Genomic DNA, 57,671 nt, shown 5'->3' on the forward strand with positions numbered 1-57,671 from the left:
TTTGAGATGAGCTTATTAATCGCTTTTAATAAACCATTTAATGTGGTGTCTCAATTTTCAGCACATGAAAAGTATCCGACATTGAAAGATTTTATCTCATTACCCAAATGTTATCCTGCTGGACGATTAGATACTGACAGTGAAGGATTACTTTTATTAACAAACGATGGTAATATACTTGATTAAAGTAGGCATATTTTGAAAGGTGTAAGTTATCCCTATTTTTCAACTAAACACTATTGATGCTACCTTTCTTTATCATCTATCTAAATTCAACTTATTGTTTTAATATAATTTAACAATCATTTAACTCATTAATATTCTAATTTATCTTATAATTTTAGTCATTCAAAAAACAGTTTTTATAGAAACAATAGCACTACTGAAAATGGTTAAAACTAATCTGTTTAATAACATATTTCTCGATTAATAGCATTTTTCTATTTATTTATTGCTGTATGTATGAAACAATTTAGCCATATGAAATAGATTTTTTTGAGGTAGTCAGTGATTGATAATGATGGCTACCGTCCAAATGTAGGAATAGTTATTTGTAACCGTTATGGCCAAGTACTTTGGGCTCGTCGTTATGGGCAAAATTCTTGGCAATTTCCTCAGGGCGGAATAAAACAAAACGAAACGCCTGAACAGGCAATGTTTCGAGAATTGAATGAAGAAGTCGGATTATTACCTAAAGATGTAAAAATTTTATCTGTTACCAATGGTTGGCTCAGATATAAATTACCTAAACGTATGATTCGTTGGGAAAATCAACCTGTTTGTATTGGTCAAAAACAAAAATGGTTTTTATTAGAGTTAATTTCTGATAATTCAGTGATTAATCTCAATGTTTCTTCTACACCTGAATTTGATGATTGGAAATGGGTCAATTATTGGTATCCAATTCGACAAGTGATTTCTTTTAAACGTGATGTATATCGCAGAGCCATGAAAGAATTTTCATTACCCGTATTTGCCATACAAACTGAAGTGGATGTACAAGCAACAAACAGTTCAAACAAAAAAAAATCCAATTATTTTGTTCATAAACGTAAAAATAAACAGCGAACTAAAAGATGAATCAATATTTACAGTTTCCAAATTTCAATCCAATTGCCTTCTCAATTGGACCTATTTCTTTACACTGGTATGGAGCAATGTACCTTTTTGGGGTATTAGGTGCCCTTTTTTTAGCCAAGAGGCGAGCAAAAAAAACAAATAGCCAATGGACTGTTCCACAAGTTGAAAATTTACTGTTCTGGGGATTTTTAGGTCTTTTCGTGGGTGGGCGATTAGGTTATGTACTCTTTTATAATTTTAATGTTTTTATAAACGATCCCATATCATTATTTAAAGTTTGGGAAGGCGGGATGTCTTTTCATGGTGGATTGATTGGGGCTATTTGTGTTATTGCAATTTTTGCTAAAATAAACCACAAAACATTTATGCAAGTTGCCGATTTTGTCGCACCTTTAGTGCCAATAGGTTTAATGTTTGGGCGATTTGGTAATTTTATCAATGGCGAACTATGGGGGCGTGTGACTCATTCTTCAGTTGGGATGCTGTTCCCTACATCATCACATGCAGATTTCATGTTTGTACAATCACATCCTGAATGGAAAGAACTGTATACTCAATTGCATGGCATACTTCCAAGACATCCTTCCCAATTATATGAAATGGCTTTTGAAGGTATTGTCTTATTTATTATTTTAAATCTGTTTATTAGAAAGCCAAGGCCAACAGGATCTGTATCTGGATTATTTTTACTATGCTACGGTTTATTTAGGTTTGTTATTGAATTTTATCGACAACCTGATGAACAATTAGGCTTATTTTTCAACATCATTAGTATGGGGCAAATTTTATGTCTACCTATGATACTAGGTGGTGCTTTAATTATGTTATATGCATATCGATTTAATCAAAAAGCGAGAAATTCATGAAACAATATTTAGACCTGATGAAAACAATCTTAAATGAGGGTACGCCTAAATCAGATCGCACAGGAACGGGTACGTTATCAATTTTTGGTTATCAAATGAGGTTTGATTTGCAAAAAGGGTTTCCACTAGTAACTACAAAAAAATGCCATTTACGTTCAATTATTCATGAATTACTTTGGTTTTTAAAGGGTGATACCAATATCAAGTATTTACAAGATAATAAAGTGACTATTTGGGATGAATGGGCGGATAAGAATGGCAATTTAGGCCCTGTTTATGGAAAACAGTGGCGAGCATGGGGAACAGCTGACGGTAGGCAAGTTGATCAAATATCGCAATTAATTCAACAAATCAAAACAGATCCCGATTCAAGACGTATGATTGTTTCTGCATGGAATGTTGGAGAGTTAGATCAAATGGCATTAGCACCATGTCATGCTTTTTTCCAATTTTATGTTGCAAATGGAAAACTATCATGCCAACTTTATCAGCGTTCATGTGATGTATTTTTAGGCTTACCATTTAATATAGCAAGCTATTCATTATTAGTGCATATGATTGCTCAACAATGTGATCTAGAAGTGGGTGATTTTGTTTGGACAGGTGGCGATACCCATTTATATTCAAATCATATGGAACAAACGCATTTACAGCTGAGTCGAGAACCACGAGCTTTACCAAAACTTAAAATTAGACGTAAACCACCCACAATTTTTGATTACGAATTTGAAGATTTTGAAATTGTTGATTATGACCCTTATCCCGCTATTAAAGCACCTGTGGCTGTTTAATCGGAATAAATTACTTCAACTGATTTTTATTTTACAAATTAAGTTGTCTAATATATTGGGATTAATCTGATTAATCCCTAATTTTAATTTTTAATCCTCATGTTAACAATTAGCATTATGAGAAATGAATGTCATTGTTAAGTTAGTAATTTGATTTTTCTGCCACCAAAACCAAGATATAGTATATAATAGTCCACTTTGTTATTGATAATAACTTAATCTTTATATGACTCAAAATCAGGAAATTCGCCCAATCTTTACTAAACGTTTATTACACCCGCGTTATTGGTTAACATGGTTTGGGATTGGTCTTTTATATCTTATCGTGTTATTGCCATATCCAATTATTTATCAATTAGGTAAAGGGTTGGGATTGCTATCAATGAAAATAATTGGCAAACGTAAAGAAACAGCAAGACAAAATCTAATGCTCTGTTTCCCTGAAAAATCACAGCAAGAACGTGATCAGATGTTGCGTGAAAATTTTATATCAACTGGTTTAGCGATTTTTGAAACAGGTATGGCTTGGTTTTGGTCAAATAAACGATTAGCTAAACAATCTTCTATTGTTGGCGATTCGCATATTACTCAAATACAGCAGGCTGGAAAGGGGGTATTACTAATCGGTATCCATTTTCTCACATTAGAATTAGGTGCTCGTATTTTAGGTATGCATCATCCTGGAGTTGGTGTTTATCGTCCAAATGATAATCCTGTTATGGATTACGTGCAGTTAAAAGGTAGGTTAAAGTCTAATAAATATATGTTAGAACGATATAACACCAAAGGAATGATTCGTGCATTAAAAAATGGTGAATTATTATGGTATGCACCAGACCATGATTATGGGCCTAAAAACAGCGTGTTTGCGCCTTTCTTTTCTGTCGAAAAGGCAGCAACTACAATAGGTACGCGTATTTTGGTTAAACTTGGTCAACCTGCAATTATCCCTTTTACCCCCAAACGTGAAAAAAATGGGCATTATACTGTTTATGTTACATCCCAGCTTATTGATTTTCCGATGGACGATGATGTGCAAGCAGCAACGTTTATGAACAAAGCGATTGAGCAAGAAATTTTAAAAGCGCCAGAGCAATATATGTGGTTACATCGAAGATTCAAAACTCGTCCAAAAGGTGAAGCACCATTATATACAGACAGTGTTCAATCCGACTAATACAGCTATTTTTTTGGAATTTTTGAAAAAAGAGTTAAAGATACAATATGCAAAAATTAAATAAGATTATTCTCTATTGCCGTATTGGTTTTGAAAAAGAGTGTGCCGCTGAAATCACAGATAAAGCGGCTCAAAAAGAGATCTTTGGATTTGCTAAAGTTAACGATAATAGTGGCTATGTTGTTTTTGAATGCTATCAAAATGGCGATGCTCAACGCTTAATTCAAGCGTTACCTTTTAGAACACTTATATTTGCACGCCAAATGTTTGTTACAGGCGATCGATTAGTTGATTTGCCAACAGATGATCGTATTACGCCTATTGTTGAAGCGTTAACGGGATGTATTGATAAAGCCGGCGATTTGCGAGTTGAAGTGGCAGATACTAATGAAGGAAAAGCGTTGGCGGGGTTTTGTCGCAAATTTACTGTTCCGCTTCGGCAAGCGTTAAGAAATCATCGGATTTTATTAAAAGTCCAAAATCCAACCCGCCCTGTTATTCATGTGTTATTTCTAAATAATAATAGTTGTTATGTTGGTTATTCACTGAGTGAAAATAATTCACCGTTCTATATGGGGATACCTCGGTTAAAATTTCCAGTTGATGCCCCAAGCCGTTCCACATTAAAACTTGAAGAAGCGTTTCATATCTTTATTCCCTATGAAGAATGGGAAGAAAGGCTAAAAGGTGGATTAAATGCTGTTGATTTAGGCGCTTGTCCGGGGGGATGGACATACCAGCTTGTCAAACGAAGTATGATGGTTTATGCCGTTGATAATGGTTCAATGAATCCGAAATTAATGGAAACAGGGCAAGTTAAACATTTTCGAGAAGATGGCTTTAAATTTATGCCTAAAAAGCATAATATTTATTGGTTAGTTTGTGATATGGTTGAAAAACCGACTAAAGTGACAGAATTAATAACTAAATGGCTTATCAATGGTTGGTGTCGAGAAACAATTTTTAATCTGAAATTACCCATGAAAAAGCGTTATGAAGAAGTAAAACAAAATTTACAATTGCTCAATAACATATTAAATGACAATCAAATTAATGTTCAAATTCAAGCAAAACAGCTTTATCATGATCGAGAAGAAATTACCGTTCATGTACAACGAATTTGGGGATAAAAATAATTAATTCTTTAATTGACTGTAGTTAGTTAAACTAAGCTAATTTTTTAGGTAAAAGAATATACTTTATTAGTCATCAAAATAGTTTATATATTGTTGTCTGTATAGCTTTATATATGTAACGAAAAAGCTTAATATTGATTGATATATGTTCTGATTTAAATCAATGAGTAGTGTAATTAGCGGTCAAATCGCGGTAAATAGATAATAAAGCGAAAATAGTTGTGTTCTTCTATATTCCAAGTAAAAATGCGATAAATTAGCACGATCAAATTTACTAAAAAGTCATTATAAATTGAAAATAAATAGATTATTTTTGAAGTTAAATTAAACACATTATCATAACCAAACTAAGTAACAATGAATTAACAACGAATTTAGTGACAACAAATTACACGAGAATAGGTATGAATATAAAACGCTCATTTTACACAATGTTAATATCAGTATTATTAGCATTTTTAGTTGGATGTTCAGGAAGCTTTTCAAAAAACGGTTCTGGCTTTGATGAAAGCAAAGATTCGAGTTATTATCTTTCACAAGTCGAAGCAAGTTCTGGAGAAGCTAAAACAAATTGGCAATTGTTAGCTATTCGGGCATTAATTAAAGAAAACAAGCTTTCACAAGCTAACACACTACTTTCTAAGTTGTCGACAGATCTCAATCCGGAACAAAAAATAGATAAAATTTTATCTCAAGGTGAAATCGCAGTTAGAACAGGAAAACGATTTAAACTTGATACCTTATCTATTGAAGAGCTTAATAATTCACAGTTATATCGATATTACTCCATCAAATTAGCTTTAGACAAAAAAAATATTAATGCTCAAGCACATGACTATATTGAATTAGAAAAATGGTCATCGAAAGATCAGCGTCAACAAGTATTGAGTAGTACATGGAATTTTTTCAGTAAGTTAAGAAGCGATCAAATGGATAAAATTGCTGTAGGTACTAATGAAACCACATTACAAGGCTGGATTGAATTAAGTATCGCTTATCAAACAACTACACTAGTTGGTGCTTCTGACAATGAAAATTTAAAACAGGCTTTTCATGATTGGGCGACACGATATCCTAATCATCCTGGTAATGGTGTTATTTCAATGTTAACGGGAGAACAAACACTTAGTGTTGATAATGAAGGCAAAAAAGTGGCATTGTTATTACCGTTAAGTGGAACTTCACATATTTTTGGTGAAACAATTCGTCAAGGTTATTTTGATGCCATGAAGTTTTATCCACAAGAACCACAACAAAATATTGTGACGTTTGATACAGCAAGTGCCTCATTAGATAAATTAATTCAACAAGCTAAAGATAAAGATGTAGAATTAATTGTAGGACCTTTATTAAAAGGTGATGTTAACTATATCAAGCAATTGGCGCCGGGTATTCCTGTATTAGCATTGAATAAAGTTGAGAATAAATCAGATACCCGCAACAAGATGTGTTATTTTGCATTATCGCCTGAAGATGAAGCAAAAGATGCAGCTAATCATATATTTGCACAAAATAAACTAAAACCATTGTTATTAGTCCCACAAAATGAACTTGGTAAACGCGTAGCACAAAATTTTGCAAAACAGTGGTCTCAACTTTCAGTTAACAGTTCACCAGCTTATGTCCAGTATTTTGGAAATGCTAAAACATTAAGTGATAGTATGAATAAAAATGTTGGTATCGAACTTGTTGGTGAGCCTATTGTTCTTACTGATATGCCATCTGAATCAATGAGTTTAGTTGATAATTTTACTGATTTTGATGCTATTTATATTTATTCCTCATACGATGAATTAACGTTGATCAAACCGATGTTGGATATGGGAGCTGATAAACCGATTGGTCACTCGTCATCTGCGAGTGTTGCGCTGTATTCAAGTTCTAAAAGTCATGTCGCAAATGCATCTAATGACTTCTACTATGATTTAAATCAAACGCAATATGCTGAAATTCCGCTCATTTCTAATCAACTTGATACCTCGATCGAGTTGCCGGACAGTATTAAGAAGGATTATTCCTTAATGCGTGTTTATGCAATGGGAATAGATGCTTGGCGTTTAGCAAATCGTTTTAATCAATTAAGTTCAAATCAAACTAATTTTTTAGATGGAATGACAGGTAAATTATCAACGTCAGAACAATGCGAAATAACGCGCGCATTATCATGGCAACAATATTCTAATAGCTCAACTAAATCAGAACCGATTAGTGAATAGAAAAAAAATTGGCGAGCATTTTGAAAATATTGCTTGCCAGTATCTGCTTGGGCAAGGTTTAACGCTTATAGCTAAAAATAGTCAATTTCGCTTTGGGGAACTTGATTTGGTTATGCGTGACAAACAATGCCTTGTTTTTATAGAAGTGCGCTATCGAAAAAATGCCCATTTTGGTCATGCAGAAATGACAATAACGCCTAATAAACAAAATAAAATTAAACAGGCAGCGCAACTTTGGATGATTGCGCAAAATTTGAATATTGAAGAAACTGAGTTTCGATTTGATGTTTTTGCTATTACTGGTAAAAGCCAACAATGGATTATTAATGCGTTTTAATTTTTAGGTGAAAACGTGCAAGACTTAATTAAAAATTATTTTACAGAAAGTATTCAAACACAAATTGTGATGGCTGAATCCTTAGGTTCGGCAATTGAAAAAGCCGCTAACATCATCGTTGAAGGATTACTTAATGGTAATAAAATTATGAGTTGTGGTAATGGCTCTTCGGCTGCGAATGTCCAAAGTTTTACTTCTCGATTAATTACCAGTATTGATATTGAAAGACCTAGTATTCCCGCTATCGCTTTAGTGTCTGATAATGTTTTATTAAGTGCGATTAAAAATCATGAAGAGATTTATGCACGTCAAATACAAGCATTGGGGCAACAAGGTGATATATTAATCGTGGCAACTTGCCAAGGGAACAGTAAAGCAATTATCCGAGCTGTACAAGAAGCGGTCATTAAAGATATGAAAATTGTTGCTCTAACGGCTTTTGATGGTGGAGAGGTAATAGGTTTATTAGGTCAAAATGATATTGAAATTAGAATTCCGACCTACAAAAAAGTGATGGCTTATGAGATGCATGCTATGATTTTAAACTGTTTATGCCAATTAATTGAAAATACTTTGTTTAATCATACTTAATAATGAAAATAAAAACAGTTTAGTTCTGCAATAATAGCGAATAATATGCTATAATTATAAGCTGTTTTAATGATTTATATTAATAAGAGAACTTGGTGTTATGACCGAACTAGCCAAAGAAATAACTCCCGTTAACATTGAAGATGAACTAAAATCCTCTTACCTTGATTATGCTATGTCTGTAATCGTCGGGCGTGCACTGCCTGATGTTCGTGACGGCTTAAAGCCTGTTCACCGACGTGTTTTATTTGCCATGCATGAAGCGGGGTATGATTGGAATAAACCTTATCGAAAATCAGCTCGTGTAGTTGGGGATGTAATCGGTAAATACCATCCGCATGGTGACTCAGCTGTTTATGACACAATTGTACGTATGGCACAGCCATTTTCACTGCGTTATATGCTGGTTGATGGTCAAGGTAACTTCGGATCGGTTGATGGTGATTCGGCAGCAGCAATGCGTTATACCGAAATTCGTATGCAAAAGTTTGCAGGTGCATTACTGACAGATCTTGATAAAGAAACCGTCGATTTTTCACCAAACTATGACGGATCAGAAATGATTCCTGATGTGTTACCAACACGTATTCCTAACTTATTAATTAATGGATCATCAGGAATTGCAGTAGGTATGGCGACCAATATCCCACCGCATAACCTTACAGAAGTTATTAATGGGTGCCTTGCTTATATTGAAGATGAAAATATTTCAATTGAAGGGTTAATGGAACATATTCAGGGGCCTGATTTTCCAACCGCAGCATTAATAAACGGTCGAAAAGGCATAGAAAATGCTTATCGTACTGGCCGTGGAATTATCTATATTCGTTCTAAAGCAACCATTGAAGTTGATGATCACAGTGGTCGTGAAACGATTATTGTTAATGAAATACCCTATCAAGTTAACAAGAAAAAACTCATCGAAAAAATTGCTGAATTAGTCAAAGATAAGAAAGTTGAAGGCATTTCTGCTTTGCGTGATGAATCGGATAAAGATGGCATGCGCATAGTCATCGAAATTAAACGAGATGCGGTGGGTGAAGTTGTACTGAATAATCTTTTCTCATTAACCCAATTACAAGTCTCGTTTGGTATCAATATGGTGGCTTTACATAAAGGTCAACCAAAACTGTTAAATTTACGTGAAATGATTGAAGCTTTTGTGCTACATCGTCGTGAAGTTGTAACACGCCGTACTATTTACGAATTGCGTAAAGCCCGTGAACGTGCTCATGTATTAGAAGGTTTAGCGATTGCACTTGCCAATATTGACCCTGTGATTGAGTTAATTCGAGCAGCTGCAACACCAGCTGAAGCAAAAAGTAAACTTTTATCTCAAGCTTGGCAACTTGGAAATGTCGCAGCAATGCTTGAAAAAGCAGGCGATGATGCTGCTCGTCCAGAAGATTTGGCTCCAGAATTCGGTATCCGTGATGGTCACTATTATCTTTCTGAGGCGCAAGCTCAAGCAATTTTAGATCTTCGTTTGCATCGTTTAACCGGACTTGAACATGAAAAAATTCTTGATGAATATAAAGAGTTATTAGTTCAAATCGGTGAACTATTATATATTCTGGCAAGTCCTGAAAGATTAATGGAGGTGATACGTGAAGAGCTTGAAGCGATACGCGATCAGTTCCAAGATGCAAGACGAACGGAAATTACGGCAAGTAGTGCAGATATCAATATTGAAGATCTGATTGCACAAGAAGATGTTGTTGTTACCCTTTCTCATCAAGGGTATGTGAAATATCAACCGCTTTCAGATTATGAAGCTCAACGTCGTGGTGGTAAAGGTAAATCAGCAACCAAAATCAAAGAAGAAGATTTTGTTGAAAAATTATTAGTTGCTAATACCCATGATACTATTTTGTGCTTCTCAAGCCGTGGTCGCTTATATTGGATGAAAGTTTATCAATTACCTGAGGCAAGTCGAGGATCTCGTGGTCGTCCAATTATTAATTTATTACCACTTGAAGAAAATGAACGTATCACCGCAATTTTACCCGTTCGGGAATTTGACGATGAACATTGCGTATTTATGGCGACTGCTCAAGGAACGGTGAAGAAAACTTCTCTTATTGAATTTAGTCGCCCACGTAGTGGTGGAATTATTGCAATCAACTTACGTGATGATGATGAGTTAATCGGTGTCGATTTAACGAGTAATGAATCACCAGCCATTGATGATGAAGAACTGAATGATGATGTAGTGAATGAAGACATTGAGTCAGATGATGATGAAATCACTCAAGTTTCAGATACGGAAGACATCATGCTGTTCTCTGCTAATGGTAAAGTTGTTCGCTTCCCTGCTAATAAAGTTCGAGCAATGGGGCGTACCGCTGCAGGTGTGCGTGGCATTAAACTTGAAAGTGATGATAAAGTAGTGTCACTTATCGTCCCTCGAGGCAATGGTGCGATTTTAACCGCAACGCAAAATGGTTATGGTAAGCGTACTCAACAAGAGCTTTATCCAACAAAATCTCGGGCAACAAAAGGGGTGATTTCGATTAAAGTCAGTGAACGAAATGGCGCTGTGGTTGGTGCTGTACAAGTGGATGAAACTGATCAAATCATGCTAATTACTGATGCCGGAACGTTAGTACGCACACGCGTTTCAGAAGTAAGTATTGTCGGTCGAAATACACAAGGTGTAAGATTGATTCGCACAGCCGATAACGAAAAAGTTGTGGGTCTGCAACGAATCGCTGAAACCGAAGATGATGATGTGGAATCAGTATCATCGCAGCAGAGAGACGAGCTGGATAATTCAGCTCAGGAGTCCGAAGAATAATTTTTAATTATTAAGAAGGATTAGTTATATAGCTAGTCCTTTTTTATTTTAGAAAACCTCAAAAAGGAATAGTATTAGATGTCATTTTTAATGAAAAAAATATTATCAAATCTTGCATGGCAAATCTTAATAGCATTAATTCTAGGCGTGGCTGTAGGTGCTTATCTGTTCGAACTTTCTGATTCAAACCATCCTTTGCATTCGGATTACCAATTTTTAATCGTTAATGTCTTTCAACCAGCTGGGGAAATTTTCATTCGCTTAATTAAAATGATCGTATTGCCGATTATACTAAGCACATTAACCTTAGGTATTGCAGGCATTGGCGGTTCAAAGCGATTAGGTATTTTAGGCTTTAAAACAATTCTCTATTTTGAAATTATCACAACTATTGCTATTTTGTTGGGGCTTCTTTGGGGGAATCTATTTACACCTGGGGCTGGTATTGATTCTTCAACTTTAGCAACTACTGATGTCAGTAATTTTGCTAAAGCAGCTCAAGAACAAAGCGAAAAACCACATGGCTTAATCGTCATGATTTTAGAGATGATTCCTGTTAATATCTTTAAAGCAATGAGTGATGGTGCTGTTTTACCTGTGATCTTCTTCTGCGTATTTTTTGGTTTAGGACTTATGTCTTTACCTGATAAGCAACGAGAACCTTTCGTATTTTTCTTAAAAGTTGTTTCTGATACCATGTTCAAAGTGACCAATATGATTATGCGTTATGCGCCGATAGGTGTCTTTGCACTTATTACTGTCACGGTGGCAAAATATGGTTTTGAATCTTTATTACCATTATTCAAACTTATTGTTACGGTTTATTCGGCAATGATTATATTTACAATTGTCGTTTTAGGACTTGTTTGTAAATTGTGCCGATTCAGTATTTTTAAACTTTTACGAATATTAAAAGAAGAGTTAGTTATTGCCTTTTCAACAGCGAGTTCAGAGACTGCATTACCTAAAATTATTGAAAAGATGGAAGCCTATGGTGCGCCAAAATCCATAACCAGCTTTGTTATTCCAACAGGTTATTCATTTAATCTTGATGGTTCAACATTATATCAAAGTATCACTGTTATCTTTTTAGCTCAGCTTTTCGGTATGGAATTGTCGATTCTCGATCAAATTATTGTTGTTATTACACTAATGGTTGCATCGAAAGGGATTGCTGGTGTACCGGGAGCTTCAATTTTGGTGCTTTCTGCGACATTAGGTAGTGTTGGAATACCGCTTGACGGCATTGGTTATATTATGGGGGTTGAGCGTATATTAGATATGGGGCGCACCGTGGTTAATGTGGTTGGTAATGCCTTAGCGGCTATTGTTATTGCTCGCTGGGAACATGTATTTGATGATAAAAAAGCCCAAGCATATGAACAGCAATATTTAAAATAAAAAATAGTTTTATAACTTTCCAAAAAGCTTCAGGATAAAAACTGGAGCTTTTTTTATAATTGAATTTAAGTGGTAAATGCTTATCTTCATTAATATTCTGTTTATGTGATAGTTTGTAACAATCAATATTTTTTAATTATCCATGTAGATAATAGAAGAATACATATGGACTATTAATAGAAGTTTAATTTGATAATGATAGGTAATCGATAAACATAAAAAAACCCAGCTTTTGCTGGGTTTTTGGTATTTATCTAAAATTATTTGATTTTAGCTTCTTTATAGATAACATGCTGACGAACAACAGGATCGTATTTTTTGATCTCCATTTTTTCAGGCATGGTTCTTTTGTTTTTGCTAGTGGTATAAAAATGACCTGTACCAGCAGAAGAAACTAATCTAATTTTTTCGCGTACACCTTTTGCCATGATAGGGTTTCCTTATTAGTACTTTTCACCACGGGCACGAAGTTCAGCTAAAACTGCATCAATACCCTTTTTATCGATAGTACGCATACCTTTAGCTGATACACGTAATTTTACAAAACGTTTTTCACTCTCAACCCAAAAACGGTGAGTTTGAAGATTTGGTAGAAAACGACGTTTAGTAGCATTCATCGCATGAGAACGATTATTCCCTACTAAAGGTTTTTTTCCTGTTACTTGGCATACTCGTGACATGTCAATAATTCTCCAAAATTTCTATGCTTAAGCCTTGGGCGTAATATGTTAATGGAATTAACCTCGTCAGGCTTTTAGTTTGCTGCAGCTCTATTTGAGAAGCAGTTTCACCTCTCACACTACACCCACAATAATGAGGTAGCGAAGTATACGCTTTTATCGGCAAATTCTCAAGTATTATCTTGTTTAAGAAAAAAATAAGTTTAAATTTAACTGAGTTAAATAAAATACAAATATTGTGTTAATGGAAAATTCTCCTATACTGTCTTTTGTATAACTAAGTAAAGAGAGTTTGATCACATGAATCTTAAACAACTAAAATATTTCCAAGTGCTTGCTAAAACTCAACATTACACATTAACATCAGAATATTTTTCAATCAGTCAGCCAAGCCTTAGTCATTCTATATCAGAACTGGAAAAAGAGGTTGGGATTAAATTATTTCAAAAAAGAGGCCGAAATGTTGAACTAACAAAAGAAGGAAAACAATATCTTACTTATGTAGAACAAGCACTAACGGCATTATCAGAAGGCGAACAGTTTGTTAAAGAGTTAACCAGTGTTTCACATGGTCATATTGGACTTGCTTTTATCTATTCTATTAGTTCCAATTATATTCCAAAAATTATCAAGGCGTTTTTAGCTCAACCTGAGAATAAAGACATTACTTTCTCTTTTTATGAAGGAATGTCACAAAATATCATTGAAGGATTAAGAGACAAAAAATACGAGATAGCTATCTGTTCACGTTTACAAGATGAACCAGATGTTCATTTTCAAAAGTTAACTAAACAAGAATTAGTTTTTATTATCTCTAATGATCATCCTTTATCTAAGCGTAAAAAACTTGATTTAAAAGACTTAACTCACGAACCCCTTATTTTATTTACAGAACGAAGTGGGATGAAAAGTGTGATCGATGACATGTTAAATAAAACGGGCATCAAGCCGAACATAGCTTGTCATGTTGAAACAGAAAGCGCCATGATGGGATTAGTATCGATTAATTATGGTATCGGTATTATGCCGAGAGTACATATACCTGAAGAGTTCAATGTAACATTAGTACCAATGAGCAAAAATTATCAAAAAAGAGATATATTTATTGCGACAATGGAAAATAGACCGTTATTACCGGCAGCGCAGAAGTTTTATCATTTCTTAATTGAACACAGTGATGATGCGATTTTTGGTCGATAAATTTTATCAACTAGCATGAATTTATCATAGGGGATTTGGCATATCAGAATAATGATAAGGTTTGTGATGTGATAAACCTTATCAATGATCGATTTTCATTAAAAAATATAAAAAAGTTTATTATCGATGAATTTTCTAAACAATTTAACATTGCTTTTACTCATCAAATTTAAATTCTATATATTAAACAAATTGTTATAAAACAAATCATTAAGGGTATCTATAATTTTAGAAAAAATGATTTAATTTTATAATAAATATGCTTTAATACAATGAATGACAGAATTTATTTATTCGGTTTAATTTTCTAACTTTCAAGGAGATTACATGAGCCAGTTCACGCCTTATAGTATTTACGGCATTATCGGTTATCCTTTAGGACATAGTTTGAGTCCACTAATTCATACCACATCATTTCAAGATTATGGCATTCCAGCGGTTTTGGTTCCATTTTCAACACCACCAGAAGATATTCCTACGCTTTTTAAATCTGTAAGATTATTAAATATTCGCGGATTGTGTGTCACAATTCCACATAAGCAAGCTATTATTCCTTATTTAGATGAAGTGACTGAACATGTCAAAAAAGCAGGTGCTGCAAATTTGGTTTATTGGGATGGTGATAAGCTTTGTGGTGATAACACAGATATTGTTGGTTTTATGCAACCTCTTCAAGAAAAGCAGCTACCGCCACACTACAAAAAAGTGCTATTACTTGGCGCAGGCGGTGCAGCTCGAGCTGCGGTAGTTGGCTTACATGATCTAGGTTATACCGATATTACTGTAACGGATATTGTAACAGATTTGCCGTCAGAGCTTGCCAAAGAATTTAATTTAAAAACGGTTGCTTGGGAAGACCGTGATAAAGTTGAAGCACAAATTATTATCAATTCTACGCCATTAGGTATGAAAGGTAAATTTGAAGATCAGACACCTTATGAATATTCTTGGTTCAAAGGAAAAGGTATTGCATATGACATTGTGTATACTCCATATCATACTCGTTTTAGACAAGAAGCTGAAAAAGCGGGATGGGAATCAATTTCGGGACGAGAAATGTTTATCGGTCAAGCGAATGCCCAATTCAAAATTTGGACAGGAAAAGATTTATCTGACCGGGCAAAACAAGCTGTTATAGATGCTTTAGCTGAAAAATAAGTATTTAGTAAAAATTCAATACATTGAACCATTTTGCATCATTAAATGTGTTTGATAAACGATTTATACAATTTGCTAAAAAATTCTAATTTTCGATTTTAATTGGTTTTTATTCTATTGTATAAAATTAGTCTGTTATTAGAAGGAGTAATTATGACTAACCTAGAATTGCAAGCTTATCGCCGTTTTCTTATGCTAAAAGTGCCAGAAGCAAGCGAATATATTGGTAAAACTGATGCGAAAACTTGGCACGATTGGGAAAAAGGCATAGAGCCTGTACCGGAATTTGTGGCTAATGCAATGAAAGCGCTAAAAAAACTTCGTACTGATAAAGTAAATATTATCATCAATAGTATTAATGATAGAGTAGGAAGTAATACTATTCGTTATTTCATGACATTTGAAGAATTTAAAAAGGTAAACCCAGATCTTGATGTCATACAGTGGCGCTTACATCAATCAATTGCAACGGAACTCTATTTTCGTGGTTTAGAAAAACTTTGTTAGTAGATTATAGATGATAATATAAATTTATAAAGTGAACAGAATAAAGGGTGTAAATTTTTATTTACAAAAAATTGATAAAAAATTAAATTAAATTTATAAAAATCAATGCCGTTTGTTTTGATAAACAATATGTAAAAAAATTGTTGCAAAAGCTGAAGTGAATCACTAGCATAGTGATATATTTTTCAATCTGTAAATATGAAAGGATCCAATATGAATAAGACAATTTTTTTAGTTGGTGCAAGAGCAGCAGGTAAAACAACTATAGGAAAAATGCTTGCAAATAAGCTGTCATTTTCTTTCGTTGATACAGATTGCCATTTACTGGAAACTACCCAAAAAACCGTTGCAGAAATCGTCGAAAAAGAAGGTTGGGAAGGATTCAGAGCAAGAGAGAGTCAAGTCCTGATTGATACGACCAAATCGTCACGTGTTATCGCAACTGGAGGCGGGATGGTATTAGCTGAACATAATCGTGACTTCATGAAACAAAATGGAACAGTGATCTTTTTATCTGCTCCTGCGGCAACATTAGCCGCACGCTTAATGAAAGATCCTAATGTTGCCCAAAGACCATCCTTAACAGGCTTATCCATCGTTGATGAAATGGAAAAAGTATTAGCAGATAGATTACCTTTATATCATGATGCAGCACATCATGTAATCAATGTTGATCAAGATGAAAGTCAAATTCTTAGTGAAATTCTTCAAATTTTGCAGAATTAATATACTATTTTCTTCCTTTCTTCCAAAGTGCCACATTCAATGTGGCATTTTTTATAAAAAAAAAGAATAAATTCTTAAAATACTATAGAATAAATTTATTTTTTGGTTCGTATATTAATCAATACTATATTTTTCTATTTATGAATTTATTAGAATCTATAAATAAATGTGACCAACATTAAAGTTTAGCAATAAAATTATACTTATCTCTTTTAGATTCAGATTGATGATTGTATATTGAAAGCAATTATAGTTTTATATTTTTAATTTTTAGCTATGGAGTACTACCAATGGATAATCGAAAGGTCAATTCTTATGGGATTGTCAGCTCTATTTACGCAAATTACATTATACAAAGTATTGCTTTAATCGTAATCATGCAATTTTCAAATGATCTTTCAAAACAACTCAATACCGATATTGTTGGACTTGGCTATGTTGCTTCTGGTATTGGGATAGGAAAAATATCTTTGATGCTAGCTGGTGGAATCTTGTCAGATATATTTGGTCGTAAACTTTTTATCTATTTAGGAATGGCATGTTATGTAATCTTTTTTGTAGGTATGACGTTTTGCACTGACATTCATATCGCCTTTTGTCTCGCTATTGCTATTGGGGCTGGAAACTCATGTTTAGATACTGGCTCTATGCCTACATTAACTGAGTGTTTTCCTCGATCAGCAGGTTCTGCTAGTGTATTGATTAAAGCGTTCATTTCAATTGGAACATTAATATTACCTTTTATCGTTACTTTTTTTGGTGAATATCATATCTGGTATGGTTGGGCATTTCTTTCTTTTGCTGCATTTTTGATAATCAATGGAATATTGCTTGCACCAACCCAATTTCCTTCTAAAAAAATTGCTATTACGGGGTGTGAAGGAAGTGATAATTATTTTAAAGATACTCCAAAATTTGCTATTGAAGGTGTGCTATTAATTATCATGGGGTTTACCACAACAGCAACATTTTTGGTCATTTCACAATGGTTGCCAACCATAGCGGTTCAAGGTGTGAATATGGATGAATTTGAAGCTAACCAGTTGATTAGCTATTATAGCGGAGCATCAATTATTTCTGTGTTTGTTACTGCATTTATAGTCAAATATTTTTTAAAGCCAATAGATTGCATCATTATTCTTCCTGCTCTATCCGCTCTTGTGCTCATTCTTTTCTATTTCAATATATCTTCGGAGATGTGTTTTTTTGTTGCTATTGGAATGGGGTTTACTGCTGCAGGTGGCGTACTTCAATTAACGTTAGTTGTCATGCAGCAATTATTTCCAACACGTAAAGGTATTGCCGTTGGTTGTATGTATACTTTTAGCGGATTCTCTTTTACTGTTATTCCATTTATAGTGCCTAAATTAGCGAAAATTGATGTACGTTATGCCATTTTGACCGATTTTGTTATTGCGCTGACTAGTGTGGTATTAGCGCTGATTGTCTATTTCCGTTTTACCAAAGTGATAGATATGAAAAAAATTTAAAACTCAATGTTATTTACATGATGAGTAAAATTTATTTTAGTGTTTTGAAAATTAATTTTTACAGGAAATAATAAATGAAAAATAGATATTTAGGCACTTCGATCTGTTTATATATAAACTACTTTGTGCATGGAATGGGGGCAATAATACTTGGTTTGAATATTGATTATTTAGCTGCTCAGTTTAATCCTGACATTGCTTACTTATTTAATATTGCGCAAGATGCACTTACCCCTGAACAAACTGACTTAGTAGGCAAGGCAAAAAAGAGTGTTTATGATGTCATGATGGGGTTAGGCGTGGGGCGCTTGCTAGTCCTATTTGTTATGGGAACGTTATCCGATAAGTATGGGCGAAAACCTTTCATTGCGTTAGGCGGATTATTTTATATTGGTTTTTTAGTTGGTATTTTGGTTAGCCCGAGTTTTGAAATTGCCTTTATGTTTGCGGTGTTAGGCGGTATAGCTAATTCAACACTTGATGCCGGTACTTATCCTGCATTAATGGAAGCTTTTCCAAAATCGCCTGGCTCTGCATCGATATTAACTAAAGCAGCGATTGCCGCAGGTCAATCGGTACTACCTATCATTATGGGTATTATTATGGCGAGTGAAGGGTATTACGGTTGGTCATTTATCTTATGTTGTATTATTCTCGCATTGAATGCATTAGTTGTACTGAAAATGCCATTCCCAAATCATAAAATCACACCAGAACAAGAAGAAAAAGATTTACAAACGATTACTGAAGAAGCGCCAACTTTAAAACATAAATCAAATTTTTGGATTGAAGGTATCTGTTTTATTGTGATTGGTTTTACCTCTACCGCAACATTTTATTTGGTTTCTTCATGTTTAAAGGATTTCTCTCAAACTGTCGCTGGTATGGATTCAGCAGGAGCGGTTAAGGCATTCTCTTCGTATGGTCTAGGTACCCTTGCTAGTGTCTTTTTAACTTCAATATTGGTCAAAAGTTTAATCAAACCTGTATATATTGTGGTTGTCTATCCGCTGTTATCTATGTTAATGCTTATCGTATTGTATCTCAATCCATCACCAACAATGTGTATTGTCGGAGGATTTGTGCTTGGTTTCACTGCTGCAGGCGGTGTATTACAGCTTGCATTAACGACCATGGCTGAATTTTTTCCATCAGGAAAGGGTAAAGTATTGGGCATTTTCTTCACTTCATCGAGCGTTGCAACGACAGTCATTCCCTTTTTAATTGGCTGGATATCTACAAATTTTGGTTTAAGATATATCATGTTAAGTGATGCAATCATTGCAGGTTTAGGTGCATTACTAGCGGTTATCGTATTAATGCGCTATCGCATAATCTTTAATATTAATAAATAAATCATTTAATGAAATTTTAGGAGATGTTGATATTAATTATGACAAAAAACGGTGAATAAATAATGCTCGTTTTTTAATGCATTACTTAAATTTATTCTCAGTTTAAAAAGCATACAATAATGGTATGCTTTTTTTATACGTTGATTTTGTTTTTGTTACCACTTTTAATAATATTTTGATAAACAAAACACTATTGAATACAGTTTTTTCTTTTGTTACTTAACTTATGATTTTATCTTGTTAAAATTTTATCAAATATTGCTTGATTATTGCTAGCAAATAAATAAAAATACAAAAAATATGAATAAATATTCAATTTGGGTGATTGCGAAAATGAAAGAGCGAACAACCGAGTTAGTTGAAGGATTAAGGCATTCTGTACCTTATATCAATGCTCATCATGGAAAAACTTTTGTTATCCTATTAACAGGTGCTGTGCTAAAAAGTAATAACTATTCAAGTATTATTAGTGATATTGGATTACTGTATAGTCTTGGAATCAAATTGGTTATTGTCAATGGAGCACGCAATCAAATTGATGAATCACTTAAAAATCACAATATTGAGCCGAAATACCACAAAAACACCCGAATTACAGATGCCGTTACTTTGGATATTATTAAGCAAGTAACAGGCATGTTACAACTGAATATTACTGCCTGTTTATCAATGAGTTTAAATAATACCCCATTACAAGGTGCTCATATTAATGTTGTCAGCGGTAATTTTGTTATTGCTCAACCCTTAGGAATAGACGAAGGAATTGATTATTGCCATACGGGTAAAATTCGTCGTATTAACAATGAGGCAATTGATGAGCAACTCAATCGTGGTTCAATTGTGCTATTAGGGCCGGTTGGTGTATCAGTGACTGGAGAAAGCTTTAATTTAGCTTCAGAAGATGTTGCTGCCGAAGTGGCGATTCGAATCAAAGCTGATAAGTTAATCAGCTTTTGTGCTGAGCAGGGTGTACTTGATGAACAAGGTAAAGTTATTACTGACCTTTTCCCAATCGATGCTGACAACTATGTCAATCGTAAACAGCAATTAGGTAAATATCTATCCAGTGAAGCTCGCTTTTTGAAAGCCGCTTCAAAAGCCTGTCGAAATGGTGTTAGGCGTAGTCATTTAGTTAGCTATTTAATTGATGGCGCTATTTTGCAAGAACTATTTTCACGGGATGGCATAGGAACGCAAGTTGCTAAAGAGCATTCGGAGCAAATTCGCTTAGCGACCATAAACGATATTGGTGGTATTTTAGAATTGATTCGTCCATTAGAAGAACAAGGTATTTTAGTTAAGCGTTCACGAGAGCAATTGGAAATGGAAATTGATAAATTCACAATTATTGAACGTGACAATATGACTATTGGTTGTGCAGCGCTTTATCCTTATCAGGAAGAAAAAATGGGTGAAATGGCATGTGTAGCCATTCATCCGGATTATCGCAATTCATCCAGAGGTGATTTGTTAATTAATACGGTTGCAAGTAGAGCACAAAATTTAGGACTCAATAAAATCTTTGTGCTAACAACGCGTAGTATTCATTGGTTTAGAGAAAAGGGATTTAACCCAGCTGAAGTTGATGATTTACCGATTAAAAAAAAGCAACTTTATAATTATCAACGTAACTCCAAAATTTTAATGCTTGATATTATATAAATTCTTTTCTTAAAATCAGGATGATAGTATTAGTAAGTAGCGTTGTGTAAAATTTGCTTGGTGAAAGACTTTTTAAGATAGAAGCCACGTGGACGTGTTAAAATAGTTTGACCATTTTCTCCTACCGCTTCGGTTAAAGCTTTACCGTTTGCTGCTTTAGGTCTTATTTGTAAATATGTGCCATAATGTGCTGTAATTTTTTCAACATGACCTAATGCAATCATATCCATCAGTTCTTGCCAATCTTGTTTGAGTTGCTGTTCTTGTTCTTTTGAGGGTATCCATAAAATAGGACTGCCAACTTTACGATTGGCAAGTGGGATAGATCTTTCCCCTTCGATTGGGATCCAAAGTACTTTAGATAATTTATATTTCACATGGCTTGTTTCCCAAATCACACCATGATTTGCCATTAATGGTGCGACACTGACAAAGGTCGTTTCTAATGGTTTACCATGCATATCAATTGGAATTGTTTTTAGTTCGATGCCCAAATTACTAAAATCTCGTTCAGCTTTACTACCGGCATTGGCTCCCAAAAACGTTTCAATAAGATTGCCAACCCATCCTTTTTGTTTAGTCAAATTGTCAGGAATTGGCATGCCTAAATATTGAGCAATTTCACCAAATGTATATCCAGCAACAAGTTTTGCTCGATCTAATAACTCGTGTTCGTTGCTTGGAAAAAATATTGCCATTTATAAACGCTATCATCTAATAATTATGCCTACCTAAAATGATAAAGGATTAGCTTAATTTTTCAACCCATACTGCGTAAGCTTGAATAATTGATGAAAGAAATTCTCGGGTTTTTTCTGAAATATTGCCATTCGCATCGAAAGCGGCACTGATACCACCAATATAAGCTTCAGGCTGTTGTAAGGTTGGCATATCTAGAAAAACTAGTGACTGACGTAGTTGATGATTAGCACCAAAACCGCCAATTGCACCTTGTGAGACCGAAATCACTGCGGCTGGTTTTTTTGCCCAGACATTTTTACCATAAGGACGTGAGCCGACATCAATTGCATTTTTGATCACAGCAGGCAAACCTCGGTTATATTCAGGTGTGACAAAAATCACGCCTCGGCAATCCGCTATTTCGTTGCGAAATAAAGTGTAAGATGCTGGTGGGGTATCGGTATCAATATCTTCATTATAAAAGGGAAGATCGCCAATTTCGATTAAATATAAGGAAAGTGAAGAAGGGGCAATTTCTTTAAGGATTTTAGCTACTTTTAAATTATATGAACCTTTACGTAAACTACCAACGAGTACTGCAATTTTTTTACTCATTTTGGGTCCCCTTAAATTGAAAATAAAGAGACACCATGAGTGTCTCTTATTTAAAATAATTACAGATCATTACGGTGTTTTAATGTCCTGATGAATCCAATTTACGTCCTGTCTCAAATAGGAACCAAGCTCGTCTTTCTGATTGGTCAATCCATTCTTCAATTAAGCTTGCTGTTGCTGAATCATTGTATTTATCACAAATATCATGAGCAACACGCATTCGTTCTGTTAATCTAATATTATCTTGACAAAGTTCAGCAAGCATATCAGACGGCTCAACAAAATCTGCATTATTGTCAGAAATACTTTGTAATTTAGAGATGTGACTAATTGAACGTAACGTTGTTCCGCCCAATTTACGTACACGTTCAGCAATCGGATCAGTCATTGCAAATAGTTGATCTCCATGATCGTCTAACATTAAATGGTAATCACGAAAATGTGGACCACTGACATGCCAATGGAAGTTTTTAGTTTTTAAATACAAAGCAAAGACATCTGCTAATACAGAATTCATTGCTCCAGAGATATCTTTAGACGCTTTTTGACCTAAATCAGTTGGAAATAAAATTGCAGATTGTTGTAGTCTTTTTGCAGTAGCTGTACTTTTGGCAGATAACGGTTTTTTTGTAGTCGTTTTTTTGGAAGTAGTACTTTTAGCCATCTAATATTCTCCTATAGGTGAATTGTAAAAATTGCTTAACTTTCCTATACCAAATTACGCCAAGTCTTAACTAAAGTCCAATCAAAATGAGCTATTTTTAACTATTACTGCTATTTCAGCAGTCTATGATTCTTATTTTTATTCTAAATAAAGCATTATTTGAAATAAATTCTTTCACAATAAAAGAATTTATTTCAAATTGTGACATAGTTAAAAGTTTTGTGTTTTTGAAATTGATACTCTTTGTTTGAAGTTTAATTAATGAGGAGAAATTATGATTGATACAATTTCATATGGAGCCGAATGGTTTATCGGCTTATTTCAAGAAGGTGGAAAAGTGTTTGTCGGTATGGTTACGGGAATATTACCACTGTTAATTTCACTGTTAGTGGTTATGAATGCCGTAATCAAATTCATTGGGCAAGACCGTATTGAGCGCTTAGCGCAAGCTTGTGCAGGCAATCCTATTTCAAGATATTTATTGTTACCTTTAATAGGCACATTTGTTTTTTGTAATCCGATGACGCTTAGCCTAGGGCGTTTTATGCCCGAGTTTTATAAACCTAGTTATTATGCGGCATCTTCTTACAGCTGCCATTCAATGAATGGGTTATTTCCTCATGTTAATCCCGGTGAACTTTTTGTTTATTTAGGTATCGCGGCCGGGTTAACAACCTTAAACCTTCCTTTAGGACCATTGGCTGTAAGTTATTTTTTAGTTGGCTTATTCACCAACTTTTTTAGAGGTTGGATTACTGATTTTTGTACTGCTATTTTTGAAAGAAAAATGGGCATTAAATTAGATCGAAAGGTACATCTATAACTAAAAGGAATAAACAAGGAAATGAACATGATGAAATTTATTCGAATTGAAAAAGGTGAAGCCGGTTGGGGTGGACCTTTAGAGCTGCCAATTATAGCGGGTAAAAAAATTGTCTACATTGCAGCAGGTACACGACCAGCAATTGTTGATACTTTAGAAAAATTAACGGGTTGGCAAGCTATTGATGGTTTTAAAGAAGGGGAACCGCCTAAGGATGAAATTGGGGTTGCTGTCATTGATTGTGGTGGCACATTAAGATGTGGTATCTATCCTAAAAATAGAGTGCCTACAATTAATATTCATGCGACAGGTAAATCAGGGCCACTTGCCCAATATATTTTGGAAGATATTTATGTCTCAGCCGTAAAATCCAATAATATTAGTGTGATTGAAAAAGAGATAGATAGTGACATCCAGAAAGCATCTGTTACAAACAATTCACATCAAAAAGTGCACACAAATAATTTTAAAGAGTATGACAGTAGTAAAAAAATTACCGAACAAAGCGATGGTTTATTAGCAAAAATCGGTATCGGTATGGGATCAGGTGTTGCCGTATTCTTTCAAGCTGGTCGAGATACGATTGAAACTGTACTTAAAACTATTTTACCGTTTATGGCATTTGTATCGGCCTTAATTGGTATTATTATTGCCTCAGGATTAGGTGATTTGATAGCTCATGGCTTAGTTCCATTAGCTGATAATCCACTTGGTCTGGTTATTTTAGCGCTTATTTGTTCTTTTCCATTACTTTCGCCATTTTTAGGACCCGGTGCGGTTATTGCACAAGTCATCGGGACGTTAGTTGGTGTTCAAATTGGTCTTGGTAATATTCCGCCACACTTAGCTTTACCTGCTTTGTTTGCCATTAATGCTCAAGCTGCTTGTGATTTCATTCCTGTCGGTTTGTCTCTTGCCGAAGCGAAACAAGATACCGTGCGTGTTGGGGTTCCCGCTGTTTTAGTCAGTCGTTTCTTAACTGGCGCGCCAACTGTTTTAATTGCGTGGGCAGTATCGTTATTTATTTATCAATAAGCAAACGAATAGAGAAGGTCAATGATGTCAAAAGTTATCTACCATTCAAAAGTTAAACAAATTGGTGACTTTGCCAAAGAAGCGTTGGCAGATGGCATGCTAATCCTGTTTAAAGAAGGTGCACCGTCTGATTTAGCCGATTATTGCTTTATACATAGTCATGACGAGTTAAGGCAGAATCTTGAAATAGGGCAATGCATTCAATTAGGCAAGCACACTTATCGTATAACTTCGGTTGGGGAAGTCGCCACAACCAATTTTAAAGAGTTAGGTCATGTCACATTAAGATTTGATGGGAATCGTGAAGCTGAATTACCGGGGTCAGTGCATGTTACTGGTGAAATACCTAATCAACTTAATATCGATGATGAAATTATAATTTTAACTATTTAAGGAACAGAAAATGAAACAAGTAGCAGTCATTATAGGTGGTGGACAAACCTTAGGGGCTTTTTTATCTGAAGGTATTGCTGATGCTGGGTATAAAATTGCCGTTGCAGATTTAAATATTGATAATGCAAATAAAGTTGCTGAAGTAATAAATAAAAAATATGGGGTAGGAACAGCAAAAGGTTTTGGGGTGGATGCAACAAATGAGGAGAGTGTGCGACAGCTAGCTCAAGGAGTTGATAACACATTTAAACGAATTGATTTAATGGTTTACAGTGCCGGTGTTGCTAAAGCTGCACCCATTACTCATTTTGTATTGAAAGACTTTCAATTATCCGTCAATGTTAATCTTACTGGTTATTTTTTATGTGCACGTGAATTTGCTAATTTAATGATTAAATATAAAACTGCCGGTCGGATTATACAAATTAACTCTAAATCGGGCAAAGTCGGTAGCAAACACAATTCAGGGTATAGCGCCGCAAAATTTGGTGGCGTTGGATTAACGCAATCTTTAGCACTCGATCTTGCTGACTACGGAATTACGGTTAATTCATTGATGCTGGGTAACTTATTAAAATCGCCAATGTTTCAATCCTTGATTCCACAATATGCTAAAAAACTTGGTATACCAGAAAACCAAGTTGAACAAGTTTATATTGATAAAGTGCCACTCAAACGAGGTTGTGATTATCAAGATGTGCTTAACGTATTGTTATTTTATGCAAGCGATAAAGCATCATATTGTACAGGACAATCAATTAATATTACGGGTGGACAAGTTATGTTTTAACTCAATTTGGTGCGAAGGTATAGCGATGCCTTTCGCACATCTCTTTTCTGGTCTGGTTAAAAGGAGAGAATAATGGATACGACATCAACGTTAGCCTTATTGGCTCTAATTGCTTGGAGTATACAGATAATACTTGGCTGGTTTCAAATTCGTCGTTTTAATCGAGCATTTTTATCGATGAAGAAAGGCACTTACTTAGGTGTTGGTCGTAGCCAAACTCAACGTTTTAAACCGAAAGTTTTAATCGCGCTATCATTAGATCACGATAAAAAAGTGATTGATTCAGTATGGATGAAAGGAGTGACCGTTTTTGCATTGCCAAAACCAATACCACAATTATTGGGACTAAATATTACCGATATTATGCCTGAAACCATTTTCCCCAATGATTTTGCGTCACAAAGCGCCTTGATTCTTGCATTAAAAGCAAATAAATAATCCCTATCTTTTATTTTGAAAAGTATTTTCTTTCATGATGAAGTATAATATTTTATACAATAAATTAATTCTGTTATTGAACAGTAATAATGGACTCCAATCATGAAAGTAAGGCAACGACAAACTGCAATCTTAGAATATCTGCAAAAAAATGGGCAAGTGAGTGTTGATGAGCTAGCTACCCATTTTCAAACGACGGGTACCACTATTCGAAAAGATCTTACTCAACTCTATGAAAGTGGGCTTGTACTACGGACTTATGGTGGTGCAATGTTAAATCGCGAAATTGGTGACCGTGCGATTGATCACAAAACTTATATTAATACGGCACAAAAAAAAGCAATAGCACAGGAAGCGGCAACACTTATTCATGACGGGGATTCTGTTATTTTTGATGCAGGAAGTACCGTTGCACAAATGATTCCTATGCTAGCTCAATTCAATAATTTAACTATCATGACCAACAGCTTACATATGGTGAATGAGCTCGTTGCTAATGATAATGACCAAAATATTATATTAACAGGTGGCACATTTCGTCGTAAATCCGCTTCGTTTCATAGTAATAATGCTTCAGCTATTGCAGCATTTGAATCCTATTCATTTGATAAACTGTTTATGGGTGCTGATGGCGTGGATTTGGTTGGTGGGGTAACCACTTTTAATGAAAGTTATCACGGTAGTGTGGCAATGAGTAAAGCTGCTGCCAAACTGATTTTATTAGCGGATTCTTCAAAGTTTGGACGACGAAGCCCAAATGTTGTTTGTGATTTAGATGCAGTGGATACTATCATCACTGATGATCATTTAGATGATAAATATTATGATGCTTTGATACAACGGGGTATCAATGTTATTAAAGTTAAAGTAGTTGATAAATAGATTAATACTAAAGTTTGATTGAATGTGGAATTAAATTTCTGGAGTATTTGGCTTCTTACGAAATCTCAATATATATTGAGATACGTTAGAAACCAAAACCCATGATCAATAACCCTTTAATTGATAATTTTCTTTAGTTAAAATAGTAATCTTGCTCTGATAGTCCCTGCGACATTTTTGAGTTTAATTAATAACTCTTCAGCTTTACTTTGTTCAACCCTATCGATATCAATAACTACATAGCCAATTTTAGGATCCGTTTGTAGGTATTGAGCCGAAATATTTAAACCTTGTTCTGCAAACAAAGTATTGATTGCGGTTAATACACCGGGTTGATTATGGTGAATATTGATAAATCGACTCGATCCTTTAGCCGGAATAGGTAAAGAAGCTTCAGGAAAATTAACAGCTGACAGGGTCGCACCTGTGTCGGAATATTTAGCCAATTTAGTCGCCACTTCGATACCAATGTTTTCTTGAGCTTCGCTGGTAGAACCACCAATATGCGGAGTGATAATGACATTATCGAATTCACATAATGGCGATTCAAATGGATCATTATTACTTGCTGGTTCGGTCGGAAATACATCAATGGCGGCACCACTAATTTTATTGGCTTTTAAAGCATCAGTTAATGCATCAAGATCGATAACTTTACCGCGTGATGCATTAATTAATATCGCACCTGATTTCATTTGATCGATCTCATTTTTGCTGATCATTCTGATTGTCGTTGGGTTTTCAGGGACATGCATACTGACAATATCACTCATTGCGAGTAATTCATTCATGCTTGCTACCTGTTTTGCATTGCCTAAAGGTAATTTTGTTTCAATATCATAAAAATAGACATTCATTCCCAATGATTCAGCTAATATACTTAATTGGCTACCAATGTGGCCATAGCCAATAATACCTAGATTTTTACCTCTAGCTTCATGAGATCCGGTTGCTATTTTATTCCATTTACCTTGATGAGCTTGAGCATTGGCTTCAGGTACTCGTCGAAGTAATAATATGGCTTCGGCTAAAACAAGCTCAGCAACAGATCGCGTATTCGAAAATGGAGCGTTAAAAACAGGAATACCTTTAACAGTTGCAGCATCGAGATCAACTTGATTTGTGCCTATACAAAAACAACCAATACCAGCTAATTTAGGTGCTGAATTAATAATATCTTCGGTTAAATGAGTTCTTGAGCGAATTCCTATGAAGCGGACATCTTTTAAGGCTGTTTTAAGTTCGGTAGGTGATAAGGCGCTTTTAAGATATTCTATATTTGTAAAACCTGCGGATTTGAGTACCTCAACGGCACTAGGGTGAACACCTTCAAGTAATAAAAACTTATTTTCATCTTTAGTTAAAGCCTGAACAACCATCTTTTCCTCTCTTTCCATATACCACATCAATGCGTAAAACTTTAATAATAACACTCAATTTAATTTGAACAATGGTTTAATGTTAACTCTTTGACACCTGAACTTGAACCGACTAATGCAATGTTTGCACCTCGGTGAGCAAACAAACCAACTGTGACGACACCTGGAATATTATTAATACAATTTTCTAATTTAATTGGGTTTGTGATGACTAAATCATGAATGTCTAAAATAACATTGCCATTATCAGTCACCACGCCCTGACGATAAACGGGTTTTCCACCCAGTTTAAATAACTCACGTGCAACGTATGATCTAGCCATTGGAATGACTTCAATGGGTAAAGGAAATTTACCTAATACATTGACAACTTTTGATTCATCAACAATACAAATAAACTGTTTAGCCAATGCTGAAACAATTTTTTCGCGCGTGAGTGCAGCTCCTCCACCTTTTATCATCTGCATCTGATAATTAATTTCATCTGCGCCATCAACATAAACATCCAAACTATCGACTTCATTACAATCAAGTACGGGGATACCATAGCTGAGTAGTTTTTGGGTGGAAGCTTCTGAACTTGAAACCGTTCCTTTAATTTGACCTTTAATCGTTGCTAAAGCATCAATAAAATGTGCGGCTGTTGACCCTGTTCCAACTCCAACTAATGAGTTGGGTTTTACAAACTTTAAAGCAGACCAGCCGACCGCTTTTTTTAATTCATCTTGCGTCATAATATCACCGTAGTTTTAAATAATTTTTATTCAAAAAAATAAAATTTTGAAAGCAAAATTACTGAAGATATGGCATAGTAACCGTTTGGAAAGCAAAAATCATTAGTATTTTAATAAAATATATTAAGTTTTAGATCTATTTAAAAAATTATCCGGTTCTAAAAGGTTTGAGTATTCAAGCAAAGATCCCATTATTCGTAAAGAGATTATGAAGCGTCCAGATTATAGAGCATTACAAGCATTAGATGCAGTAATAAAAGAGCGAGGTTTTGAAAGAGCAGCCGATAAATTGTGTATTACACAACCGGCGGTTTCACAACGCATCAAGCAACTTGAAAGTTTTTTTGGTCAGCAGCTTTTAGTCAGAACCATTCCGCCCAAAGCGACCAAGCAAGGGGAACATCTTTTAGGTTTATTGCATCAAGTAGAATTACTCGAACAACAATGGTTAGGCGATAACGATCAAAATCCGACACCATTGTCGTTATCGATTGCAATCAACGCGGATTCACTCGCAACCTGGCTTTTACCTGCGTTAAAACCCGTGTTAGATAAAAATATTTTACGTTTTGATATCCAAGTTAAAGATGAAGAGCATACATTAGAATTATTGCGACTTGGTACGGTTGTGGCCGCAATCAGTATTCAAGCCAATCCATTACCGGGTTGCTTGTCAGATATGTTAGGCGCCTTAGACTATATTTTTGTTGCGTCGCCAGATTTTGCTAAAAAATATTTTCCTAATGGGGTTACCCGTTCTTCCTTGTTAAAAGCACCAGCGGTAGCTTTTGATCATTTAGATGATATGCATCAAGCTTTTTTACAAGAGAATTTTAATCTTACGCCAGGAAGTGTCGTCTGTCATATAACCAGTTCTTCTGAAGCATTTGTTCAGCTAGCCAAACAAGGTTCGGCTTGTTGTATGTTACCAAAACTTCAAGTTGAACAAGAGTTGAAAACGGGAGAACTTGTCAATTTGACAGAAGGTCTTTATCAAAGACGAATGCTTTATTGGCATCGATTTGCCCCTGAAAGTAGTGTGATGCAAAATATTTCTGAAACATTGATCCGTTATGCACAAAATGTGCTTTCTCAACCTCATAAATAATCGATTATATAAGCATATAAAATGTTAAAATAAGATGTTAACTTTAAACGTTTGGATCAATTGTCATAACAACTAAAAGAGTCGATGCTATGTATCAACTAAAAAATGATCGTTATTTACGAGCTTTACAGTGTTTACCTGTTGATTACACGCCTGTGTGGATGATGCGCCAAGCTGGGCGTTATTTACCTGAATATCGTGATTTAAGAGCTAAAGCAGGGGATTTTATGACGATGTGTCAAACTCCCGATTTAGCTTGTGAAGTGACTTTGCAGCCACTGAAAAGATTTGATCTTGATGCCGCCATTATTTTTTCTGATATATTAACTATTCCTGATGCAATGGGGCTTGGTTTGTATTTTGAAACAGGAGAAGGCCCAAAATTTAAGCAATCAATTCAGTGTCTATCTGATATTCATCAACTCCCCATTCCTGATCCAGAGCAATCATTGAGATATGTGATGGATGCTATTCGGCTAACCAAAAAAGAACTCGACGGAACAGTACCATTAATTGGATTTTCGGGTAGTCCGTGGACACTTGCTACCTATATGATTGAAGGTGGTAGTAGTAAAGCTTTTACTAAAATAAAAAAAATGCTGTATAGTGATCCTAAGGCACTGCACCTATTACTTGAAAAACTGGCTAACAGTGTCGCTATATATTTAAATGCCCAAATTGAAGCTGGTGCGCAGTCGATAATGATATTTGATACTTGGGGCGGGGTGCTAAGTCATCAAAGCTATCAAACGTTTTCATTAGATTATATGAAATTAATCTTATCGCAATTAAAACAAGGTAAAAAGAGTCAAAATATTACTTCTTATGTACCTGTAACCTTATTTACTAAAGGTGGCGGATTATGGCTAGAAAATATTATAAACTCGGGATGTGATGCGATAGGTGTTGATTGGACAGTTGATCTAAGTAACGTGCCACAAAAAGGACAAATAGCGGTACAAGGTAATCTTGATCCTTCAGTATTATATGCTGATAAGCAAATAATCGAAGCGAATGTAGATGCTGTGTTATCGGAATTTGGCTATCATAATGGGCATGTTTTTAATTTAGGACATGGTATTCATCAAGATATTCCGCTAGAACATGTACAATATTTAATTGACGCGGTTCATCGTCAATCAAAAAGGTTTCATCATGATTAAAAACCCAATTCAATTAAGAATGGAAAAATTGCCTGAATGGCAACAACGTTTATTTATGGTTTGTTTGTGTGAACGAATGTACCCTAACTTTGTTTACTACTGCAAACAAGTTGATAATCAAGAAGATAGTAAAAATTACAAAAAAATACTTGATTTAATATGGGAATCCTTATTAGTCTATGATGTAAAAATAAACTTTGATTTACAGCTAGAAAAATTAGAAGCTATCATTCCTGTTTTTACTAATGAAAGCCCTTATATGGTCTATCCTGCTATTGATGCATGTCAGGCACTTAGCGAGTTGTTACACTCGTATTTAAGTGGTGATATTGCTGAACACACCGCTAAAGTAAGTAGTATATCAGCGACAACTATTGCTGAATTTGAGATGACAAAAGAAAATATTTTACTTTCAGAGGATGAACAACAGCAATTACCTAGTGTAATTGATGAATTTGATTTGCAATGGGAAATTTTCCGATTATTACGCGATGAAAAAAATGAAATGGAAGATTTAATAAAAGGTCTAAAAGCAGAAATTCGAACGTCACAAATGAGTAATATTGGTGTTTTTTTAAGCAATTAAAGCGTTCCAGCCATGATTTTTTTATTTTTTAATAAATTTTTCTTTTATATTAGAGCAATATAGACTACATTTAATAGTAATGTAACCTAAATGTTGTTTACAGTTGGAAAGTTATGTAATTAACTTTCTTTATTATGTTAACTTTAACAATAAAATAAATATGTAAGGATATTTCCATGAATAAAACAGAACTTGTCGATGCAATTGCTAGTAAAGCTGATATTACTAAAGTTGCAGCTAAAACTGCGTTAGAAGCTACATTAGCAGCTATTACTGAATCATTAAAAGCTGGCGAACCAGTACAATTAGTTGGTTTCGGTACATTTAAAGTTAATGCTCGTAAAGCACGCACGGGTCGTAATCCTAAAACCGGTAAAGAAATCAAAATTGCTGCAAGCAAAGTACCTGCTTTCGTATCAGGTAAAAGTCTTAAAGAAGCAATCAAATAGTTTTTTTAAATTGTCGAAAATGTTTTTTTGACAATTAATAACGCTAGGTCATGGAACATCGTTTCATGACCTTTCTATTTAAAAAAATGATTAAAACGTATCAATGCATTACAATGCGTTTAAAATATCTTACATTTAATCTGTGTTTGTTAGTTAATATTATTTAATTAAGCTAAGATGTAATTTCTATAAATTTAGCATTTAATACTGTAAGTAAATCACTAGGTGCCATTTCAATTTCTAATCCTCTTTTTCCGCCTGATACCAACATAGTGTTTAAATAATTTGCGCTAATATCAATTAATGTGGGTAGACGTTTTTTCTGACCTAATGGACTGATTCCTCCAACCAAATAGCCTGTCGTTTTTTCAGCTATATTAGGATGAGTTAAATCAATCTTTTTACAGTTAAATGCTTTTGCTACTTTTTTAAGATCTAAATGTTTATTAACAGGTAATACGCAAACAGCTAATGTTTTGTCATTGTTGTTTAAACTTACAACAAGCGTTTTAAAAATTTGATCGGCAATCACATTTAATGTTGGATCAAGTTTATTGACAGCTTCTTGACCGTAATTAGTTGTATTAGGGTCGTGTTCATATTGATGAATTTTAAATTGAATTTTTAATTTTTTTAGTTGGTTAATCGCTGGTGTCATATCAATATCCCCTGTAATTCAAAATGATAGGGTATCATTTAATTTTAATCACTCTATAAATTTTTTAATAGAGTGATTAAAAAGAATAGTGGATAATTTTAAATAATTAATTGATATTTTGCTTTGTTTTTTAATGGGTTTTATGCTGGTTTTTTAATAGCATATTGAGACGATAAAGGAAACATATCATAAAGATATTTGCAAATATTATTATTGTTGAATAGATAATATTTATCATCAGCGATGTAATTGAAATTGCCCAATGTGACAATAAAAATATAGCTAAAAAGTAGATTAAAAACATTGGTAAGGTTAATCGCCAATACATTAACGTGTGTGTAAAACAGTCTATAAATTTTTGGAAAAAATCTTTTGTTGAAGGTTCAATAATTAAACTATTGAATTGGAAATAAACTATCGATATAACAATCATAACAACAATCGTGACCGTTAAAATTAAAAGATTCATGATTTGGATGGGTAAAATCAGATTCAAAACTGAGCATATTAATAACATAAATATTAACCCAGTAACGATTAAACATGCACAAACTAAATTTAAACCGATTAAATTTAATATGTTTGGTAACAAACGGGACAATATTAAATTGAAATTAAATTTATTGCTGATTGAATAATTATATATCACAGCAAGTATAATCGCCTGTGTCATAAAATTTATCACCATATAAATCATTGCTGGTTTTAATAATTGCAATAACACGGCATAGGGAGATTGGTTAGATAATTGCTGAAAAAGTTGTTTATCAAATAAATTATTTAAAATTGGTGTGGTAGTGGCACTGATTAAAAAACAGATGATAATGATTGGTTGAAAACGATTTCTAATAAAATTAATTGTTTCATTTAACAATCGAGAAAAGGATAATTCGGTTTGCATTTTTTAGCTCTAAGTCATTAAGTGGTAACCAAAATAGGCTACCACAAGTGTTGATATATATTTATTATGATTGTAATAATGAGATATCTGCAACTTTTAAAAATAAACTTTGTAGTTTTTTCAATAATGATAAACGATTAAGTTTTATTTTTTCATCATTAACCATGACCATAACTGAAGCAAAAAATTCATCAACGGGTGCTTTAAGCGTAGATAACTCAACGAGGGCATCTTGATACCGTCCTTGATTAAAATATGGGGCTAATTTATCCATTAACACCGCAACATGTTTTGCTAACTCTCCTTCTGCACCGGCTTCAAGCAATGAAGCATTAACACTATCAGGAATTGCTAGTTCTGCTTTAGACAATATATTCGATACTCGTTTATTTGCTTCAGCTAATGATGATGCTTCTGGCAGTGTTCTAAAATGTGTTACGGCTTTTACACGCGCATCAAAATCGGCTGGTTTGGTAGGATTAAGAGCCAATACGGCTTGAATAGTATCAATGGTGAAACCAAGTTCTTGATACCAAGCACGAAAACGACCCTGCATAAAACTAACAATATCAGTTACAACATTTTGGTTATTTAATTTATCACCATATAATGAAACGGCAAATTCAGATAACGCAATAAGATCTAACGGTAAGTTTTTTTCCACAATGATTCTTAGCACACCAATAGCCGCACGTCGCAGTGCAAAGGGATCTTTATCGCCTTTAGGGTGTTGCCCAATACCAAAAATACCGGCTAAAGTATCCATTTTTTCAGCGATTGAAACAGCACAAGAAACAGCTGTACTTGGTAACTCATCACCGGAAAAACGAGGTCTATACTGTTCTTCTATGGCGGTGGCGACTTCAACACTTTCACCATCTTTAAGGGCTAAATAACGTCCCATAATCCCTTGCGTTTCAGGAAACTCGAAAACAGTGTTCGTGACTAAATCGCATTTAGTCAATTTGCCTGCACGTTTTGCTTGCGCTACATCTGCACCAATTTGCTCAGCAATGAAACCTGACAATGATTCAATACGTAATGCTTTATCTTTTACAGTACCCAACTGTTGTTGAAATAATACCGTTTCAAGGCGAGGTAAGCGATCTTCTAAACGCTGTTTTAAATCTGTTTTATAGAAAAACTCAGCATCGGCTAAACGTGGACGAACCACTTTTTCATTACCAGCAATGACCACTTGCGGATCTTTTGACTCAATATTAGCAACAAAAATAAAATTCGGTAGCAATTTTCCTTGTTTATCATAAACAGGGAAGTATTTTTGATCGCCTTTCATAGTATAAACAAGTGATTCGGCAGGGACGTCTAAAAAACGTTCTTCAAATTTTGCTGTTAAAACAACAGGCCACTCAACCAATGAAGAGACTTCTTCTAATAAACTGTCTGTTAAATCCGCTTTACCATTAAGTTTTGCCGCTGCGGCTTCTGCTTGTTGTTGGATAATTAATTTACGTTTATCATAATCAGCAATAACTTTACCGCGTTGTTCTAAAATTTCAGGATATTGATCGGCATTATCGATAGTAAACTCCTGTTCACCCATAAAACGGTGTCCACGGATCACCCGTGCGGAATTAATGTCTAAAATAGTACCGGGTACCAGTTCATCACCATATAACATCGTCACAGTATGGCTTGGGCGAATAAATTCAACTTGACGGGCTGCCCAGCGCATTGGTTTTGGTATTGGTAATTTGCTTAAAGCATTTTTAACCATATCACATAACAAATTGACAACAGGCTGTCCTTTTTGATTTTGTGTATAAGAAAGCCATTCCCCTTTATCTGTTTGTATTCGTTCTGCTTGATCAACCGTAATACCACAACCACGAGCCCAACCTTCTGCGGCTTTTGTTGGATTTCCTGCTTGATCGAATGCTGCACTTACTGCGGGGCCTCGTTTAACGATTTGGCTATCAGGTTGAGTATCATTCAGATTTAATACTTTCAATGCTAAACGTCTTGGTGATGCATACCAAAGGACTTCACCATGTTCTAAATTTGCATTATCCAGTTGTTCGATAAAATTAGCCGCAAAACTTTCAGCCAAAGTTCGGAGCGATTTTGGTGGTAACTCTTCTGTACCAATTTCCACTAAAAATGTTTTTTGCATAATATATATTCCTACTTAGATGATGCACTTTCGCTTGAAGGTGAATTTTGGCACATAGGGAAACCGAGCGCTTCACGTGATGCATAATAGGCTTCAGCAACCATTTTAGTTAATGTTCGAATACGTAATATATAGCGTTGTCGCTCTGTAACCGAAATGGCTTTACGGGCATCAAGTAAATTAAAACAGTGAGCGGCCTTTAAAATACGTTCATAAGCTGGTAAAGGAAGTGGCTTTTCTAACTCAAGCAAAAATTTTGCTTCTTTTTCGTGTTGTTCAAAACAGTAAAATAAGAAGTCAGTATTCGCATATTCAAAATTATAAGTTGATTGTTCAACTTCGTTTTGATGGAAAACATCGCCATAAGTCGTTTTACCGAATGCTCCATCACTCCAAATCAAATCGTAAACACTATCAACGCCTTGAATATACATGGCTAGTCGTTCCAAACCATACGTTATTTCACCTGTTACTGGCTTACATTCAAGTCCACCGACTTGTTGAAAATAAGTAAATTGGGTTACTTCCATACCATTTAACCACACTTCCCAGCCAAGCCCCCAGGCACCTAAGGTTGGGTTTTCCCAATTGTCTTCAACAAAGCGAATATCATTGATTGTTGGATCTAGACCAAGCTCCTTTAACGAACCTAAATAAAGTTCTTGGATATTATCGGGTGAAGGTTTTAAAATAACTTGGAATTGATAATAATGTTGTAGCCTATTTGGATTTTCACCATAACGACCATCAGTAGGGCGACGAGAAGGCTGAACATAAGCAGCATTAATTGGCTCAGGTCCAAGCGCACGTAAACAGGTCATTGGATGTGATGTACCTGCACCCACTTCCATATCTAAGGGTTGAATCACTGTACAACCTTGATTAGCCCAGTAATCTTGTAACGTAAGTATTAAACCTTGAAAGGTTTTGACATTAAACTTTTGCATGATGTTGTCTTTATGGTTGAATTGATTTTTTCGATATTTAAAACAGTGCTGTATTTTATACTTTTTATGAGTGCTTGTGAAATGTCTAATCGCTTCATATCATAATATATTACTTAACTATCTTAATGTGGTTTACATTTTGCATCTTTACCTATTTGTCGGTATAGTGACATTATCATTATTGCTTGGTAATAAATCTAAAATAAAACACCATGTCTATTTATCAAAAAATTGTTGTGATTATTTTTATAACATTAATCAATGTTAGTTTTTTGCACGCTGATGATACTCAGAGGCTAGAGTCTTTGCGTCGTTCAATTGAAGAACAAGAAAATCGAATAGCAGAACAAAATAAACAACGCACTCAATTAGTCAAAGACCTTAAACAGCAAGAAACCGAAATAGCAATTTTGTTGACCTCAATTGAAAAAAATGATTTATCGTTAAAAAAACTTAATCAAGAAATTCATATAATGATTGACCAGATAGATGAGCTGGTTAATAAGCAAACACAGCAACGAGCAGTGTTAGCTAAACAATTGATTGGTGCATTTAAAATTGGGAAAAATAGCGGATTAGAACTGGTATTTTCGGGGGAAAAGGGGGAACGTAACGAACGAATTATTCAGTATTACGGATACATTAACCAAGCTCGAGAGCAATTAATTAATGAGCTTAAAGAGACCCAATTACAATTAAGTGAAAAAAAAGCAGCTTTGCAAAAAAAAGAGTCCTCTCATAAAGTATTACAAAATAGACAAAAGCAAGAACAATTGAGACTTGAAAAAAATCGTCAAAATCGTAAAAAAACGATAGTATCGCTTGAATCATCTATGCAACAGAATCAACAAAAATTAGCGCAACTACGTGAAAATGAAGCGAAATTGCAAGCAAAAATCGCTCAAGCAGAAAAAGAAAGTCAACGTATTGCAGAAGAAGAAGCAAGGCAAGCTAAAAATATTGAAGAAAAACAAAAAAATAATAACTATACATTGAGCTCAGATGAACAATCACTCATGGCAAGAGTGAGTGGTATTGGCAAACCGGCTCATCAATTTAACTGGCCGGTAAGTGGGAGTGTGGCACATCGATTTGGTGAGGCATTACAGGGCGAATTATACTGGAAAGGTATGGTCATTAATGCGAAAAATGGTGTGACAGTCAAAGCAATTGCTGATGGAAGAGTGTTATTAGCCAGTTGGCTACAAGGCTATGGATTTATGGTGGTTTTGGAGCACGGAAAAGGCGACATGAGCTTATATGGATATAATCAGCGTGTTTTAGTGGGAGTTGGGGATAAAATTAAAACCGGTCAATCAATTGCAATTGTTGGCTCGAGTGGTGGTCAAAATAATCCCGGACTTTATTTTGAAATTCGGCGTGATGGTAAAGCGCTAGATCCGAGTGGATGGTTAAAATGATTGTACGCTGTGTAAGTTTAGTTTTTATGAGTCTGTTATTATTCCCTATTAATAATGGACTTGCTTCACAACTGGCTATTGTTATTGATGACTTCGGTTATCGTCAGCAAAATGAACAAAAAATTATTTCACTATCACCTAATATTACGATTGCAGTCTTGCCTTATTCACCCCATGCCAAACAGATGTCTACCTTAGCAAATAAACAAGGTAATGAGGTGATTATTCACTTACCCATGGCACCATTATCTAAACAACCGTTAGAAAAAGAGACACTATTTCCTTACATGGGGGAAGAAGAAGTTAATCAAATTATTGCCAATGCTGTTGAGCGCGTACCTTATGCAATTGGCGTGAATAATCATATGGGAAGTTTAATGACATCTGACCTTAAAGGTATGGAGCATGTTATGAAAGCACTTAGCCATTATTCATTCTTCTATTTAGACAGCAAAACAATAGGTAAAACGCAGGTAATTAATGCGGCTCAAAACTATAATATACCTGTTCTTGTACGAGATGTTTTTCTTGATGATAAACAGAATGAAAATGCCATTGCTTACCAATTTGATATTGCTATTGAATTAGCCCGAAAAAAGGGGCAAGCAATTGTTATTGGTCATCCTTATCCACAAACGGTGAACGTCTTAACAAAAAAGCTGTCCGAATTACCTTCAGATATACAACTTGTTAAACTTAGTCAATTAATTCATCCAGAATCCTTACCCGAAAAACCAACATTAACCTTCAAAGATATATACAAAATATTTGAAAAAATAGGTTATGAAATCTATTATTTATCAATAATTCAGCAATAATTACTTCTTCTCTAAAGTACGGTGACGGACTTGGACTTGTTTATTTTGAGCTCGAAAAATATCAGCTAACTGGTCAGCAATGAACACGGAACGGTGTTGACCACCTGTGCAACCAATTGCAATAGTTAAATAACTTCGATTGTTTTTCTCTAACATTGGTAACCAATTTTTTAAATAATCTGCAGTTTGATAAATAAAATTGGTCACTTCATCATGTTTTAATAGATAGTTTTTGACCGGATCATCTAATCCTGTTAGTGGTCTTAACGATACATCCCAGTGTGGATTCGGTAAAAAACGAACATCAAAGACAAAATCTGCATCCACCGGTAAACCATGCTTAAAACCAAATGATTCAAAAATCATGGTGAGTTCACGCTCTTTTTTGCCTAAAATACGAGATCGTAAAATATCTGATAATTCATGCACGGAAAGATTATCAGTATTAATCATTAAACTAGCATGAGATTTTAAGGGTTCTAAATACTTTTCTTCTTGATCGATGGCTTCTTCAAGGGAAAATTGCTGATTAGCCAATGGGTGAATTCGTCTTGTTTCACTATAACGACGGATAAGCGTATTACGGCTACAATCAAAAAAAATTATCTCAGGCGAAACAGATTGAGGTAAACGTTGAAATATATCTTTATCAAAATCAAAATTGATTGGTAAATTACGGATATCAATACTGACAGCAACAGGGGTTTTATTATTTTTGAGTGAATCAGCTAATTGTGGTAATAAAGCAACAGGAATATTATCAACACAATAAAAACCCATGTCTTCTAACGCACGTAATGCAATCGATTTTCCTGAACCTGAACGGCCACTTACTATCAGTAGGATCACAATTTCAACTCCGATATAATTGATGCATGTAAGTATATAACGTTTATTCGTAAACTTGCAATTTGGAATATAAACAATATTACAACAAACTAAATATTTTTAATATTTAGTTTTTATTTCTTTAATCAATTGTTTAAGAGCTTGCCCTCTATGGGAAATTTGGCTTTTGTGTTCTTTAGTCAGCTCAGCGGCAGTACAATTTAGTTCTGGCACATAAAATAAGGGATCATAACCAAAACCGCCTTTACCTTTTAATTCATTTAAGATTAAGCCATTCCATTTTCCTAAACAGATGATGGGAGTAGGATCGTTTTCATGACGCATAAAAACTAGAGCACAATAAAAATATGCGGAACGCTTTTCTTGAGGAATAGGTTGTAATGCTTGTAATAATTTTTGATTATTACTTTCATCATTACCGTGCTCGCCTGCATAACGTGCAGAATAGATACCCGGTTCACCATTAAGTGCTTCCACAACTAACCCTGAATCATCGGCTATGGCGGGTAACCCAGTTAATTTTGCAGCATATCTGGCTTTTATAATGGCATTTTCGACAAATGTTAAACCTGTTTCATCGGCATCAGGGAGATTAAACTGACTTTGTGCGACGATATCAAAACCCGCATCAGCCAGTAAATTTTGTAATTCATTGACTTTGCCCTGATTATTGGTTGCTAAAACAATTTTTTGCATAAAGGTTCCTTAACCTATTGGCTTAATATTTGAGCTGATTGATTAAACATAATGAGTGTTTTTTATATTTACTTATTTAAAATTCAGGATCACAAGTAAAAGTCATGTTTTCACCTGATTTAGGATGATTAATTGTTAATAATTGTGCATGCAATAGTAATCTTTTTGACATCGAGAAAGCTTCTGGATGGGCATAAAATTTATCGCCTAAAATTGGATGACCAATAGCTTGCATATGCACACGCAGTTGATGAGAGCGTCCTGTAAATGGAAATAATTTAATGCGAGTTGTATTATCGGGATTTCTTGCAATAACTTGATACTCTGTTAATGCATATTTGCCATTTTCCTTATCTACCATTTGTCTAGGACGATTTGGCCAATCACAAATCAGTGGTAATTCAACAGATCCGGTGTCTTGCTCAACATGTCCATGCACAACCGCGATATAGGTCTTTTTAGGAATACGTTCTCGAAATTGTTTTTTAATTTCTCGATCGGCAAGTTTAGATAATGCGACAACCATAATGCCACTGGTTGCCATATCTAAACGGTGTACCGATTCCACATAACTATATTTTTGTTGCAAACGATGAATGATACTGTCAATAAATTGTGGTTTATTACCAGAAACCGATAAGATTCCCGGTTGTTTGTTAACAACAACGATATGATCGTCTTGATATAAAATTGACAGCCAAGGATCAGTAGGGGGATGATATTCCAAAAGCATTTAAATATGACAATTAATAACTAAAAATTGCCATATATTCTAGCAAAATCAACAAAAAGTGCCAGTTCTATAAATTGTTTACTTATGCCATGTTGATTCTTTCGGTGAAAAGAGCTGCATAAACAATATGATCAGACCCACAATAAAATAGCAAGCAAAAATGATGATCATCCATTGTGACATTTCAATCGTTAAAAATGACCAGATTTTTTCAGAGCAAGAACCATAAGCACTAAATACTTCAGGTAACCAAGTATCTAAAGGTAACCAGGATGGAAATTCAGTTTTAATTGAACACGTATCACCAAAGCTTGGCTCGAACTGTAGTTGTGCATGGAATTTTGCTAATCGAAAACCTTGAAATGCACTAATAAGCCAAATAAAAATACCGGCTAAACGAAAAGATGTTTTGCGAGGAGCCAGAAATCCAATAAAGCTTGCTATCATGATACCAAATATTGCACAACGTTGATAAATGCACAATGTACAGGGTGCAAGACCTAAATTGTATTGAAAATGTAGAGCAATTAATTCAAAAACAACGGTTGAAAGAAAAAGTAAAAACCAAGCAAACCTTCTACGTGAGTACTGATTAAGCAGCGATAACATACTATTTTATTCTCCCAGATTCCGTTATAATTGTTTTGCTTTTATTATACTGAAAAAAACTACCTAATTATAATTAAGATTAGTGTAGATTATTTAAGAATAATGTAAACGACTTTTACTCATTGATAGCGGACTAATCATCTCTTATGCACACAAACGCTCCACAAAAAAAATTAAATGTTACTTTTGTGACTATATCTGAAGAAAATGCGACTCAACGTATTGATAACTTTTTACTCACCTATTTGAAAGGTGTACCAAAGAGTATGATCTATCGTATATTACGCAAAGGTGAAGTGCGAGTGAATAAAAAACGTATTAAGCCAGAATACAAATTGAATATTGGCGATGAAGTTCGTATTCCTCCTATTCGAGTTGCTGAAAAAGCCACGCCCGAAATCTCAACAAAATTAAATAAAGTGGCCGAATTAGAAAAGGCAATTATTTATGAAGATGAGATGATTTTAGCTATCAACAAACCTTCGGGCATTGCGGTGCATGGTGGCAGTGGTTTAAGTTTTGGTGTGATTGAAGGATTACGCGCGTTAAGGCCTGAAGCAAAATTTTTAGAGTTGGTGCATCGTATCGATCGTGAAACATCAGGGGTACTGTTGATTGCTAAAAAACGCTCTGCATTAAAAGCGTTGCATGAACAGCTTCGTTTAAAGCAGATGCAAAAAAATTATTTAGCGTTAGTGAAAGGCAATTGGTCTTCTGAATGTAAAGTGATTCAAGCACCATTGCTAAAAAATGTGCTCAAAAGTGGTGAACGAGTGGTGAAAGTTGATAAAGAAGGAAAACCTTCAGAAACACGTTTTAAAGTAGAAGAACGATTTGAGTTTGCCACGTTGATAAAAGCCAGTCCTGTAACAGGCCGTACTCATCAAATTCGAATTCATACGCAATATGCTAATCATCCGATTGCTTTTGATGATCGTTATGGGGATCGCCAATTTGATGCATTATTATCACATACTACACTCAACCGTCTTTTTTTACATGCGGCGAGTGTAAAATTTATTCATCCTAAAACCCAGCAAGAAATGCTATTACAAGCCCCAATGGATGCCACATTGCAAGCTTGTTTAACTCAGCTTAGAAAAGATAAATTTAAACAAGCATAATTTAAAAAATAAATAAGGTAGTTAGCACCAATGAAAGATATCAATTTATATTTAATTAGACACGGTCAGACGGAATGGAATATTAAAGATCAAATGCAAGGCTCACAGAATTCCCCTTTGACAGAAGAAGGAATTTTAGGTGCAAAGATGACAGGAAAGTACCTTAAAGATATTCCGTTCATACAGGCTTATTCAAGTACTCAACAGCGTGCAATGGAAACTCGAGACTATATCATCAATGAAAATGTAAATGTTATTCCAACCGCTGAACTTTCAGATTTATGCGAAATGGATTTTGGTATTTGGGAAGGTAAACATGTGCCGACATTAAAAAAAGCATTTCCGGAATTTAACACTTATCTCACTGATCCTGCTAACTTTGATGCAACAGTCAATCAAGGTGAAAATTATCAACAAGTTTTGGCACGTATGGAGCGAGCATTAAAGACCATTATCGAAAATACTAAGCAAGATACCGGTAATATTTTAGTTGTTTCTCATGGCACAGTATTACGGATACTACTTTGTGTTTTAAATGGAGGAGACTGGCGTTTACACCGTGATGAAGCGTATTTTCCACGTATGTTAAATACAAGTATCAGTGTGGTTAACTATAAACAAGATGAAAATCAGCCTAAAGGGCAATTTTCGGTTAAGTTTTATAATAACGTTGATCATTTAGCCAATAAATAAATTTGCTGAATGAATATTTTTCTGGCTAATGTGGATGCCATTAGCCAGAAAATTATAAATTTTACCTTTTGTATTTTGCAAAGCGTTTTTGCAGTTGCTTTAATTGATTTATTCTGGCGTCTATTTTAGATAGTGTGATTTGATCGCCTTTAGCTCTATTTTTAGCGTTTTGCAGCAATTGAATAGATTCATCAAATCTACCTTGTAAAGCAATAAGCTCAGCTCTTGCAGTCATTTGTTGTGCTGTTGAGTGCAGCCCACCATAAGCTTTAATCAATTCATCCCAGCCATTCATATCGTCATTATGATCATGGGTATAGCGATGAAGAAGGCTAACCGCCTGTTGGTAATTTTTATTATTATTATAAGCCGCCGCTAAATTTAATTGTATCGCTGTGCTGTTAGGAAATTTTTTTAAAGCTTGCTGTAATCGTGTAATGGCAACACTATTATTATTAAGTTCTAAATCTATATCAGTCATTAAATCAATAAACCATAGATTATCAGGCTGACTATCTAATAATGGTTGAAGTTGCTGTTTGGCTTGTTGATATTTACCTGCCTGATAATCCGCCAATGCGGCACAGTATATGATGGCAATTTTGCTTGGTTGATTATTTAATTTTTTATAATCTTGAATTAATAACAAAGCGGCATTTTTATTTTTAGCCGTAATAATCGCTAATCGAGCTTTAGCTAAATAGTAATCAAGAGAAGAAGTAATATTTTTTTTACTGTATTGCAAAGTTCGGTTGCGAACGTCAGTTAAACGATTATTAGGCAATGGGTGAGTAAGTAATATTTCAGGCGGTTTACTACTAAAGCGCGTTTGGTCAGCAAGTTTTTGCAAAAATTCAGATGATGCATAAGGATCAAATCCGGCTTTGACTAAAGTCCTAAGACCAACACGATCCGCTTCTTGCTCATTGCTCTGAGTAAAACTAATCATACTTTGTGCAGACCCCGCCATTGTACTTGTCATTGCAGCCATTCCAGCTTCAGGATTTGCTAATGTAAGTAATATAGAACCTAACGTAGCTCCCCAAAAATAAGGACTGTTACGATTTTGGGCTTCGATTGAACGGGCTAAATGTCTTTGGGTGACGTGACCTATTTCGTGAGCCATGACCGACGCTAGTTGACTTTCGTTATCCGTATCAAGTATTAACTTAGAATGGACAACAACATTACCACCAAAAAAAGCGAAAGCATTAAGGACATCGCTACGCATGATATAAAAGTGAAAAGGGGTTTGTACTGATTCTGATTTTGAAACTAATTTTTGACCCAAGTCATTAATATATTGATTCAAAACAGGATCATTTAGAATAGGGGCTTGAGCGCGTAACATTCGCATGTAATAATCCCCCATTTCCATTTCTTGACCGATACTTAATGTTGATGCAGCCGCTGTACCAATATCGGGCAAGTTAATGTTATCTGCATATACCAATGAGGTATTTTGCAATAGCAATGAAGCCGAGATTAAAAATGCAATTGTTTTTTTTAGCATTATTTTATTCCATAGGGATAATATAATTATTAATAGTTATTTTAGCTGAAAAAAAACACAATATCACTTTGAATTTGTGATTAAACTTTACATAAAGTTAATAAGCCTAACAGATAGGATCTTTAATCAATGACGTTGTTTAGGGTTATCAAAATTTCTATCTTTTTATTGAAAAACGGCAGAGCGAATTTTTTCAATATCAACTGTTTCAAGATATTTTTTGATATTGGGATAAACATTGTAGTGATGACCAAATTCAGCTTGCATTAACTCATTAATAGCTTGAGATTTAGTCCAATTTTCAAAAACCAAACGGTACATAGCAATAGCGACGCCGGTACGATCACTACCTTGCCAACAATGGATTAATATCGGTTTAGGGGAGGTATGAATTGCTTTCATTACTTGGATCATTTTCTCATCAGTAATATCACCTGCCCGCATTCGAATCCAAACTTCTGACATCTGTGTATTTTCGACTAACTCACGATCACTGTGAAATAGCCGTAAATTTATAATGGTTTTAAAGCCAAGTTTATCAAGATATTTAAATTCAGTTATTGAAGGTTGTTCTGAGCGATAGATATCGTTAGACACTTGATGAAAATTATCCGGTAATTGATAATCAGAATTAAGCTTAGATTGACAGCCAATGAGATTTAAACTCATACAACACAGCAGTAGTAGACATATCATAATCGTTGTAATACGGTTATGACTCATTTTTAACTGTTGTGTTGTATTTTGCATAACTAATTATTCCAACATGTTTATTTAAACTGTTTGAAGACGTTTTTTAATAAATGTCATCAATTCATCGATTTTTACTAGCGATTTTTCACCACCAGCTCGGTGTTTATATTCAACTTCGCCATTTTCAAGATTACGTTCACCGATGACAAAAGTATGTGGAATACCAATGAGTTCGGCATCAGCAAACATCACGCCCGGTCGCTCTTTACGATCATCAAAGAGTACTTCAATACCTGCTGATTGTAGATCTGCATAAAGCTTTTCAGCAGTGGCTTGTACTTTTTCTGATTTATGCATATTCATTGGTATTATGGCAACGCTAAAAGGCGCAATTGCGTCAGGCCAAATAATACCGCGATCGTCGTGGCACTGTTCAATCGCTGCTGCGACAATACGACTTACACCAATACCATAACACCCCATAATCATGACATGATTTTGACCATCTTCCCCTTGAACAGTGGCTTTCATCGCTTGAGAATATTTGGTGCCTAATTGGAAAATATGTCCTACTTCAATACCACGTTTAATTTGTAATGTTCCTTTACCGTCAGGGCTAATATCGCCTTCAACCACATTACGAATATCTTCGATACGCGGTAAAGTGATATCTCTGTCCCAGTTGATATTGAAATAATGTTTATGATCGATATTGGCGCCTGCGCTAAAGTCGCTCATGACTGCCACATCACGGTCAATGATGATTGGCATATCAAGGTTTACCGGTCCTAATGAACCTGGTCCTGCATTCACTATCGCACGAATTTCATCTTCAGTTGCAAATTCTAAAGGCGATGCCACAATATCAATTTTTTCCGCTTTGATTTCGTTCAACGTATGATCACCACGGACTAATAAAGCCACAAGTTGGTGCCCACTCTCTTTAGTCGCCTTAACCATAAGTGTTTTAACTGTTTTTTCAATAGGTAAATTAAATTGTGCAACTAATTCTTCAATCGTTTTGGCATTAGGTGTATCAACCAGTTCCATCGCCTTGGTTGGTGCAAGGCGACTTTGTGTTGGCGCTAATGCTTGTGCCATCTCAATATTCGCCGCGTAATCAGATTCGGTAGAAAAGACAATATCATCTTCACCACTGTCGGCTAATACTTGGAACTCATGCGACCAGTTGCCACCAATAGAACCCGTATCAGCTCGTACCGCTCTAAAATTTAAACCTGCACGTGTAAATATGGCACTGTAGGCTTTATACATATCATCATAGGTTTCTTGCAAGGATTCTTGTGAAGTATGAAATGAATAAGCATCTTTCATAATAAATTCACGAGAACGCATTACGCCAAATCGAGGGCGGACTTCATCACGAAATTTGGTTTGAATTTGATAAACATTAAGCGGTAACTGTTTATATGAACTCACTTCGTTGCGTAGTAAGTCGGTGATTACTTCTTCATGGGTTGGACCTAATACAAAATCACGATCTCCTCGGTCTTTAATACGTAATAATTCCGGACCATATTGTTCCCAACGGCCGCTTTCTTGCCAAATATCAGCAGGTTGCACAACTGGCATTAACACTTCAATTGCCCCAGCTTTGTTCATCTCTTCCCGAACAATATTTTCAACTTTTTTAAGTACACGATAACCAGTGGGCAGCCAAGTATATAATCCTGCGGCAACTTTACGGATCATGCCGGCACGTAACATTAATTGATGGCTTATCACTTCAGCGTCTGCTGGAGTCTCTTTTAATGTAGAAAGAAGATATTTACTGGTTCGCATAAATTTATCCTGAAAAAAATAATGTACTAATGAATATACTAAAATGTGAGCTAGTTTAGCAGTCCGTCGCGTAACACTAAAGTAATTTTATGCGTAATTGTTGTAATCGACAAAAATTATTTATAAATTTAAGCAAATAAAGAGAGATAAAATGAAAATTAACAACATGACTAAGGCGCATATCTTCGCTTGGCAAAATTTTTTACGATTTAAATTGAAAGCTTGATTCTATACTTGATTATGCCATGGTTAACGCCATAATATAGCCATCATCTTTGATCAAATAGTTATTCTTACTTTAATCGACGTTAACCGTATAAAGGAAACAAATGGCTTCAGTTTTTGAGATATTTAAAATTGGTATTGGCCCTTCAAGCTCGCATACTGTTGGTCCAATGCGAGCAGGCAAAGCATTTATCGATCAGTTAATTGATAATGGTCAAATGCCTGTTGTGACTAAGATTATTGCCGATGTCTATGGTTCATTATCTTTGACAGGTAAAGGTCATCATACTGATATCGCTATTATTTTAGGGCTAGCGGGTGAAAAACCCGATACCGTTAATATCGATGATATTCCTATTTTTATTCAAAATATGAATCAAAATAAACGGTTATCTATCTATAATGGTCGTTATGAAATAGCGTTTTCAAGTGAAAATATTCTATTTCACTCTACTTTTTTGCCTAAGCATGAAAATGGTATGACTTTAACGGCTTATCAAGGTGAGCAAATACTTGCTCAAACCACTTATTATTCGGTCGGTGGTGGTGAAATTGTAGAAGATACACAGTTTGGTCAACAAGATCAAAATACGGTTGACTTTCCTTATCCTTTTTCATCGGCAGCACAACTTTTGCAGCACTGTGATGAAAACTCATTATCGATATCAAGCATTCTGCTTAAAAATGAGTTACAACTCCATTCGCAACAGGAAATTATCAACTATTTTACGTTGGTTGGACAAACCATGTTAGATTGTATTAAGCGAGGTATCCACACTGAAGGTTTATTACCGGGTGCATTAAAAGTACCTCGTCGAGCGAATGCACTTTACCGACAATTATCAACCAGTAAAAATGATAATGATCCGATGATTATTATCGATTGGATAAATATGTTTGCCTTAGCGGTCAGTGAAGAAAACGCAGCCGGGGGGCGGGTGGTGACAGCGCCAACCAATGGGGCTTGCGGTATTATTCCAGCAGTGCTTGCTTATTATGATAAGTTTATTGATCCAGTAACTCCTGATACCTATGTTCGGTATTTTTTAACTTGTGGCGCCATAGGGCTTTTATACCAAAATAATGCTTCTATTTCGGGGGCTGAAGTAGGTTGTCAAGGTGAGGTGGGAGTAGCTTGTTCAATGGCTGCAGCTGGACTTGCGGAATTACTGGGTGGCAGTCCTGAACAGGTGTGTATGGCGGCTGAAATTGGTATGGAGCATAATCTTGGTTTAACCTGTGATCCCGTAGATGGTCAAGTACAAGTCCCTTGTATTGAACGTAATGCCATTGCTGCAGTAAAAGCGATTAATGCGACACGTATGGCGCTAAGACGAACAACTGCTGCCATTGTATCTCTTGATAAAGTAATAGAAACGATGTACGAGACAGGTAAAGATATGAATGCCAAATATCGTGAAACATCACGGGGTGGATTAGCCATAACGGTGCATTGTAGTTAGTAGTGCATTTATAATTAGTAATCGATTTGAAATCTATTTCTTAAAATCAATTTTGCCAGTCAATGCTGATTGGGGCGATCCGATTTTGATTGTTGATAAACAAATTGTAATATATTTAATAGATTGTGAAAGATGTGCTATTTATACTTGTATGGTAGGCTAGGTATCTAGCCATACCGACAAGTATAAAAATCAATTAGATTAAATCTTGGTCTTCCTGCTCTTTGCTTTGCTGTTTTGTTAACTTATCCAAAAGCTTTTTATGAATACCATTAAATCCTCCATTGCTCATAATTAATATTGCATCGGTTGGTTTTGCTGATTTAACAATCATTTCAACTAACAAATCAATATCACCAGACCAATAAGCCGGTTGAATACAAGCATCAACAACATCAACGACTAACCATGGTAACTGTTCTGGTTGAAAAATGAAGATTTCATCGGCACGACCTAATGACGGCGCTAATTCATCTTTCGATATGCCTAATTTCATGGTATTTGAGCGAGGCTCTAACACTGCCAGAATACGACGATTAGCACCAATTTTACTACGTAGCGCTTCTAAGGTTGCCAAAATAGCCGTTGGATGATGTGCGAAATCGTCATATATTTCAATATTATTGACTTTACCATAAAGTTCTAAACGTCGTTTAGCATTAACAAATGAGCTGAGCGCTAAACAAGCATCAGCCGGTTGAATACCGACATTATTGGCAGCAGCAATTGACATGAGTGCATTATGCATATTGTGTTCACCAACCAAAGAATACTCTACTTCGCCGACTTTTTGACTATTGTAATAAACAGCAAAGTGACTTGCATCATGGTTAATTCTTTGAGCTAGCCAACCAGATTCTGACTCAGTAAAAGTTTGTTCACTCCAGCAACCTTTGGCTAAGACTTGTCGTAAATTCACATCATCTTGAGGCGAAATAATCAGCCCTTTGCTAGGGACTAAACGTACCAAATGATGAAATTGTTTTTGAATTGAATTAAGATCATCAAAGATATCAGCATGATCAAACTCAAGATTGTTCATAATAAGCGTTTTAGGGCAGTAATGCATAAACTTGGAGCGTTTATCAAAAAACGAACAATCATATTCATCGGCTTCAATAACAAAAAATTTACCTTCGCCTAATCGAGCGGAAACATCAAAATTACCCGGTACACCACCAATCACAAAACCTTGTTTATATCCCTGTTTTTCCAATATCCAATTGACCATGCCTGCTGTAGTTGTTTTACCATGCGTTCCTGCAACAGCGATAACCCAACGATCTTTTAATACATTGTCATGTAACCACTGTGGCGCAGAGATATAAGGAATATTACTATTTAGTATATGCTCGACACAAGGATTACCTCTGGATAAGGCATTACCAATAATGACTAAATCCGGGCTAGGAGTCAGTTGTGATGGATCATAACCTTCAATAATGTCAATATGCTCTTTTTGTAAAAGCGTGCTCATAGGTGGATAAACGTTTTTATCTGAGCCAGTAACTTTATGGCCAAGAGAACGGGCTATTAATGCAATTCCTGCCATAAATGTGCCACAGATCCCAAGAATATGAATATGCATTTTTAGTCCTCAATCTCTACAAATTATGTTAATAAACTAGTCTTTATCTGAATTATATCAAAGGTTAATGTAATGTAACTTTTAAATATTCTGCGAATTATAATCGATTTTGATCAACTATGCGATAGGCCACAAATGTCTAATCAATAATTTGGCGGCTTGATTACCACGAAACTCATCTACGTCTAAATGATAAACAACTTTAGCTTGTTTTATTGATAAATCAGGCCATTCTAGACGATCAACATTAAATGCAATACCATCAATGATTGGTCCGCCATTTTTAGGTTCTAAAACCAATTTAAGATGCTTGTCTGCCAATAATCGCTGTTGATGAATGATGAATTCACCATCAAAAATAGGTTCAGGGAATCCTTCTCCCCAAGGCCCGGAATCTTTTAATTGTTTGGCAATTGAATAATTGAAATCTTGTCCATCGATTTCCCCGTCTGTTTCAATAACCGTTTCTAATAATTTGTCATCTAATCGTTTAAGTAATAATGCTTCAACACATGCGGTAAAACGTGATAAATCATTTTCATGTATTGTTAAACCAACTGCCATCGCATGTCCCCCAAAACTTACCATAAGCTCAGGGTGTAAGTGCTGCAATTCATCAAGTAAATCGCGTAAATGAATTCCTTTAATTGACCGTCCAGATCCCTTTAAAAAACCATCTTGAGTAGAAGCAAACGAAATAACCGGACGATGATATTTTTCTTTCAAACGGGAAGATAAAATCCCAATGATACCTTGATGCCACTCGGGGTGATAAACCACTAGAAAGTGAGGAATCGAGGTTTTTTCATTCTCCATTTTTTCAATGAAAGACAGTGCTTCTTGATGCATCGTCTGTTCAATTAATTTGCGATCATTATTTAAATTATTAAGATCAGTTGCTAAGTTAAGGGCGGTGTCAGGGTGGTCACAGAGTAATAATTCGACACCAAGCGACATATTGTCCATTCTCCCAGCGGCATTTAATCTTGGTGCAATGTAAAAAGCAAGATCAGTCGCATTACATGAACAGCAATCTTTTTTGGCAACTTGCAATAATGCCTTAATACCTACACAACAGTAACCAAAGCGGATTCGGCTAACGCCTTGATGAACTAAGATACGGTTGTTATGATCCAGTTTCACGACATCGGCAATAGTTCCCAGTGCAACTAAATCTAATAAATTAGCAATGTTAAATTCAGCTAACTGATTATCATTAAACCAGTTTTCTTGCCGTAATTTTGCTCTTAACGCTAACATTAAATAAAATGTCACGCCCACTCCAGCTAAATTTTTGGAGGGAAAGGTACAATCAGGTAAATTAGGGTTAATAATGGCATCCGCCGAAGGTAACGGGTTTGGGCATAAATGATGATCGGTAATAATGACTGGCAAATTAGCTTGTTTAGCAAATTCGACCGCTTCAATAGCTGAAATGCCATTATCGACAGTAATAATCAGGTCAGCTTTCGATGATATCGCTTTTTTAACCACTTCAATACTTAAACCATAACCATCTTCAAATCGGTCAGGAATAATATAGTCGACAAACTGACATCCCATCTGTTTTAATGCTCGGACAGCCAATGCGGTACTGGTCGCCCCATCGGTATCAAAATCGCCGACAATCATGATTCGTTGATTGTTTTTCATGGCTGAATAGATAATTTCAACGGCTTTATCTATACCATTTAACTGATCATAATTACTTAGATTTCGAGCAGCATAATCAATCTCTTTGCTTGATGTCACGCCACGTAGAGCATAGATTCGTTGCAATAATGTTGGAATGTCATTCGAAAATTCAGGATGTAACTCGGGTAATTTACGACGTACTAATTTAGTTTTATTCATATTTTCAATGTTAGCGCATTTGCGCTAACATACTTATTAATTATAAATTTGAATTTTAGCTAGTATTTAATTAAAAATTATTTAGCTGTGTTTTTTAAGATTTCAATTAATTTATCGGCTGGTACGTAACCTGGAATAAGTTGCCCATCGGATAAAACGATTGACGGGGTACCGCTTATACCTAGTTGTCGACCTACGTTAAATTGCTGAGTAACATAAGGAACGTCGCTGGTAGCTGGTGTAATAGGATCGCCTTTGTAAGCTTTATCAAAAGCAGCTTTGCGATCAGCAACGCTCCAGATAGATTGCATGTTTTTACCAACTTCACTATCAGCACCTGCACGAGGGTAGGCGAAATAATGGACTGAAATGCCATTATTTAAATATTGATCTATATTCTCGTGCAACAATTTACAATAATGACAAGTATAGTCAGTGAATACTGAAATCACATATTTTTCATCTTTGGCTTTGTAAATGATAGCATCTTTTTCGATAGTTTTCATTAATGCCAAATTAGTGCTATTAGCGATGTTTTTCGGCTCGTCACCTTCAACATTATAGATAGGGCCTTGAGTTAAATATTTACCATCGTCCGTGACATAAAAGGTTCCATCGGGTGTGACTACACTTTTCAAACCTTTTACGGGCGTGTTGGTAATTTTTAAATCTTTATTCTCATAACCTAGCTTACTCATGGTATCGGTAATGTCACTATTACCTGCCAAAACTGAGGTTGAAATTAACGCCAAACCTAAAACTAATTTTTTCATTTACTTATCCTTATTTTTTAAACCCTATGCTCGAGGATGATGTTTGCTGTGTAATTGCTTTAACCTTTCTGTTGCTACATGGGTATAGATTTGCGTAGTTGAAAGGCTGCTATGCCCCAATAACATTTGAACAACCCGCAAGTCTGCCCCATGATTAAGTAAGTGGGTAGCAAATGCATGCCGAAGCACATGAGGAGAAAGTGCTTCAATATTTATATCAGCTAGTATGGCATAATATTTTATTCGATGCCAGAATGTCTGTCGTGTCATTTTTTTTCCAAGTCTACTTGGGAAAAGCACATCGACTGGCCCCGATTTAAGTAAATCATCGCGTCCATATTTAAAATAGTATTCTAACCAATAAATGGCCTCTTCGCCCAGTGGGACTAAACGTTCTTTATTCCCCTTACCTATTACCCGAATCACACCTTGTCGTAAACTAATATCACTTATTTCTAAACTCACTAATTCTGTTACCCGTAAACCGGTTGCATAAAGCACTTCTAACATGGCTTTGTCTCGAAGCTCTAATGAGTCTTGAGTATTAGGGGATTCAAGCAAAGCCTCAACTTGTGATTCAGTTAAATCTTTGGGCAATTTTTTTGGTAATTTAGGCGAAGACAGGACAGCTGAAGGATCATCGGTGCGATAATTCTCTTGATATAAGAATTGAAAAAAACGTTTTGTTGCACTCATCAGTCGAGCGGTGCTACTTGCTTGATAACCATCGGCAACCCGTTGCATTAAAAAATCTTGCAAATGAGTGGTCTGAGCAGTAATAAAATTCACATTTTTCAACTGTAGCGATTGATTGAGTGCCAATAGATCAAGTTTATAAGATTCTATAGTATTTTCCGCTAAATTTCGTTCTAACCATATGGCGTTGAGGAATTCTTCAACGAGTTTGTCATTGTGAGGACGAATGTGGTCTTTTGACACCAAGATTATCTCTACATTTTAAATATAGAAAATATTATATACTAAATTAGCAATTAATTGCAGTGTAACTCATGTTGAATCATGAATATCATATTGTATGATAAAAGACATTATTTTAACTTTTTACTGATATAATGTTATTGATGTTAGTGAAAAAAATATGTGGCTTGCATTGTTTGATATATACTTATCATTTCTAAAATTTCCTCAATGTAATTATATGTTAAAGCGAAATATTTACCTTTTCATCGCTGTTTATACTTTATTTGTCATTAGTATTGAAACATATGTTTATTGGCATGCTCGACTTCGTCCATGGCAACCGGGTACACCGATTGGTCGAATAATATTTTATTATAGTTTTTTTACTGTTCTTTCCAATTTAATGTTAGCGATAAGTTGTCTATTTTTAACCTTTAAACCTAACTGTAATCGTTATAGCTTTAATGTTATTCGGTTAAATGGTTTGGTCGGTGTGATAATTACCGCAATAATTTATAACTCAATTTTACGCGGTATTCATCAGCCACCAAATAGTTTATTGCGATTTACAAATGAAAGTTTACATGTTGTTATTCCCTTATTAGGTATTTTAAGTTGGCTTATTTGGGGACCATTTAGACGTATCAACGCCAAAGTTGTTATTGGTTCGATATTGTCAATGATAGCGTATGCTATTTACATCTTCGTTCGAGGTTATTTTACACATCAATATCCGTATCCATTTATTAATATTGAAAAAATAGGTTATATAAAAGCATTATATAATGTCAGTAAAGTGCTATTATTATTTTTGGGATTGACTTTCTTATTATGGTGTATTGACCGTTTAAGGAGATAAAAATGAAACTATATATTTATGAACATTGCCCTTTCTGTGCACGAGCAAGAATGATTTTTGGTTTAAAAAATATACCGGTTGAAGAGCTCGTTTTACTTAGTGATGATTCGGAAACACCGCAAAGCATGATCGGCGAAAAAATGGTTCCGATTTTGCAAAAAGATGATGGGAGTTATATGCCAGAAAGTTTAGATATTGTGGATTACATCGACAGTAATTATGGAGGCAAACCAATTTTAGTTGGATCACAATCATCCGAAATATCATCATTAATTAAGCAATTACAACAATATGATTATAAATTAGAGTGCCCTCGCTACATTAAACTCGGTTTAGCAGAATTTGCAACTCAACATGCTATTAATGATTTTGTTGCCAATAAAACCAAAAAAATAGGTTCGTTTGATGAATGTCTTGAACAAACCGACCAATTAGTCATGTCCGTATCAAACATTCTAGATAAACTAGCACCAATGATTGTTTCCTCAGTTGCTTGTAATGGTAGTTTATCGTTAGATGATATCTTATTATTTCCTGTATTACGTAATTTAACTTGTGTAAAGAGTTTGACCTTTCCGCCTAAAATTAAAGCTTATCTGGAATCGATGTCAAAACAGAGTAAGGTTAATCTGTTTTTTGATAAAGCCGTATAATTACCAATATTTTGAAGCAAAAAAACTCATTAACCTAGGTTAATGAGTTAACAATTAGAAAATAGGAATATGATAAGTATTAACCCATGCTAACAATATGATAAATCGTAGTTAGCATGTTGAAACTGAGCGATTAATTACCTAATTTAAGATCAATGATTTCAATTTGGTCTTTACCGCCGTAAATGTCATACCATGGCGTAGCATATTGTTTTAAAATCTTATTGAGTTCTTCAACGTTTTCCCGTCCGGTGGTATCTAACCAGCGTTTTAGTCCTTCTTTCCCTTCTTTGGCATAAACGGCAACACCTTCAAACCAAGTGGCACGACCACCTAAAATACCACTATATTTAGCACCGTTTTCACCCGCAAAAATTAACTCTTGATGGAATGTTTTGGTCGGAACACCGGCACTTAAATATATAAAAGGACGCGTGGCGGCATCGCTGGCTTGTTTAAAATAATCCGCTGCTTGTTTTTGTGAATACACTACAACATTATTATCATTGAAGCCTTCAACATGTTTAAAAAGTACAGGAACTTCGACTTTTAAAACATCGATGTAATAGTGGTTTTTCGTGAACTCTTTAATGGTATTGATCACTTTTTGTGGTTTGATTTTGGCAAATTCAGGACTTTTATCATCTGTCACCGTGTTATCATACACGATAGGTTCAACAAAGAGGGGAATATCAGCCGCTCTTGCTTCATCGCCAATACGTTCTAAAAATGCATGCTTTTTATCTAAAATATCTTGTGGATCATCAGGGTTGTAATAGACTAAAACCTTGGCTGCATCTGCCCCTTTTTTTAATAACCGTTGTAAAGAATCT

General features: G+C 35.0%; 56 protein-coding genes and 1 pseudogene (1 of these 57 running past the window's edge). 35 read left to right on the forward strand and 22 right to left on the reverse strand.

The annotated features are described in order from the left end of the window. Positions 1–6: 6 nt before the first annotated feature. The 11 genes and pseudogenes from ACGH6R_RS09835 to gltP all read left to right on the forward strand — a co-directional run. Positions 7–177: pseudogene (locus ACGH6R_RS09835) on the forward strand (pseudouridine synthase); the annotation flags it as partial. A gap of 330 nt (positions 178–507) precedes the next feature. Next, entirely contained in the window at positions 508–1,080 is a 573-nt protein-coding gene (gene rppH / locus ACGH6R_RS09840; RefSeq protein WP_065558435.1) for an RNA pyrophosphohydrolase, read from the forward strand. Beyond that, positions 1,077–1,946 (forward strand): prolipoprotein diacylglyceryl transferase, encoded by an 870-nt coding sequence (gene lgt / locus ACGH6R_RS09845; protein WP_411590618.1) that lies wholly within the window; start codon positions 1,077–1,079, stop codon positions 1,944–1,946. The genes rppH and lgt overlap by 4 nt, the downstream gene beginning before the upstream one ends. Then, positions 1,943–2,737: a thymidylate synthase gene (gene thyA, locus ACGH6R_RS09850; protein ID WP_267360940.1), complete on the forward strand. Its 795-nt coding sequence runs from the start codon at positions 1,943–1,945 to the stop codon at positions 2,735–2,737. The genes lgt and thyA overlap by 4 nt, the downstream gene beginning before the upstream one ends. 226 nt (positions 2,738–2,963) lie before the next feature. Beyond that, entirely contained in the window at positions 2,964–3,914 is a 951-nt protein-coding gene (gene lpxL / locus ACGH6R_RS09855) for an LpxL/LpxP family Kdo(2)-lipid IV(A) lauroyl/palmitoleoyl acyltransferase (protein ID WP_267350157.1), read from the forward strand. 47 nt (positions 3,915–3,961) lie between these two features. Next, positions 3,962–5,044, forward strand: a complete 1,083-nt coding sequence (gene rlmM / locus ACGH6R_RS09860; RefSeq protein WP_411599645.1) for a 23S rRNA (cytidine(2498)-2'-O)-methyltransferase RlmM — start codon at positions 3,962–3,964, stop codon at positions 5,042–5,044. Between the two features lie 410 nt (positions 5,045–5,454). Continuing rightward, positions 5,455–7,266 carry a penicillin-binding protein activator gene (locus tag ACGH6R_RS09865; protein ID WP_411599647.1) on the forward strand — a complete coding sequence of 604 codons (1,812 nt, stop codon included), beginning with the start codon at positions 5,455–5,457 and terminating at the stop codon, positions 7,264–7,266. Next, positions 7,259–7,603: a YraN family protein gene (locus tag ACGH6R_RS09870; protein WP_267360932.1), complete on the forward strand. Its 345-nt coding sequence runs from the start codon at positions 7,259–7,261 to the stop codon at positions 7,601–7,603. Before ACGH6R_RS09865 ends, ACGH6R_RS09870 begins: the two co-directional genes overlap by 8 nt. Before the next feature lie 15 nt (positions 7,604–7,618). Next, the gene (locus ACGH6R_RS09875) at positions 7,619–8,194 is read left to right on the forward strand and encodes an SIS domain-containing protein (protein ID WP_267350150.1); all 576 of its coding nucleotides are present in this window, start codon (positions 7,619–7,621) and stop codon (positions 8,192–8,194) included. Positions 8,195–8,294: 100 nt separating this feature from the next. Then, positions 8,295–10,991, forward strand: a complete 2,697-nt coding sequence (gene gyrA / locus ACGH6R_RS09880; protein ID WP_411590623.1) for a DNA topoisomerase (ATP-hydrolyzing) subunit A — start codon at positions 8,295–8,297, stop codon at positions 10,989–10,991. Between the two features lie 90 nt (positions 10,992–11,081). Continuing rightward, entirely contained in the window at positions 11,082–12,392 is a 1,311-nt protein-coding gene (gene gltP / locus ACGH6R_RS09885; RefSeq protein WP_267360946.1) for a glutamate/aspartate:proton symporter GltP, read from the forward strand. 260 nt (positions 12,393–12,652) lie between these two features. Here gltP and rpmG read toward each other — a convergent pair whose 3' ends face one another. Both rpmG and rpmB read right to left on the reverse strand, forming a co-directional pair. After that, on the reverse strand, positions 12,653–12,820 hold the full coding sequence (gene rpmG / locus ACGH6R_RS09890; RefSeq protein WP_025314526.1) for a 50S ribosomal protein L33: 168 nt from the start codon (positions 12,818–12,820) through the stop codon (positions 12,653–12,655). 15 nt (positions 12,821–12,835) lie between these two features. Next, a complete protein-coding gene (rpmB, locus tag ACGH6R_RS09895) occupies positions 12,836–13,072 on the reverse strand; it encodes a 50S ribosomal protein L28 (RefSeq protein WP_220215954.1) in 237 nt (78 codons plus the stop codon). 300 nt (positions 13,073–13,372) lie between these two features. On the opposite strand from rpmB, the gene ACGH6R_RS09900 reads away from it, so the two are divergent. From ACGH6R_RS09900 to argA, 7 genes are all read left to right on the forward strand, one after another. Beyond that, entirely contained in the window at positions 13,373–14,272 is a 900-nt protein-coding gene (locus ACGH6R_RS09900; RefSeq protein WP_411599649.1) for a LysR family transcriptional regulator, read from the forward strand. A gap of 327 nt (positions 14,273–14,599) precedes the next feature. Beyond that, positions 14,600–15,430 carry a shikimate dehydrogenase gene (gene aroE / locus ACGH6R_RS09905; RefSeq protein WP_267360928.1) on the forward strand — a complete coding sequence of 277 codons (831 nt, stop codon included), beginning with the start codon at positions 14,600–14,602 and terminating at the stop codon, positions 15,428–15,430. 153 nt (positions 15,431–15,583) lie between these two features. Continuing rightward, on the forward strand, positions 15,584–15,937 hold the full coding sequence (locus ACGH6R_RS09910) for a DUF1870 family protein (RefSeq protein WP_267350143.1): 354 nt from the start codon (positions 15,584–15,586) through the stop codon (positions 15,935–15,937). A gap of 213 nt (positions 15,938–16,150) precedes the next feature. Beyond that, positions 16,151–16,663 carry a shikimate kinase AroL gene (gene aroL / locus ACGH6R_RS09915; protein ID WP_267350141.1) on the forward strand — a complete coding sequence of 171 codons (513 nt, stop codon included), beginning with the start codon at positions 16,151–16,153 and terminating at the stop codon, positions 16,661–16,663. A 290-nt stretch (positions 16,664–16,953) separates the two neighbouring features. Continuing rightward, positions 16,954–18,153 carry an MFS transporter gene (locus ACGH6R_RS09920; RefSeq protein ID WP_411599651.1) on the forward strand — a complete coding sequence of 400 codons (1,200 nt, stop codon included), beginning with the start codon at positions 16,954–16,956 and terminating at the stop codon, positions 18,151–18,153. A 74-nt stretch (positions 18,154–18,227) separates the two neighbouring features. Next, entirely contained in the window at positions 18,228–19,508 is a 1,281-nt protein-coding gene (locus ACGH6R_RS09925) for an MFS transporter (protein ID WP_411599653.1), read from the forward strand. A 333-nt stretch (positions 19,509–19,841) separates the two neighbouring features. Further along, entirely contained in the window at positions 19,842–21,170 is a 1,329-nt protein-coding gene (gene argA, locus ACGH6R_RS09930; RefSeq protein WP_411599688.1) for an amino-acid N-acetyltransferase, read from the forward strand. 29 nt (positions 21,171–21,199) lie between these two features. Here argA and mutH read toward each other — a convergent pair whose 3' ends face one another. The 3 genes from mutH to ACGH6R_RS09945 all read right to left on the reverse strand — a co-directional run bounded on the left by mutH (position 21,200) and on the right by ACGH6R_RS09945 (position 23,130). Beyond that, positions 21,200–21,868 carry a DNA mismatch repair endonuclease MutH gene (gene mutH, locus ACGH6R_RS09935; RefSeq protein ID WP_411599654.1) on the reverse strand — a complete coding sequence of 223 codons (669 nt, stop codon included), beginning with the start codon at positions 21,866–21,868 and terminating at the stop codon, positions 21,200–21,202. Between the two features lie 49 nt (positions 21,869–21,917). Further along, positions 21,918–22,466 (reverse strand): NADPH-dependent FMN reductase, encoded by a 549-nt coding sequence (locus ACGH6R_RS09940; protein WP_411599655.1) that lies wholly within the window; start codon positions 22,464–22,466, stop codon positions 21,918–21,920. A 79-nt stretch (positions 22,467–22,545) separates the two neighbouring features. Then, entirely contained in the window at positions 22,546–23,130 is a 585-nt protein-coding gene (locus tag ACGH6R_RS09945) for a Dps family protein (protein WP_065558418.1), read from the reverse strand. A 274-nt stretch (positions 23,131–23,404) separates the two neighbouring features. Here ACGH6R_RS09945 and srlA point away from each other — a divergent pair, with 274 nt between their 5' ends. From srlA to srlR, 6 genes are all read left to right on the forward strand, one after another. Next, on the forward strand, positions 23,405–23,953 hold the full coding sequence (gene srlA / locus ACGH6R_RS09950) for a glucitol/sorbitol-specific PTS transporter subunit IIC (protein WP_267380263.1): 549 nt from the start codon (positions 23,405–23,407) through the stop codon (positions 23,951–23,953). Positions 23,954–23,980: 27 nt separating this feature from the next. Continuing rightward, positions 23,981–24,988 (forward strand): PTS glucitol/sorbitol transporter subunit IIB, encoded by a 1,008-nt coding sequence (locus ACGH6R_RS09955; RefSeq protein WP_324123839.1) that lies wholly within the window; start codon positions 23,981–23,983, stop codon positions 24,986–24,988. 24 nt (positions 24,989–25,012) lie between these two features. After that, a complete protein-coding gene (srlB, locus tag ACGH6R_RS09960; protein WP_411590633.1) occupies positions 25,013–25,381 on the forward strand; it encodes a PTS glucitol/sorbitol transporter subunit IIA in 369 nt (122 codons plus the stop codon). A 10-nt stretch (positions 25,382–25,391) separates the two neighbouring features. Continuing rightward, positions 25,392–26,171, forward strand: coding sequence for a sorbitol-6-phosphate dehydrogenase (gene srlD, locus ACGH6R_RS09965; protein ID WP_411599657.1), 780 nt, complete (start codon positions 25,392–25,394; stop codon positions 26,169–26,171). Between the two features lie 72 nt (positions 26,172–26,243). Then, the gene (locus ACGH6R_RS09970; protein ID WP_267380258.1) at positions 26,244–26,609 is read left to right on the forward strand and encodes a transcriptional regulator GutM; all 366 of its coding nucleotides are present in this window, start codon (positions 26,244–26,246) and stop codon (positions 26,607–26,609) included. A gap of 102 nt (positions 26,610–26,711) precedes the next feature. Next, positions 26,712–27,491, forward strand: a complete 780-nt coding sequence (gene srlR / locus ACGH6R_RS09975; RefSeq protein WP_267350121.1) for a glucitol operon DNA-binding transcriptional repressor SrlR — start codon at positions 26,712–26,714, stop codon at positions 27,489–27,491. Positions 27,492–27,628: 137 nt separating this feature from the next. On the opposite strand, the gene serA is transcribed toward srlR, so the two are convergent. Further along, the gene (serA, locus tag ACGH6R_RS09980; protein WP_411597347.1) at positions 27,629–28,870 is read right to left on the reverse strand and encodes a phosphoglycerate dehydrogenase; all 1,242 of its coding nucleotides are present in this window, start codon (positions 28,868–28,870) and stop codon (positions 27,629–27,631) included. A gap of 59 nt (positions 28,871–28,929) precedes the next feature. Next, positions 28,930–29,604: a ribose-5-phosphate isomerase RpiA gene (gene rpiA, locus ACGH6R_RS09985; protein WP_411599659.1), complete on the reverse strand. Its 675-nt coding sequence runs from the start codon at positions 29,602–29,604 to the stop codon at positions 28,930–28,932. 208 nt (positions 29,605–29,812) lie between these two features. Here rpiA and ACGH6R_RS09990 point away from each other — a divergent pair, with 208 nt between their 5' ends. From ACGH6R_RS09990 to ACGH6R_RS10005, 4 genes are all read left to right on the forward strand, one after another. Then, positions 29,813–30,712 carry a LysR family transcriptional regulator ArgP gene (locus ACGH6R_RS09990; RefSeq protein ID WP_065558410.1) on the forward strand — a complete coding sequence of 300 codons (900 nt, stop codon included), beginning with the start codon at positions 29,813–29,815 and terminating at the stop codon, positions 30,710–30,712. A gap of 89 nt (positions 30,713–30,801) precedes the next feature. Then, positions 30,802–31,875 carry a uroporphyrinogen decarboxylase gene (gene hemE / locus ACGH6R_RS09995; protein WP_411599661.1) on the forward strand — a complete coding sequence of 358 codons (1,074 nt, stop codon included), beginning with the start codon at positions 30,802–30,804 and terminating at the stop codon, positions 31,873–31,875. Further along, complete coding sequence (locus tag ACGH6R_RS10000) at positions 31,868–32,461, forward strand: YjaG family protein (protein WP_267350113.1); 594 nt, start codon at positions 31,868–31,870, stop codon at positions 32,459–32,461. The genes hemE and ACGH6R_RS10000 overlap by 8 nt, the downstream gene beginning before the upstream one ends. Before the next feature lie 176 nt (positions 32,462–32,637). Beyond that, positions 32,638–32,910: an HU family DNA-binding protein gene (locus ACGH6R_RS10005; RefSeq protein ID WP_065558407.1), complete on the forward strand. Its 273-nt coding sequence runs from the start codon at positions 32,638–32,640 to the stop codon at positions 32,908–32,910. Between the two features lie 172 nt (positions 32,911–33,082). Here the strand turns inward: ACGH6R_RS10005 and ybaK are convergent, their stop codons facing one another. The 3 genes from ybaK to glyQ all read right to left on the reverse strand — a co-directional run bounded on the left by ybaK (position 33,083) and on the right by glyQ (position 37,550). Then, on the reverse strand, positions 33,083–33,568 hold the full coding sequence (gene ybaK / locus ACGH6R_RS10010) for a Cys-tRNA(Pro) deacylase (RefSeq protein WP_267350111.1): 486 nt from the start codon (positions 33,566–33,568) through the stop codon (positions 33,083–33,085). 965 nt (positions 33,569–34,533) lie between these two features. Then, entirely contained in the window at positions 34,534–36,606 is a 2,073-nt protein-coding gene (gene glyS / locus ACGH6R_RS10015; RefSeq protein ID WP_411599690.1) for a glycine--tRNA ligase subunit beta, read from the reverse strand. An 8-nt stretch (positions 36,607–36,614) separates the two neighbouring features. Further along, on the reverse strand, positions 36,615–37,550 hold the full coding sequence (gene glyQ, locus ACGH6R_RS10020) for a glycine--tRNA ligase subunit alpha (RefSeq protein WP_065558403.1): 936 nt from the start codon (positions 37,548–37,550) through the stop codon (positions 36,615–36,617). 212 nt (positions 37,551–37,762) lie between these two features. Here glyQ and envC point away from each other — a divergent pair, with 212 nt between their 5' ends. Continuing rightward, entirely contained in the window at positions 37,763–38,971 is a 1,209-nt protein-coding gene (gene envC, locus ACGH6R_RS10025) for a murein hydrolase activator EnvC (protein WP_267380249.1), read from the forward strand. Further along, on the forward strand, positions 38,968–39,789 hold the full coding sequence (locus tag ACGH6R_RS10030; protein ID WP_267350105.1) for a divergent polysaccharide deacetylase family protein: 822 nt from the start codon (positions 38,968–38,970) through the stop codon (positions 39,787–39,789). The genes envC and ACGH6R_RS10030 overlap by 4 nt, the downstream gene beginning before the upstream one ends. On the opposite strand, the gene rapZ is transcribed toward ACGH6R_RS10030, so the two are convergent. The 4 genes from rapZ to dsbB all read right to left on the reverse strand — a co-directional run bounded on the left by rapZ (position 39,790) and on the right by dsbB (position 42,676). Next, entirely contained in the window at positions 39,790–40,638 is an 849-nt protein-coding gene (gene rapZ, locus ACGH6R_RS10035) for an RNase adapter RapZ (protein WP_267380246.1), read from the reverse strand. It lies immediately after the preceding gene. A 99-nt stretch (positions 40,639–40,737) separates the two neighbouring features. Continuing rightward, positions 40,738–41,334 (reverse strand): XTP/dITP diphosphatase, encoded by a 597-nt coding sequence (locus ACGH6R_RS10040; RefSeq protein ID WP_065558399.1) that lies wholly within the window; start codon positions 41,332–41,334, stop codon positions 40,738–40,740. Between the two features lie 76 nt (positions 41,335–41,410). After that, the gene (gene rluA, locus ACGH6R_RS10045; RefSeq protein WP_267360896.1) at positions 41,411–42,067 is read right to left on the reverse strand and encodes a bifunctional tRNA pseudouridine(32) synthase/23S rRNA pseudouridine(746) synthase RluA; all 657 of its coding nucleotides are present in this window, start codon (positions 42,065–42,067) and stop codon (positions 41,411–41,413) included. Between the two features lie 78 nt (positions 42,068–42,145). Continuing rightward, the gene (gene dsbB, locus ACGH6R_RS10050) at positions 42,146–42,676 is read right to left on the reverse strand and encodes a disulfide bond formation protein DsbB (protein ID WP_065558397.1); all 531 of its coding nucleotides are present in this window, start codon (positions 42,674–42,676) and stop codon (positions 42,146–42,148) included. Between the two features lie 146 nt (positions 42,677–42,822). On the opposite strand from dsbB, the gene rluC reads away from it, so the two are divergent. Together rluC and ACGH6R_RS10060 are read left to right on the forward strand one after the other, a co-directional pair. Beyond that, positions 42,823–43,800, forward strand: a complete 978-nt coding sequence (gene rluC, locus ACGH6R_RS10055) for a 23S rRNA pseudouridine(955/2504/2580) synthase RluC (RefSeq protein WP_065558396.1) — start codon at positions 42,823–42,825, stop codon at positions 43,798–43,800. A 30-nt stretch (positions 43,801–43,830) separates the two neighbouring features. Continuing rightward, positions 43,831–44,493, forward strand: a complete 663-nt coding sequence (locus tag ACGH6R_RS10060; protein WP_411599662.1) for a histidine phosphatase family protein — start codon at positions 43,831–43,833, stop codon at positions 44,491–44,493. 61 nt (positions 44,494–44,554) lie between these two features. Here the strand turns inward: ACGH6R_RS10060 and ACGH6R_RS10065 are convergent, their stop codons facing one another. From ACGH6R_RS10065 to proS, 3 genes are all read right to left on the reverse strand, one after another. Then, positions 44,555–46,006 carry a M48 family metalloprotease gene (locus ACGH6R_RS10065; protein ID WP_411599664.1) on the reverse strand — a complete coding sequence of 484 codons (1,452 nt, stop codon included), beginning with the start codon at positions 46,004–46,006 and terminating at the stop codon, positions 44,555–44,557. A 165-nt stretch (positions 46,007–46,171) separates the two neighbouring features. Then, the gene (locus ACGH6R_RS10070) at positions 46,172–46,756 is read right to left on the reverse strand and encodes a tyrosine-protein phosphatase (RefSeq protein WP_411599665.1); all 585 of its coding nucleotides are present in this window, start codon (positions 46,754–46,756) and stop codon (positions 46,172–46,174) included. Between the two features lie 24 nt (positions 46,757–46,780). Continuing rightward, positions 46,781–48,502 carry a proline--tRNA ligase gene (gene proS, locus ACGH6R_RS10075; RefSeq protein WP_411599667.1) on the reverse strand — a complete coding sequence of 574 codons (1,722 nt, stop codon included), beginning with the start codon at positions 48,500–48,502 and terminating at the stop codon, positions 46,781–46,783. 329 nt (positions 48,503–48,831) lie between these two features. Here proS and ACGH6R_RS10080 point away from each other — a divergent pair, with 329 nt between their 5' ends. After that, a complete protein-coding gene (locus ACGH6R_RS10080; RefSeq protein WP_411599669.1) occupies positions 48,832–50,190 on the forward strand; it encodes an L-serine ammonia-lyase in 1,359 nt (452 codons plus the stop codon). A 196-nt stretch (positions 50,191–50,386) separates the two neighbouring features. Here the strand turns inward: ACGH6R_RS10080 and mpl are convergent, their stop codons facing one another. The 4 genes from mpl to xerD form a co-directional block, all read right to left on the reverse strand. Continuing rightward, the gene (mpl, locus tag ACGH6R_RS10085; protein WP_411599671.1) at positions 50,387–51,778 is read right to left on the reverse strand and encodes a UDP-N-acetylmuramate:L-alanyl-gamma-D-glutamyl-meso-diaminopimelate ligase; all 1,392 of its coding nucleotides are present in this window, start codon (positions 51,776–51,778) and stop codon (positions 50,387–50,389) included. Between the two features lie 117 nt (positions 51,779–51,895). After that, complete coding sequence (gene recJ / locus ACGH6R_RS10090; RefSeq protein ID WP_411599673.1) at positions 51,896–53,632, reverse strand: single-stranded-DNA-specific exonuclease RecJ; 1,737 nt, start codon at positions 53,630–53,632, stop codon at positions 51,896–51,898. Positions 53,633–53,709: 77 nt separating this feature from the next. Further along, a complete protein-coding gene (gene dsbC / locus ACGH6R_RS10095; protein ID WP_267350088.1) occupies positions 53,710–54,405 on the reverse strand; it encodes a bifunctional protein-disulfide isomerase/oxidoreductase DsbC in 696 nt (231 codons plus the stop codon). 24 nt (positions 54,406–54,429) lie between these two features. Then, positions 54,430–55,329 carry a site-specific tyrosine recombinase XerD gene (xerD, locus tag ACGH6R_RS10100; RefSeq protein WP_324101240.1) on the reverse strand — a complete coding sequence of 300 codons (900 nt, stop codon included), beginning with the start codon at positions 55,327–55,329 and terminating at the stop codon, positions 54,430–54,432. 235 nt (positions 55,330–55,564) lie between these two features. Between xerD and ACGH6R_RS10105 the strand changes: the two genes are divergently transcribed. Together ACGH6R_RS10105 and grxB are read left to right on the forward strand one after the other, a co-directional pair. Beyond that, entirely contained in the window at positions 55,565–56,185 is a 621-nt protein-coding gene (locus tag ACGH6R_RS10105; protein ID WP_411599674.1) for a Pr6Pr family membrane protein, read from the forward strand. A gap of 2 nt (positions 56,186–56,187) precedes the next feature. After that, positions 56,188–56,838 (forward strand): glutaredoxin 2, encoded by a 651-nt coding sequence (gene grxB / locus ACGH6R_RS10110; protein WP_267350085.1) that lies wholly within the window; start codon positions 56,188–56,190, stop codon positions 56,836–56,838. 133 nt (positions 56,839–56,971) lie between these two features. On the opposite strand, the gene ACGH6R_RS10115 is transcribed toward grxB, so the two are convergent. Beyond that, positions 56,972–57,671 carry the 3' portion of a tagatose 1,6-diphosphate aldolase gene (locus ACGH6R_RS10115; protein ID WP_267360879.1) on the reverse strand. Its footprint extends 341 nt past the window's final position, so the window shows 700 of its 1,041 coding nt (coding positions 342–1,041); the start codon falls outside the window, past its right edge — the gene reads right to left on this strand; the stop codon is at positions 56,972–56,974.

Source organism: Gilliamella sp. CG13, assembly GCF_046635805.1.
GTDB lineage: Bacteria > Pseudomonadota > Gammaproteobacteria > Enterobacterales > Orbaceae > Gilliamella > Gilliamella apicola_I.

Coding starts and splice junctions, on each gene's coding strand:
- lgt (WP_411590618.1), top strand. CDS start 1,077: ATGAATCAATATTTACAGTTTCCAAATTTCAATCCAATTGCCTTCTCA.
- thyA (WP_267360940.1), top strand. CDS start 1,943: ATGAAACAATATTTAGACCTGATGAAAACAATCTTAAATGAGGGTACG.
- lpxL (WP_267350157.1), top strand. CDS start 2,964: ATGACTCAAAATCAGGAAATTCGCCCAATCTTTACTAAACGTTTATTA.
- rlmM (WP_411599645.1), top strand. CDS start 3,962: ATGCAAAAATTAAATAAGATTATTCTCTATTGCCGTATTGGTTTTGAA.
- ACGH6R_RS09865 (WP_411599647.1), top strand. CDS start 5,455: ATGAATATAAAACGCTCATTTTACACAATGTTAATATCAGTATTATTA.
- gyrA (WP_411590623.1), top strand. CDS start 8,295: ATGACCGAACTAGCCAAAGAAATAACTCCCGTTAACATTGAAGATGAA.
- gltP (WP_267360946.1), top strand. CDS start 11,082: ATGAAAAAAATATTATCAAATCTTGCATGGCAAATCTTAATAGCATTA.
- rpmG (WP_025314526.1), bottom strand. CDS start 12,820: ATGGCAAAAGGTGTACGCGAAAAAATTAGATTAGTTTCTTCTGCTGGT.
- rpmB (WP_220215954.1), bottom strand. CDS start 13,072: ATGTCACGAGTATGCCAAGTAACAGGAAAAAAACCTTTAGTAGGGAAT.
- ACGH6R_RS09900 (WP_411599649.1), top strand. CDS start 13,373: ATGAATCTTAAACAACTAAAATATTTCCAAGTGCTTGCTAAAACTCAA.
- aroE (WP_267360928.1), top strand. CDS start 14,600: ATGAGCCAGTTCACGCCTTATAGTATTTACGGCATTATCGGTTATCCT.
- ACGH6R_RS09910 (WP_267350143.1), top strand. CDS start 15,584: ATGACTAACCTAGAATTGCAAGCTTATCGCCGTTTTCTTATGCTAAAA.
- aroL (WP_267350141.1), top strand. CDS start 16,151: ATGAATAAGACAATTTTTTTAGTTGGTGCAAGAGCAGCAGGTAAAACA.
- ACGH6R_RS09920 (WP_411599651.1), top strand. CDS start 16,954: ATGGATAATCGAAAGGTCAATTCTTATGGGATTGTCAGCTCTATTTAC.
- ACGH6R_RS09925 (WP_411599653.1), top strand. CDS start 18,228: ATGAAAAATAGATATTTAGGCACTTCGATCTGTTTATATATAAACTAC.
- argA (WP_411599688.1), top strand. CDS start 19,842: ATGAAAGAGCGAACAACCGAGTTAGTTGAAGGATTAAGGCATTCTGTA.
- mutH (WP_411599654.1), bottom strand. CDS start 21,868: ATGGCAATATTTTTTCCAAGCAACGAACACGAGTTATTAGATCGAGCA.
- ACGH6R_RS09940 (WP_411599655.1), bottom strand. CDS start 22,466: ATGAGTAAAAAAATTGCAGTACTCGTTGGTAGTTTACGTAAAGGTTCA.
- ACGH6R_RS09945 (WP_065558418.1), bottom strand. CDS start 23,130: ATGGCTAAAAGTACTACTTCCAAAAAAACGACTACAAAAAAACCGTTA.
- srlA (WP_267380263.1), top strand. CDS start 23,405: ATGATTGATACAATTTCATATGGAGCCGAATGGTTTATCGGCTTATTT.
- ACGH6R_RS09955 (WP_324123839.1), top strand. CDS start 23,981: ATGATGAAATTTATTCGAATTGAAAAAGGTGAAGCCGGTTGGGGTGGA.
- srlB (WP_411590633.1), top strand. CDS start 25,013: ATGTCAAAAGTTATCTACCATTCAAAAGTTAAACAAATTGGTGACTTT.
- srlD (WP_411599657.1), top strand. CDS start 25,392: ATGAAACAAGTAGCAGTCATTATAGGTGGTGGACAAACCTTAGGGGCT.
- ACGH6R_RS09970 (WP_267380258.1), top strand. CDS start 26,244: ATGGATACGACATCAACGTTAGCCTTATTGGCTCTAATTGCTTGGAGT.
- srlR (WP_267350121.1), top strand. CDS start 26,712: ATGAAAGTAAGGCAACGACAAACTGCAATCTTAGAATATCTGCAAAAA.
- serA (WP_411597347.1), bottom strand. CDS start 28,870: ATGGTTGTTCAGGCTTTAACTAAAGATGAAAATAAGTTTTTATTACTT.
- rpiA (WP_411599659.1), bottom strand. CDS start 29,604: ATGACGCAAGATGAATTAAAAAAAGCGGTCGGCTGGTCTGCTTTAAAG.
- ACGH6R_RS09990 (WP_065558410.1), top strand. CDS start 29,813: ATGAAGCGTCCAGATTATAGAGCATTACAAGCATTAGATGCAGTAATA.
- hemE (WP_411599661.1), top strand. CDS start 30,802: ATGTATCAACTAAAAAATGATCGTTATTTACGAGCTTTACAGTGTTTA.
- ACGH6R_RS10000 (WP_267350113.1), top strand. CDS start 31,868: ATGATTAAAAACCCAATTCAATTAAGAATGGAAAAATTGCCTGAATGG.
- ACGH6R_RS10005 (WP_065558407.1), top strand. CDS start 32,638: ATGAATAAAACAGAACTTGTCGATGCAATTGCTAGTAAAGCTGATATT.
- ybaK (WP_267350111.1), bottom strand. CDS start 33,568: ATGACACCAGCGATTAACCAACTAAAAAAATTAAAAATTCAATTTAAA.
- glyQ (WP_065558403.1), bottom strand. CDS start 37,550: ATGCAAAAGTTTAATGTCAAAACCTTTCAAGGTTTAATACTTACGTTA.
- envC (WP_267380249.1), top strand. CDS start 37,763: ATGTCTATTTATCAAAAAATTGTTGTGATTATTTTTATAACATTAATC.
- ACGH6R_RS10030 (WP_267350105.1), top strand. CDS start 38,968: ATGATTGTACGCTGTGTAAGTTTAGTTTTTATGAGTCTGTTATTATTC.
- ACGH6R_RS10040 (WP_065558399.1), bottom strand. CDS start 41,334: ATGCAAAAAATTGTTTTAGCAACCAATAATCAGGGCAAAGTCAATGAA.
- rluA (WP_267360896.1), bottom strand. CDS start 42,067: ATGCTTTTGGAATATCATCCCCCTACTGATCCTTGGCTGTCAATTTTA.
- dsbB (WP_065558397.1), bottom strand. CDS start 42,676: ATGTTATCGCTGCTTAATCAGTACTCACGTAGAAGGTTTGCTTGGTTT.
- rluC (WP_065558396.1), top strand. CDS start 42,823: ATGCACACAAACGCTCCACAAAAAAAATTAAATGTTACTTTTGTGACT.
- ACGH6R_RS10060 (WP_411599662.1), top strand. CDS start 43,831: ATGAAAGATATCAATTTATATTTAATTAGACACGGTCAGACGGAATGG.
- ACGH6R_RS10065 (WP_411599664.1), bottom strand. CDS start 46,006: ATGCTAAAAAAAACAATTGCATTTTTAATCTCGGCTTCATTGCTATTG.
- ACGH6R_RS10070 (WP_411599665.1), bottom strand. CDS start 46,756: ATGCAAAATACAACACAACAGTTAAAAATGAGTCATAACCGTATTACA.
- proS (WP_411599667.1), bottom strand. CDS start 48,502: ATGCGAACCAGTAAATATCTTCTTTCTACATTAAAAGAGACTCCAGCA.
- ACGH6R_RS10080 (WP_411599669.1), top strand. CDS start 48,832: ATGGCTTCAGTTTTTGAGATATTTAAAATTGGTATTGGCCCTTCAAGC.
- mpl (WP_411599671.1), bottom strand. CDS start 51,778: ATGCATATTCATATTCTTGGGATCTGTGGCACATTTATGGCAGGAATT.
- recJ (WP_411599673.1), bottom strand. CDS start 53,632: ATGAATAAAACTAAATTAGTACGTCGTAAATTACCCGAGTTACATCCT.
- dsbC (WP_267350088.1), bottom strand. CDS start 54,405: ATGAAAAAATTAGTTTTAGGTTTGGCGTTAATTTCAACCTCAGTTTTG.
- ACGH6R_RS10105 (WP_411599674.1), top strand. CDS start 55,565: ATGTTAAAGCGAAATATTTACCTTTTCATCGCTGTTTATACTTTATTT.
- grxB (WP_267350085.1), top strand. CDS start 56,188: ATGAAACTATATATTTATGAACATTGCCCTTTCTGTGCACGAGCAAGA.